Raw genomic sequence first — 57671 nt, forward strand, 5'->3', positions numbered from 1 at the left:
TAAAACGTTGTTCTTGGTCGGAGGAGTTGCCAATTTATCGAGATTATCACGATAAGGAATGGGGCAAGCCGCAATTTGATGAGCAGAAATTATTTGAAAAGCTATGTTTGGAAGGTCAGCAAGCGGGGTTGTCTTGGATTACGATTTTGAAAAAGCGAGAAAATTATCGAAACGCTTTTTTTCAATTTGATCCGGAAAAAGTTGCCCAAATGACGGCTGAAGACATTGATCAATGTATGCAAAATCCAGGATTGATTCGTTACCGAGCAAAGCTAGAAGCCATTGTTAAAAATGCGCAGGCATTTCTTGCCATGAAAAAGTGCGGTGAGAATTTCAGTGATTTTATTTGGTCTTTTGTGAATCATCAGCCGCAAATGAATGATGTCCCCGAGCTTTCGGTGGTGCCGGCACAAACGCCAACGTCTATTGAAATGTCAAAAGCGTTAAAAAAACGCGGTTTTGTGTTTGTCGGTCCAACCACCTGTTATGCCTTTATGCAATCCATGGGATTGGTGAATGATCACTGGAATGAATGCCACTGTAAATCGCCGGATTAAACAGTGCGATCCCCCTTATTTTCCCGTATAATCACGCCATTATTTGGCTAGAAAAATGGTTGTCCAATGAAGAAAAATGCTTATACCTTAATTTCACTGTCAATTTTGACCGCACTTTATAGCGCAACAAGTGCCGCCGATTTAGCAAAACAATGTTTATCCGGCGTACCGCACTTTAGCGGTGAGGTGGTGTCCGAAAATCCAAATGATTTGCCGATTTACATCGAGGCGGACAGTGCGGAAATCAACCAATCTAACGGCGGTGTTTATAAAGGCAACGTAGATATCAAGCAAGGCGTTCGCCATTTGCAATCTGCGGAAGTGGAGATTCAACAGACAGGTGCAGGCGATAACGTAGAACGTTATGCCTTTGCCCGTGGCGGTTTTGATTACCGGGACAACCAAATTAATCTTTTGGGTGACGATGCGAAAGTGCATTTAAACAACAAAGATACGGATATTCAAAATGCCAATTATCAATTAGTGGATCGCCAAGGCCGTGGCGCGGCAGAAAGTGTAGAATTGCGTGATGACTATCGCGTGATGAAAAATGCCACTTTTACCTCTTGTTTGCCGGACGATAATTCTTGGTCTATTTACGCCAATGAAATGCGTCAACATGTAAAAGAAGAATATGCGGAAATGTGGCATGCCCGTTTACGCGTACATGGCGTGCCGGTGTTTTATACACCGTATTTACAGCTTCCAATTGGCGATCGCCGTCGCTCCGGGTTACTTGTGCCGGTTGTGGGACATTCCAGCCGTGACGGTTATTTCTATGCCCAACCGGTGTATTGGAATATTGCGCCGAATTTTGATGCCACGATTGCGCCAAAATATATGTCTCGCCGTGGTTGGCAAGTTAACGGTGAGTTTCGTTACCTTAGTGCCTTGGGTGAAGGGCAAATTGCTGGTGAATATTTGAATGATGACCGCTTAAGTGATTATGTCAGCGATAACCGTAAACGTCATTTATTCCATTGGAAACACAATGCGGCGTTTGCACAGGATTGGCGCTTAGATATTGATTACACCAAAGTGAGTGACAAACGTTATTTTACTGATATTGATTCCAACTATGGTAGCAGCACCGATGGCTATACGAATCAAATCGCGCGTTTAGCCTATTATCAACCGAACTACAATATCGCCCTTTCCGCCAAACAATTCCAAATTTTTGATGAAGTAGATGTTGGGCCTTATCGTGCGTTACCGCAAATTGATTTCAATTATTACCAAAACGGTTTGCTTGACGATAAGCTCGATTTTAAACTCTTTTCTCAAGCGGTGCGCTTTGATAATGACAGTGCAAGCATGCCAAAAGCGTGGCGTTTTCACCTTGAGCCAAGTTTAAATAGTACGTTGTCAAATCGTTATGGTAGCGCAAATTTTGAAACCAAATTATATGCGACCCATTACCAACAAAAGCGGGGTAAGGGAGCGGCTGCCGAGGATGTTGAACGTAGCGTTACTCGTGTAATTCCACAATTTAAAGCAGATTTCCAAACCGTATTGGCGAGCAACAAGAGTTTCTTAGACGGCTACACACAGACCCTTGAGCCGCGTGTGCAATATTTGTATCGCCCTTATAAAAACCAAAGCAATATCGGCTCGAAACGAAATTCAGAGTACCTTGGCTTTGGATACGATTCTTCATTATTGCAACAAGACTATTTCTCTTTGTTCCGCGATCGCCGTTACAGCGGCTTAGACCGAATTGCTTCGGTCAACCAAGTGACGGTTGGCGGAACGATGCGCTTCTTTGATGAAAACAAAGAAGAGCGTTTTAATGTTGCCGCCGGACAAACCTATTATTTGGAATCTTCACGCATTGACGATGATCCGCGTAATAAAACCTCCGGTTTATCTTCTTCCTGGGCGGTTGAGTCTAACTGGAAGATTGATGAACAATGGCACTGGCGTGCGAGTTTTCAATACGACCAACAGTTAAAACAAATTTCTTTAGCAAATACCGGCATCGAATTTAACCCAATGAACCATAATGTCATTCAGTTAAATTATCGTTATGTGAGTCAAGAATATATCGATCAAAACTTAACGTCTAATGCTCAAGGCTATAACCAAGACATTAATCAGTTAGGGATTCAATTCGGTTGGGAATTAACGGATAACTGGGCAATCGTTGGGCGTTATTACCAAGATCTTTCTTTGCAAAAACCGGTAGAACAATACCTTGGTCTGCAATATAACACGTGTTGCTGGAGTGTTGGTGTGGGAGCAAGACGTTATGTCACAAACCGTCAAAATCAAAGAAATGATGAGATTTTTTATGATAATGCCATCGGCGTGACCTTTGAATTACGTGGTTTCGGCAATGATCACCAAAGCGGTATCGAAAATATGATGAGACGCGGAAAATTGCCTTATCTACAAGCGTTCAGCTTATATTAACCGTATGAGATAAATGAAAAACGTGAGCCATAAGCTCACGTTTTTTATTTTTATATGGTATTAAAGTGCGGTCGTTTTTCTCTGCATTTTTACTCTGCCAACGCATCCTGTAATCGCCCTTTGTTCTGCGCTAAAACAGCTTCTGCTTGCGCTTTATCTAATCTGCTCAACAGCATCATAATCGCCAATTTTGCATTGCCATTGGTGGTGTGTAAGGTTTGTTCGGCGGTAGCTTGGTCGCAATCAGTCGCTTGCATAACGATGCGAATGGCGCGCGCTTTGAGTTTTTGGTTAGTGGCTTGTACGTCCACCATAAGATTTTGATAGCACTTGCCGAGACGAATCATGGCAGCGGTGGTGAGCATATTCAGCACCATTTTTTGCGCTGTACCGGATTTTAAACGGCTAGAACCGGTGAGTGCTTCAGGGCCGACCGCAGTGGTGATGGCAATGTCTGCTATTTCGCTCATGATAGCGTTCGGGTTGCTGACCAAAGAAACCGTGATAGCACCGAGTTGTTTGGCATAGGTTAAGCCGCCGATGACGTAAGGCGTGCGACCACTGGCAGCGATACCCACCAGTACGTCTTTGTTACTGAAATGAATATGGCGTAAATCCTGCTCGCCTGCTTTGCGATTATCTTCTGCTCCTTCCACGGCATTGCGTAAGGCAGTTTCGCCACCGGCAATTAAGCCCACCACCATACTTGACGACACGCCAAACGTTGGCGGGCATTCGGACGCATCCAGTACGCCAAGGCGACCACTGGTGCCGGCACCCATATAAACCAAGCGTCCGCCCGCCTGAAATGCCGCCACGATGTGTTCTACCGCCTGTGCGATTTGTGGCAAATTTTTCTCCACGGCGAAAGCCACTTGTTTGTCTTCATGATTTAACAGCGTGACAACCTCTAACGATGATAAAGCATCAATGTGCAAAGTGTTCGGGTTACGTTGTTCGCTTAACATTTTTTCAAGACTGTTTAATAAATTCTGTTCGCTCATGCCTGTGTCTCCGCAGGGAAAATTGCGCCTAAACTGACCGCACATTGGGCGCCGGTCACACTTGGCAAGTTAGACGGTTGGTTATGTATGCGGCGATAAGCCAGCCAAGCAAAGGCGGCAGCTTCTACATAATCCACATCCAATCCTTCATCATTGGTCGGGCGGCATTGCCATTGTGGTAATAGCGCTTGTAATCGCGCCATCAGCAAGCTGTTTTTTGCACCACCGCCGCAGACTAACAACCGGCGTGGTAATGGCGTTTCAAGTTGATTTAATGCGAGTGCAATGCTTTGTGCGGTAAATTCCAACAAAGTGGCTTGTACGTCTTGTGGTGGAATCTCGCCTAAAAGTGCGGTGGTTTTTTCTAATGTTTTTTCAAGCCAGGCAAGATTGAATAACTCACGCCCGGTGCTTTTCGGTGGGAGCAGTTGGAAATAAGGTTCTTTCAACATTTCCGTCAATAATTCTGCTCGCACGTTTCCACTACGCGCCCATTGCCCGTCAGCATCATAAGATTTTCCGAGATGGCGTTCGATCCAACCGTCCATCAGCGCATTGCCTGTGCCGGTGTCGTAGCCAATAATTGGTTGATGGGGAAAGAGGATGGATATATTGCTGATACCACCGATGTTCAGTACCACAGTTGCCCAATTCTCATCATAAAACCACGCTTGATGAAACGCCGGCACTAACGGCGCGCCTTGCCCGCCAAATGCCATATCTTTACGTCGGAAATCCCCGACCACATCAATGCCGGTGCGCGCAGCAAGCAGGTTCATGTCGCCTAATTGCATGGTGAACGGAAAATTGCCTTGCGGTGCATGCCAAACAGTTTGTCCGTGGCAACCGATCGCGCGAATTTGCTGCGGTTGCAGTTGGTGGTGGGTGAGAAAATGATTGACCGCGTTAGCGTATAGCAAGGCTAAGCGCTGATCCAATTCGCCCAGTTGCTGCAATGTAGAACTGCCTTGCGAAATTAATTGCAATAAATCTTGGCGTAATTCTGCGGGCATTGGCGTGAATTGTGCCGCGATAAATTGCGGTTGTTCGCCAAATGCCATTAGCGAAATGTCCACACCGTCCAAACTGGTGCCGGACATGATGCCGAGATAATATTCTTGTTGCATGGCGGCTTATCCTTAACTTAACTCGAAATGGCAAGAATGATATACTAGTGCGCAATTTTTAGCGAACAAAAGAGACATTTTTATGACAACTCAAGCACTCAGCGTCGTCATTTTGGCGGCCGGCAAAGGCACCCGCATGTATTCCGATTTACCCAAAGTCTTACATCCGATTGCGGGCAAACCGATGGTGAAACACGTTATTGACACAGCGAAACAACTTGGCGCGCGCAATATTCATTTGGTTTACGGACACGGTGGCGATTTAATGCAACAGCGTTTGGCGGCGGAACCGGTGAATTGGGTTTTGCAAACAGAACAGCTCGGCACAGGGCATGCGATGCAACAGGCTGCACCGTTTTTTGCGGATGACGAAAATATTTTGATGGTGTACGGCGATGGACCGATGATCACGCCTGAAACCTTGCAAAAGTTGATTAATGCCAAGCCTGAAAATGGCGTTGCTGTTTTAACGGTGGTATTGGATAACCCAACAGGATATGGCCGAATTTTACGTGAAAACGGTAAAGTCATTGGGATTGTGGAGCAAAAAGATGCCTCACCGGAACAACGGGAGATTCGTGAGATCAATACGGGGGTTTTGGTTGCTGACGGCGCGAGTTTTAAGAAATGGCTTGCTCAGTTAGACAATAATAATGCGCAAGGCGAGTATTACATTACAGATGTCATTGGGCTAGCAAATCGTGATGGGCGTGCTGTTGTTGCAGTACAAGCTGAGGATTTTATGGAAGTTGAAGGTATTAATAACCGTCAACAATTAGCGCGCATGGAGCGTTATTTTCAGCGTAAACAAGCGGATAAACTGATGTTGGCAGGCGTGATGCTGTTAGATCCTGAGCGTTTTGATTTGCGTGGTAACTTGACTCACGGCAAGGATGTTGAAATTGATGTTAACGTGATTTTAAACGGCGAAGTGCGGTTGGGAAATCGCGTGAAAATCGGTGCCGGCTGCGTGCTGACAAACTGTGACATCGGCGATGACGTGGAAATTAAACCGTATTCTGTACTGGAAGATGCCACCGTGGGCGCCAATGCGGCTATTGGCCCATTCTCCCGCTTACGCCCGGGCGCCGAACTGGCAGAAAACACCCATGTGGGCAACTTTGTGGAAATAAAAAAAGCACAAATCGGCAAAGGTTCTAAAGTGAACCACTTAACCTATGTGGGCGATGCGGAAATCGGTCAAAATTGTAATATCGGCGCAGGCGTGATTACCTGTAACTATGACGGTGCCAATAAATTTAAAACCACCATCGGCGATAACGTCTTTGTGGGCTCCGACAGCCAACTTATCGCACCGGTGACAATTGAAAGCGGTGCGACGATTGGTGCCGGCTCCACCATTCGCCGTAACGTGAAACAAGATGAGCTGGTGACCACTCGTGTGCCGCAAAAACACGTACAAGGTTGGGAAAGACCGAAGAAGAAATAAGTTAAATTGATTTCACGTTTCAAAGAGCAACATGGCTAGACTGTGTTGCTCTTTTTTATGGTATTTGAGGAATAAAGTGCGGTGGATTTTAACGGCATTTTCTCAGCAAATGTTTTTGATAACGTATACAATTCACGAAAGAAAACCACCTGAGACGGTGGTTTTGATAAAAAAGTGCGGTTAAAAATGTTGACGTTTCCAACCGCACTTTACCCTCGGGATGTGACCCATTGCATGAGAGACATTCATCTTCTCATGCACCGCTATTAAAATATTGGCAACCCATTGCTTTAGGCTGTTACCGAAATCCCTAGTAGAGAGTTTGTCGATCCTTCGACACATCTTTAGTGTACAAAAATCAAATTTAAAAACAGGGAGGCGGATCACACTTTTGAATTTTAATGTCTAAAAAAACAGCATTAAATGGCTATTTTGTCCACGTTGCACCTTTCTTTTTGTACAACGTTTGACGGTCTTATTTAGGGTGTTATACTCCCGCCACCTTAATTACAGAGAAGAATAAAATTATGATAAAAAAAGCAACGTTGACAGGTTTACTGTTATTTGGAATGTTTTTCGGCGCAGGAAATTTGATTTTTCCACCAAGCCTAGGTGTGTTGTCCGGAGAGAATTTTTGGCAAGCGATTAGTGGATTTGTGTTGTCCGGCGTGGGCATCGCTATTCTCACCTTGGTGATTGGTGCGCTTAACCCGAAAGGTTATGTGTATGAAATTTCGATAAAAATCGCTCCTTGGTTTGCAACCTTGTATTTAGTCGCGCTTTACCTTTCCATCGGGCCGTTCTTTGCGATTCCGCGTACGGCAACGGTGGCCTATGAAGTGGGTGTAGCACCTATGTTGTCGGCATCGTTTAGTGCTACCGGGTTGATTATTTTTACGGTGATTTATTTTATTGCGGCCTATTTGATTGCGTTAAATCCGTCCAAAATTCTCGACAGTATCGGCCGCATCTTGACCCCGATTTTCGCCCTACTTATCGTATTGTTAGTCACATTAGGCTTTTTCCAATACGGTGATACGACGCCGTCTTCTGCCCTTGGCGACTATGCGACCTCTGCGTTTGGCACCGGATTCATTGAAGGGTATAACACCCTGGATGCGTTGGCTTCCGTGGCATTTAGTGTGGTCGCGGTACAAACCTTGAAGCAGCTCGGTTTCCGAAATAAACAGGAATATGTTTCTACGGTGTGGCTAGTGAGTCTTGTGGTGGCGTTAGGCTTTAGTTTGCTGTATATCGGCTTGGCGTATTTGGGTAATCATTTCCCTGTGCCCGCGGATGTGATGGCATCTGACACGAACAAAGGCGTGTATATTCTTTCTCAAGCAACACAAGCAATTTTTGGGGCTAATGCGCAAATTTTCTTGGCTGTGATGGTGACCATGACCTGTTTTACCACGACAGCGGGTTTAATTGTTGCCGTTTCTGAGTTTTTCCGTGAGCGTTTTCCGCAGTTGGGTTACAAAACCTACGCCACGCTGTTTACCTTGATTGGTTTTGGGATCGCAAATTTAGGTTTAGGCGCAATCATCCAATATTCCATTCCGGTGTTGTTAGTGCTCTATCCGATCACGATTGCCATTGTGTTGCTGATTATCGTGAATAAATTTGTTGCGTTATCCAAAATTGGTATGCAACTTACCATTGCGTTGGTGACGGCGATTTCTCTTGCCGGAGTCATTGCAGATCACTATCAATTAGCGTGGTTAACGGATTTCCTTCACCATCTGCCGTTTGCTGAGTATTCCCTTTCTTGGCTTACCCCGGCACTGGTTGGTATCGGCTTATCTCTCGTATTGCCTCAACGACAACGTAGTGAAACTTTTGAAATGGAATAATAGTGACAGCGAATCTAAAAGGTTCGCCGTTTTTTCTAAAAAACGTTTTTAAAACTGACCGCACTTTGGGCTATGACTGAAAGTGCGGTCAGTTTTTTTCTGTGTTTTTTATTTTGCTTTTACTGTTGCTAATGTTGGGCAGCATTCCGTTTGCGCTTCCTAACTGAATTTTCAATGCGGTTAATTTCTCTTTCACACTCATCGAGGCAGCCACTCTGTGCTATGATAGCGCCATTCAGACTCAATGTTTTGATATGACAGAAAACGTCTTTTAGATACGATGAAAAGGAGAAAGTAAAAACTTTCTAGTAACGTTTATGATGAAAAAGAAAAATCAAATTTTAGTGACATTATCCGTAGTGGCGCTGTTAGGTGGTTGCTCGGAAGATGAAGTGCAACGGGATGTGTACAACAGCTTAGATGATTGCGTTGCTGACTGGATTAGACCGGAATTATGCGAACAGGATAAATCTCAAAGCGCAAACACGGGTCCTGTGGCAAATAACAATGGCAGCGTGGCGAGCAGTGAAAATAACGCAGTTGCCGGCGACAATAATGCAACGCCAACTACCACAGCCAGCGGCGATGAAGGTCCTTCTATCGGCAGTGCCATTGCCGGGGCGGCGGCAGGCTACATGATCGCCAAAGCCATGAGTGGTTTTCTAGGCCCGAGTTACAATCCCAATAATCGTGCCGTTTCGACCCCAACAGGGCAAATTATTCGACCGCAAGGTAACCATTCTGTGGGGAAACCGGTGTTGGTTAAGGGTGGCGTCGGCAGCGCAAACAGTAAACCTGTTTCACGCGGTGGGTTTAGTAGCAGTAACACCAGTAAAAGTGGTGGTGGTTAATCATGAAACGTATCACCGGTATTCCAACCCGTCCCGACATGGTGCAACAGCTGCTTGAGGTGGGTTTTGATTATTACAATCTGCCTTCTACTGATGGCTCGCATTATTGGTCGGACAATGTTGCCTATGAATTTTCATTGTCGGAAATCGACAAAATCGAAGATGCTACCAACGAATTGCATGCTATGTGCATGGATTTTGTCGCCGATGAAGTAAAACAAGGCGATTACGAGCACTATCGCTTCACCGATTTACAAAAAAATCTGATTGAACAATCTTGGCGTGAAAACGCACCGCACTTATATGGGCGTTTTGATTTTGGCTATGACGGCGACAATCTCAAAATGTTTGAATATAACGCCGATACGCCGACCTCTTTGCTGGAAGCCGCAGTGGTGCAATGGCAGTGGTTGGAGCAAGTGGAAGGCTTACCGAATCGCGATCAATTCAACTGGATTCATGAAGAATTGATTACCCGTTTTTCCGTGTTGCAACAGCAAAGCGGCAAAACCGGTTGCCATTTTGCGGCGATGGCGGATGCCGGACGGGAAGATTGGGGCAATTTGGATTATCTTGCGGATGTAGCCTATAACGCCGGTTGGCATATTCACCGATTGACCATTGAAAACATCGGCTACGATAGCGACACGCAACAATTTGTCGATCTCAATAACCACCCCATTGAAACGCTGTTCAAATTGTATCCGTTAGAATGGATGACAACCACTGAATACGCACCGCACATGTTAAACAGTGCAACGCAATTTTTTGAACCGGCATGGAAATTGTTACTGAGCAATAAAGCCCTGCTCGCTAAACTGTGGCAAAAACACCCGAACCATCCGTATTTATTGCCAACCTATTTTAATCGACACGACATTACGGATCGCAACGCCATTTGGGTGAAAAAACCGTTATTAGGCCGCGAAGGGGCTAACGTATTTTATTATGAAAAGAATAACGGCTTGGAGTTTGCCGCCAAAGGCAGTGAACATTCAAATTTCTATGCCAATGCAGGCTATATTTATCAGCAGAAATTTGAGTTACCGAATTTTGACGGAATGTATCCGGTCATTGGTTCTTGGGTGGTGGGCGATGTGGCATGCGGCATGGGCTTGCGCGAAGATTTCACCGCCGTCACCGGCAACGACAGCCATTTTATTCCTCATTATTTTGTGGAATAGAACGGCTCAGTCGTGTTTCACATACACGTCAAAGCGGTGATTCTTCGTTTCGCGTGAAAAGTGCGGTGCTTTTTGCGCGAGAAAATCAGCGTAGTCAGGGCGCTTGACCACGACGCGCTGACGGGCGAGTTGGAGTGCGGGCGCAAGTAGTTCGTCCGCATCTAAATCGGCACCGACCAAATGTTGAAACACGCGCATTTCTTTCTTCACCAAAGCGCTTTTGGCTTTGTGTGGGTACATCGGGTCGAGATACACCACATCAGCGAAATCCCTGTCAGGATTCAGTTGATTGATGTGTTGATAAGGCAACAGTTGCATATTTTGTTGCATCCATGAGCCGATTTCTTCGTCGGCATAAGCACGTTGTAAGCCATCTTGTAACAACAAACGTACGACTGGGTGGCGTTCAACCAGTTTCACTTGGCAACCGAGCGCCGCCAATACAAAGGCATCACGCCCTAAACCTGCCGTGGCGTCAATCACCGTCGGCAGATTATCTTGTTTTATGCCTACCGCTTTTGCCACCGCCTCACCGCGACCGCCACCAAATTTGCGGCGATGCGCCATAGTACCGCCGACAAAATCCACAAACACTGCGCCTAATTTTGGCTCGTCTAATTTGCGTAATTCCAAGCGTTCTGTGCCTTCCGCTTCTGTCCATACTAACGCCAACGGGCTATTCGGATCATGTGTTAAGCCGGCTTCAGCAAAAAGTGCGGTTGGTTTTTGCGGTGTTTTGGTTTCGCAGAGCAGTTGGATGTTCATGTTTATCCCTTTCTCACTAACCAAACGCCCGCTTCCATGTGTTCCGTGTAAGGAAACTGATCGAACAAGGCGGCTTTTTCAATACGATGGGTTTGGCTGAGTGTTTTCAGGTTGTCGCACAGCGTATGCGGGTTGCAGGAAATATACAAAATGCGCTCATATTGTTGTACCAGTTTAACGGTCTCCGCATCTAAGCCGGCGCGTGGCGGATCGACGAAAATGGTGTTGCATTCATAGGCTTTCAAATCAATGCCTTTTAGTCGATTAAATTCGCGCACGCCTTGCATGGCTTGGGTAAATTCTTCGGCAGACATGCGAATAATCTGTAAATTCTCTATCTCGTTGGCGGCAATATTAAATTGTGCCGCAGCCACGGACGGTTTGGCGATTTCTGTGGCCAACACTTTACGGAAATTTTGTGCCAGCGCGATAGAAAAATTGCCGTTGCCGCAATAAAGCTCCAATAAATCCCCATAGCTGTTACGCGTGCAATCCACCGCCCATTCCAACATTTTGCTGTTTACTGCCGCGTTTGGTTGCGTGAAGCTGTTTTCCACTTGACGATAAATGTAGTCTTTGCCCTGTACCTGTAGGATCTCATCTACATAATCTTGTTCCAGACAAATTTTCTGCTTGCTGGCACGCCCGACAATTTGCACGTTAAAACCTTGCTGTTGGAGTTGTGAACGCAAGGTTTGCGCAGCGGTTTGCCAATTTTCATCCAAGGCTTTGTGATACAACAAACTGACGATAATCTGTTGGCTTTGCGTGCTTAAATAATCGATTTGGAACAGTCTGTGGTGTAATACCATTTGCTGTTTTAACAACGGTAACAATGCCGTCATCATGCGATTAATCAGTTCGCTGGTGATAGGGAAATTATCCACCCGATAACGTTGTTTGCTCTGTTGATCGAACATGATGTGATAGAAATCATCGCCTTCGTGCCAAATTCGAAACTCTGCCCGCATGCGGAAATGCTGCGTTGGCGAGGCGAACACCTGTAAATCAGGTGCATCAAATGGCGATAAAAGTGCGGTCAGTTTTTGTTGCTTTTCTTCGAGCAATTTGGCGTAACGATCAACGGGTAAATTAAGCATAGCATTCATGGGATTGGCGGTCGTAAAAACAAAAGGCTCGGAATCCCAAGCCTTCTGATTGTTGTTTAAGTGATTAGTCTGCCGAGTAGTCGTCCAGATTGTCCACGCCAACCACACCGGATAAGGTGTAAAGGCGTTTGTTGGTGGAGATACGGCTACGATATTTATGCCAGGTTTTTTCGAAGAAAGTTTCCGCAGCACGTTCACCACGACAGAATGCAACAAAGCTTTTTTCTTCTTTGGTTACCGGCTTACGTTCGCCTGAATCTAATGCGCGGAAGGCTTGTCCGTATTGTTCTAAAGCTTGTGCTTCTTTGATGGTGTAATCACCGTGACGGGCAAAGCCACGCGGGTAGTTTTTGTCGTCAAAAAAACGACGGGTTACGCTAAAACTCTCAGCCATATAATCCTCTAAAATAGGTATCGAAAATAAAAATCGGCAGGCATTAAACCAATTTTTGTTTATTTTTGCAATAAACCTTTTACGGTTTCGACGTATTCGGTCACAAAAGTGTTTTCATCATGCGCCAAGCCTTCCATGTTTACACGATATTTACCGTTTACATAGAAATCGGGCACACCACGCACTTGGTATCTTTCCACTAACTGCTGCTGTTTGGAGACTAAACCGTTTACCGCGAAGCTATTGATACCGCCGTCAAATTGTTCGGCAGAGATGCCGTTATCAATAAAGATTTGGCGAATGTCGTTCATAGAACTCAATGTATTGGCTTGTGCTGCTTTAAATAATGGCAGTTTGACTTTTTCTTCCGCTTTAATTGCAATAGCCAACGCCCACGCGCGCGTGAGATTTTCAGATTGGCGACCTAAAAAATCCACGTGATATTGCTTGAATGGCGTGCCTTCCGGCAGGCTCTCGCTAATTTTTTGTGGAATGTGAAATTGGGTTTCAAAGTGATAACAATGCGGGCAATAAAAAGAGAAAAACTCTAATACTTCCGGTTGTGCACTCTGTTGTTGCCCTTCTACCACCACATATTGTTTACCTTCCGTTAAGTTAGCTGCTTGAACAGAAACAGATAGCGCTGCTGTCAGCGCTAAAAATAACCATTTTTTCATTTGTTATCCTTAATAATCGATTTATTTAATAATACCGCGCGCTTTTAATAACGCGGTTTTAAAGTCTTCTTCGTAATCTTTTTTAATGCCGGGAATCGGCTCGAATTTATCTTTGCCGGCCATTTTTAGGTGGTAAATGATGACTTCATCAGATAGTTCTGCGAGAGGTTTATCAAATCCCGTCTCGTCGGCAATTTTTTGCATAATTTGCATTAATGATAAATCGGGGTCTTTAGACCAGTAAGGTTGTAAAAGTTCCAACACTTCATTCAGGCGATGACATTTCATACGCATTTCCTTATTATTGTGAGATAAACGGGCGGGATCATACTTGAATTAACTTCATAAGAAAACAAAGAAGCATGACAATTTCAATTAGCGCAGTCATTTTAGCCGGCGGGCAAGCAAAACGCATGGGCAGTGTCGATAAAGGCTTGCAGCCCCTGCAGGGAAAACCGTTATTTCAATTTATTTATGATCGCCTGCATTCGCAGGTGGAACACATTTCTGTTAACGCCAATCGCAATCAGGCGATTTATGCTGTCGCCGGATTGCCGGTGTTTGGCGATAATATCGAAGGCTTTCAAGGGCCGTTAAGTGGGATTTTGACCGCGCTGGAACGATCTGAGACGGATTTTGTCTTATTTGTGCCTTGTGATAGCCCCTTCTTTCCGGACAATTTACTGGAAAAATTAAAAAGTGCGGTGGATTTTCACGGCGTTTCTATTGCGTATGTGCATGATGGTGAGCGTGAACATCCTACTTTCTGTTTAATGGCGCGTAGCTTAAAAGAGAAACTTGCGGCTTATTTGGCTACCGGTGAACGCAGAATGTTGCATTTTATGCGCCAAAATGAGGCTGTGAGTGTGGATTTTTCAGAAAATAAGGCGGCGTTTACCAATATCAACACATTGGATGAGTTGCAGCAGTTTAACGTGCAATAATCGTGAGCTATTTATTGCATGCTAGAGAAACAGTATAATGAGCGCCACGCTTGAGTTAGTTTGTTTTCTTCCACCGAAATTCAAGGATTTTTATGATTAAGAAACTTTCCATTCTTTTCCTAGCCTCTTTATTGAGCGCTTGTTCCCTTTCCTCGTATGTGCCTTTCATAGGCGACAAAAAAACGGTCATTGACTTAGACGAAGATAAAATTGACCAAAAATCTTACGCCACCGCGTATGAGGCTACGGTCGCAACCTACCAAGGGCGCGTGCACAGCGATTTTAATGTGAATTCTTTCGCCAGTGGCGCCAATGATTGGTATTTAGGTCGAATTCTTGTGCCTGTTGAACAAATCAAAGAAAAATTGTATAGCCCACAAGGACAGGATTCCGATGTTTATGCCTATTACAGCGGCGTTGTACATGCCTCTGCGTTACAAAATAATTTTGGCAAACTGAATACAAAATGCTGGAGTCTTATCGATGCGCCGAGCGTGACCCAAGGTATTTATGACGCCATGTTAGATTTGAAAAAAGACAAAGTGCGGTCTGAAAATGACGAATATATCGTGCAAGGTTCCGAGCAATTACTCAAATTGTGCACCGGAAAATAATTTACAAAACTGTCGGTTTTTACCGGCAGTTTTTTGTATTTTAAATCTTAGCTGAAAGGTTTTTGCATTGTTCAGTACCCAATTTATACCCTCGTAGAAACAAGGAGACAGAATGTTTAATTTACCCGAAAGTAACATTCATTTGGCGGCGAGTGCCGATAATAAGCAGCAAGCCATTACGCTGGCGGCAAACGCACTAGAGCAGGCCGGTTATGTGGAAAGCGGTTATTTACAAGGCATGCTAGGGCGCGAGCAACAAACATCGACCTTTTTAGGCAATGGCATCGCCATTCCGCACGGCACGTTAGAAACCCGTGGCATGGTAAAAAATACCGGCGTGCAGATTTTCCAGTTTCCACAAGGGATTGAATGGGGCGAAGGCAATATTGCTTATGTGGTGATCGGCATTGCGGCGCGTTCTGACGAGCATTTGGCATTATTGCGTCAACTGACTCATGTTCTCGGCGATGAAGACACGGCCGCAAAATTGGCCACGCTCACCGATGTAAAAAAATTCCGCGCCATTTTAATGGGTGAAGCGGATGAATTTAATGTGGTTGATGAAAACATCAGCTTAGATGTGGACACCAGCAGTTTGCTCACCTTAATCGCCATTAACGCCGGCAAATTAGAACAACAAAGTGCGGTCAATCATCAGTACGTTTCGGAAGTCATTGCCAATCCGGCATTGCCGTTGGCGCAAGGTCTATGGGTGACCGATGCCGCCGTAGGAAACCAAAAGAATGGGTTGGCGTTCAGTCGTGCAAAACAGGCGTTTAATTTAAATAATAAAATCGTGCATGGCGTGGTGACGGTGGCTTATGCAAACGAGCAAATTGACGAAACTTTAGCCCGTCTGTTAGATGCCAAGGTACAGCAAATCTTGTTAAACGGCGACAGCGCACAGATTGCTGCAGCATTAAATGGCAAGGCGATTCCGCAAGCTGCGACACAGGCGACATCAACTGCGTCTGCCGTGCCGTCTGTGGCTGCCGGCAGCGTTGTCGGCACCTTTACTATTCGTAACGAGCACGGTTTACACGCCCGTCCAAGCGCCATTTTGGTTAACGAAGTGAAAAAATTCGCGTCTAAAATTACTGTGGAAAACCTCACGCGCGCCAGTGTACCGGTGAGCGCTAAGAGCCTGATGAAAATTGTCGCCTTGGGCGTGACGCAAGGTCATCGTTTACGTTTTGTGGCGGAGGGCGATGACGCACAAGCTTCAGTTGAAGCTATTGGTAAGGTGATTGCGTCAGGGCTTGGCGAAACTATTTCTGCGGTACCACCAAGCGAACCGGACACCATTGAAGTGATAGAGCAAGTTGCGTCGGCAATTTCTGCGCCAAGTGGTGAAAGTGCGGTGGAAAATCCGAGTGAATCCGTGGAAGGCGTTTTTGAAGTAAAAAATGAACACGGATTACACGCCCGTCCGGCGGCAGTGTTAGTGAACGAAGTAAAAAAATATAACGCCAATATCGCCGTACAAAATCTCGATCGCGATACGCCGTTGGTCAGTGCAAAAAGTCTGATGAAAGTGGTGGCGTTAGGTGTAGTGAAAGGCCACCGTTTACGTTTTGTGGCCACCGGGGAGCAAGCACAACAAGCTATTGAGGGTATCGGTGCAGCAATTAACGCAGGATTAGGGGAATAATGATGGCAAACGTCGCAACTATCACTTTAAACGCCGCTTATGACTTGGTCGGGCGTTTAAAACGTATCGAATTGGGCGAAGTCAACACCGTGGAAACCCTCGGGCTTTTTCCTGCGGGTAAAGGCATTAACGTGGCGAAAGTGTTAAAAGATTTGGGCATTGACGTCACTGTGGGCGGTTTTCTCGGCGAAGACAACCAAGGGGATTTTGTCACCTTATTCGACAAACTGGGATTACAAGACAAATTCCAACGCGTGCCGGGCAGAACCCGAATCAACGTGAAAATTACCGAAACCGACGCGGATGTTACTGATCTCAACTTTTTAGGTTATGAAATCAGTGAAAGTGCGTGGCAACAATTTGTGGCGGATTCTCTTGCGTATTGCAAATCCTTCGACATCGTTGCCGTGTGTGGCAGCTTGCCGCGTGGCGTGACGCCGGACTTGTTTGCCGATTGGCTAAAACAACTCCATCAGGCGGGCATAAAAGTCGTGTTAGACAGCAGTAATGCAGCGCTAACTGCGGGCTTGAGCGCACAACCTTGGTTGGTGAAACCGAATCATCGCGAATTAGAAGCATGGATCGGGCATGGATTGCCAACGATGAACGACATCATTGCAGCGGCGAAGCAACTGAAAGCACAGGGCATTGCTCATGTGATTATTTCCATGGGGGCGAATGGTTCTTTATGGTTAAGTGACGAGGCTGTGATCCAAGCACAACCGCCAAAATGCGAAAACGTGGTGAGTACCGTGGGCGCGGGCGATTCTATGGTGGCGGGTTTGATTTACGGTTTAATTAACGACCTTCCGCCAAAAGACACTCTTGCCTTTGCCAGTGCGGTGTCCGCTTTTGCCGTGTCGCAAAGTAACGTGGGCATTTCTGACCGCACTTTGCTTGAACCAATTTTAAACAATGTCAACATTACTGTCATTGAGGGATAATCTTATGCATATTTATTTAACTCCATCCGCTAATTTGGGTAACGCCAAAGCCTTTCTATTGCGTGAAATGCTAAGTAAAACTGCGCAAGTGCAACATCAAATCGTGGACAGTGCCGAGGCGGCGGATTTGATCATCGTTTTGGGGAATGTTTTACCCAATAATGCCGGATTTAATGGCAAAAAAGTGTTTTTGGCAAAAATTGACGAACATTTCAACGCACCCGAAAACTTGTTAGACACGGCCATTCAACAGGCGCAGGATTATGTTCCGCCTGCTGAAAGTGCGGTCGTTTCTAACGGTAAAATGAAAAATATTGTGGCGGTGACTGCTTGCCCGACAGGCGTAGCGCATACGTTCATGTCTGCCGAAGCCATCGAAACTTACGCCAAACAACAAGGCTGGCAGGTGAAAGTGGAAACCCGCGGACAAGTGGGCGCGGGCAATGAAATCACGGCAGAAGAAGTGGTGGCAGCGGATTTGGTGTTTGTGGCGGCGGATATTGACGTGCCGTTGGATAAATTCAAAGGCAAATTAATGTATCGCACCTCTACCGGACTTGCGTTGAAGAAAACTGCGCAAGAATTCGACAAAGCCTTTAAAGAAGCCAAAATTTACGAAGGCGGCGCAACGTCCGCGGCGAAAGCCGAAGAGCGCGGCGAGAAGAAAGGCGTCTATAAGCATCTGATGACAGGCGTATCGCACATGTTGCCGTTGGTGGTGGCAGGCGGTTTGCTTATCGCCATTTCCTTCATGTTCGGTATTGAAGCGTTCAAAGACGAAAATATCGCGGGCGGCTTGCCGAAAGCCTTAATGGATATCGGTGGTGGCGCGGCGTTCCACTTAATGATCGCGGTGTTTGCAGGTTATGTGGCGTTCTCCATCGCCGACCGTCCGGGACTTGCCGTGGGGTTAATCGGCGGGATGTTGGCGACGACCGCAGGTGCGGGGATTTTAGGTGGCATTATCGCCGGCTTCCTTGCAGGTTATGTGGTGAAAGGACTTAATGATGTGATTAAATTACCGCCAAGCCTGATGTCCCTTAAACCGATCTTAATTTTGCCGTTATTGGGGTCTTTTATTGTCGGCTTAGCCATGATTTATCTCATTAACCCGCCTGTCGCGAAAATCATGACGGCGTTGAGTGAATGGCTAAAATCCATGGGCGATGTGAATGCCATGGTGCTTGGTGTGATTATCGGCACCATGATGTGTATCGACATGGGTGGTCCGGTAAACAAAGCGGCTTATACTTTCTCCGTGGGCATGATCGCCTCTCAGGTTTACACCCCAATGGCAGCGGCAATGGCAGCAGGCATGGTGCCGCCAATCGGCATGGCGATTGCCACTTGGTTAGCGCGCAGTAAATTCACCTCCAATCAACGTGATGCGGGTAAAGCCTCTTTCGTGCTTGGTTTCTGTTTTATCTCCGAAGGGGCATTGCCATTTGTGGCGGCCGATCCGCTTCGTGTGATTATCAGTAGTGTGCTAGGTGGTGCGACTGCAGGCGCCATTTCCATGAGTTTAGGCATTGCATTACAAGCGCCGCACGGTGGTTTATTTGTGGTACCGTTTGTTTCTGAGCCGTTGATGTATCTTGCGGCTATCGCCATAGGTTCCGTCGTCACCGGTGTGATTTATGCGGTGATTAAACCAAAGGCGGAAGCATAACGTGGAACAAAGTGCGGTGGATTTTCACCGCATTTTTTATCTTATGAGGACATACTATGCCATTTAGTGAAGATGAAAAACGTAGCCTTTTATCTCAAAAAGGTATCGGTGCAACAATCTTAAAGCGTTTGGAAGAAATGGGATTAGATGACGTCAAAATACTAGCAGTGACCAGTCCTGATTTTATTCTCCAAAGAGGTGCTGAAATCACGGGTTCAACTTGTTGGCGCAATAGCCCACAAGCCCGAAACGCTATTGAAACGGCGGTGAATTGGGCAAAAGTGATGGGTCAAAAATAACTCCATTTTAAACGAGGCGGAGACCTTTTATTGACGAAGTATTCTATGGATATCGCATTTATTCTTGGTAGCAAAATTGTTGAGCTCACGCTTATTGTCTTAATGGGTTATGGGTTGGTAAAAGCCAAATTACTGAAATCAGAAGACAGCAAGCCATTGTCTATTATCGGTTTGTATATCATCAGCCCCGCCGTCATGATTGAGGCCTTTCAGATTTCATATACACCGGAAATTCTAGAGGGATTAATGCTGTCTTTTGGTATGGCAGTGTTTTTACATGGCATGCTGGTGATTATCGGTGCGGTGTTAAAGAGAACGCTGAAATTGGATCCTATCGAGCATGCGGCATCCATTTATGCCAATTCAGGTAATTTGATTATTCCGTTGGTGATGGGATTGTTCGGTAAAGAATGGGTGGTTTACGCCAGTTGTTTTATCATCGTGCAAACGTTTATGTTTTGGACGCACTGTCGCCTGATTATTGCCGGCAAAGGCAATTTAACGCTGAAAATGGTGCTAAAAAATATCAACATTTGGTCGATCATGATGGGTTTAGTAATGTTTGCCTTTCAAATTAAACTGCCAGATACCATCAATGGTACGTTGTCTTCCGTCGGGATGTTTATCGGTCCGAATGCCATGTTGATTGCCGGCATGCTGATTGCCTCTATTCCACTACGGGAGCTTTTTTCGTCTAAACGAATTTATTTGGTGACGTTTCTGCGTTTGTTAGTGATTCCGCTGTTTTTAATGGTTGTCGTTAAACTTTGCGGCTTTTCAGGTTGGGTACAAAACGGTGAAACGATCGCTTTGATTAGTTTCTTGGCAACGACGAGCCCGGCGGCTTCCACGGTCACGCAAATGGCGTTAATTTTTGGGAATAATCCGCAAAAAGCCAGTGCCATTTATGGGGTTACCACCCTCCTTTGTATGTTTAGTATGCCCTTTATTATTGCGTTGTATCAGTTGTGGTAAAAAGTACGGTGGATTTTTGACGATGTTTTAAAAACACGCTGAAAAACGACCGCACTTGTGTAAATGCGCAATTTTTAATTGTGAAACTGGAAAATTAGCTGCTATAATCCTGCGTTCGAAAAAGGATCCCTATTTTTTAAAGTTACATAATGGATAAATTTTTATGGCATTAGAGATTGAGAAAAAGAAAAATGAATCTGAGACTGTGGTTGAAAAGTCTAAAGGATTAAACATTTTTTTATGGTTGTTAGCCGTTGCGATTATTGCTGCGAGTGCATTTGGTAATATCTATTTCCAAGATCAATATTCCACCCCGATTCGCGTTGTCGCGGTTATCGTGTTGTTGTTGATCTCTTTAGGGGTTGCAGCGACAACCAATCAAGGCAGAAAAGCTCTTGGTTTCTTTCAAGATGCCCGTACTGAATTACGTCGAATTGTTTGGCCAAGCCGTCCGGAAGCAACGCAAACCACCTTTATTGTTGTTGGCGTGACCGTATTTGTGTCTTTAATTCTTTGGGGCTTGGATTCAATTATCGTTAGCATCATTACCTTCTTAACCGACTGGAGATTCTAAAATGACCGAAACCGCAAATAAAAAACGTTGGTATGTGTTGCAAGCGTTCTCCGGTTTTGAAGCGCGCGTAGCGACCACATTGCGTGAATACATCAAACTTCACAATATGGAAGAACAGTTCGGTGAAGTGTTAGTACCAACAGAAGAAGTCGTGGAAAATGTGGCAGGTAAACGTCGCAAAAGTGAACGCAAATATTTCCCTGGTTATGTGTTAGTACAAATGGAAATGAACGATGATACTTGGCATCTAGTGCGTAGCGTGCCACGCGTTATGGGTTTCATCGGCGGTACACCGGATAAACCAGCGCCAATTAGCAATCGTGAAGCGGATATCATTTTAAATCGTTTGGAACAAAACAGCGATAAACCGAAACCAAGAACAACCTTCCAACCGGGTGAAGAAGTGCGTGTAACCGAAGGTCCATTCGCAGACTTTAATGGTACAGTTGAAGAAGTGGATTACGAAAAAGGCCGCTTAAAAGTGTCTGTATCTATTTTCGGTCGTGCTACGCCGGTTGAACTTGAGTTCGGTCAAGTAGAAAAGAATAACTAGTAAAATGGTTGAATTTTCCACCGCACTTTTTAAGTGCGGTGCATTTTTCGGCATTTTACTTGAAAAACCGGTTGTGTTTGATTAGAATGCAACCCTTTTTAACAACAGGGGAGCTAGTAATAGCGTTATTACCCATTCAGAGGAAACTAAAATGGCAAAAAAAGTCCAAGCCTACGTTAAGTTGCAAGTTGCAGCTGGTATGGCAAACCCATCACCACCGGTTGGTCCTGCGTTAGGTCAACAAGGTGTGAACATCATGGAATTCTGTAAAGCATTCAACGCTCGTACTGAGAGCTTAGAAAAAGGTTTACCAATTCCGGTTGTTATCACCGTTTATGCAGACCGTTCATTCACTTTCGTTACCAAAACTCCACCAGCAGCAGTATTGTTGAAAAAAGCTGCAGGTATCAAATCTGGTTCCGGTAAACCGAACAAAGATAAAGTGGGTAAAGTAACTTTAGATCAAGTTCGTCAAATCGCTGAAACTAAAGCAGCAGATATGACTGGCGCGTCTATCGAAACCAAAATGAAATCAATTGCTGGTACTGCTCGCTCTATGGGCTTAGTGGTGGAGGAATAATACGATGGCTAAATTGACTAAAAAAATGAAAGCAATCAAAGCTGGCGTAGATTCTACTAAAGCATACGAAATCAACGAAGCGATCGCGGTATTAAAACAATTCGCAACGGCTAAATTCGTTGAAAGTGTTGACGTTGCAGTAAACTTGGGTATCGACCCTCGTAAATCTGACCAAAACGTTCGTGGTGCAACTGTATTACCACATGGTACAGGCCGTGAAGTTCGTGTTGCTGTGTTCACCCAAGGTGCAAACGCAGAAGCAGCTAAAGAAGCTGGTGCTGATTTAGTAGGTATGGAAGATTTAGCTGAGCAAATCAAAAAAGGCGAAATGAACTTTGACGTTGTTATCGCTTCTCCTGATGCAATGCGTGTTGTTGGTCAATTAGGTCAAGTATTAGGCCCACGTGGTTTAATGCCAAACCCTAAAGTGGGTACTGTCACACCAAACGTTGCTGAAGCAGTGAAAAATGCTAAATCCGGTCAGATCCGTTATCGTAACGATAAAAACGGTATCATCCACACCACTATCGGTAAAGCAAACTTCTCTGAAGTACAATTGAAAGAAAACCTTCAAGCGTTGTTAGCTGCTTTAACTAAAGCGAAACCTGCAACATCTAAAGGTATCTTCATTAAGAAAGTAAGTCTTTCTACTACAATGGGTGCCGGTGTAGCTGTTGATCAAGCTTCACTATAATCCGTAGAAATACGATGAAATATGACCGCACTTTTATAAGTGCGGTTATTTTTTCGGACATTTATCATTGTCGAATTGGTGATTTTTTATCATCAGGCATTTACAAATGTTATTTCGACCGTTATAATTTCCGTCCTTTTTAGACCGTATTTTATTTGCGGTTTAGCATTTCTGGTTGGTGCTTGACCTCATTCAAGCCCCGTCCAAGACCGTAGGGGAGCAATCTTAATCATCCTACGTAGATGGTGAACAGAATAAGAATTTTCTTGCTTCTGTGCACCGAATTCGTCCTAATAGTTGTTTTATTAGGTATTTAAATTCCGAGCAATCGGAGTGTATTCAGGAGCTAACAGCCAATGGCATTAAATCTTCAAGACAAACAAGCAATTGTTGCCGAAGTAAATGAAGCAGCCAAAGGTGCCCTTTCTGCTGTGATCGCGGATTCCCGTGGTGTGACAGTAGATAAAATGACCGAATTGCGTAAATCTGCACGCGAAGCGGGTGTTTCTATGCGCGTTGTTCGTAATACTTTATTACGTCGTGCGGTAGAAGGCACTGAATTCGAGTGTTTGAAAGACACATTTACCGGTCCAACACTTATCGCATTCTCTACTGAACATCCAGGTGCTGCAGCACGTTTGTTCAAAGAATTTGCAAAAGCAAACGATAAGTTTGAACTTAAAGGTGCAGCCTTTGAAGGTAAGATCCAAGATGTTGAATTCTTAGCAACATTACCGACTTACGACGAAGCAATTGCACGTTTAATGGGCACAATGAAAGAAGCTGCGGCAGGCAAACTTGTTCGCACTTTTGCGGCATTACGCGACAAATTACAAGAAGCGGCTTAATCAAGCGTTTCTTCATCCAATTAACTTTATTTACTTTAGGAATTGATTGTTATGTCATTAACTAACGAACAAATCATTGAAGCGATTGCTTCTAAATCTGTAACTGAAATCGTTGAATTAATCGCAGCGATGGAAGAAAAATTCGGTGTTTCAGCAGCGGCAGCAGTAGCAGCAGCTCCAGCAGGTGGTGCAGCAGCAGCGGCAGAAGAAAAAACTGAATTCGACGTAGTTCTTGCTGAAGCTGGTGCTAACAAAGTAGCAGTAATCAAAGCAGTACGTGGTGCAACCGGTTTAGGCTTGAAAGAAGCTAAAGACTTAGTTGAATCTGCACCGGCTGTATTGAAAGAAGGCATTGCTAAAGCTGAAGCAGAAGCACTTAAGAAAGAATTAGAAGAAGCTGGCGCGAAAGTAGAAATCAAATAATTTTGATTTTATTTCGTCCTGTTTCTCAGGCTAAATGGCTGGTGGGTGACCATCAGCCATTTTGTGCTATCAAAAACAGAAGTAAATTTGCCGTTTGATTACTTTTGTTTCCTCAAGTTAAACAAAGCATTTTAATTTGAGCTACCCACTAAAGAAGTAAGGTTCATAGTGCGGTCATCTAAAAACGGTATCTAATACATTATCACCAATATTTGTCACAAATATTGCGTGTTGATTGTGGGTCACTGAACAGCAAGCAGAGGAACCCTATGGTTTACTCCTATACCGAGAAAAAACGAATTCGTAAAGACTTCGGCAAACGTCCGCAAGTTTTAAATATTCCCTATTTATTAACAATCCAGCTTGATTCTTTTGAAAAATTTATTCAAAGAGATCCGGATGGTCAACAAGGCTTAGAAGCCGCTTTCCGCTCCGTATTCCCAATTGTTAGTACCAATGGAAATACCGAATTACAATATGTTAGCTATAGGCTAGGCGAGCCGGTGTTTGATGTGCGTGAATGTCAAATCCGTGGTACCACTTATGCGGCACCGTTACGTGTGAAATTACGCTTAGTTAGCTATGATAAAGATGCCGCGCCAGGCACGATCAAAGATATTAAAGAACAAGAAGTTTACATGGGTGAGATCCCATTAATGACCGATAACGGTACTTTCGTTATTAATGGTACTGAGCGTGTTATCGTGTCTCAATTACACCGTAGTCCGGGTGTATTCTTTGATAGTGACAAAGGTAAAACTCACTCTTCAGGTAAAGTGCTGTATAACGCACGTATTATTCCTTACCGTGGTTCATGGTTGGATTTTGAATTTGATCCGAAAGATAACTTATATGCCCGTATCGACCGTCGTCGTAAATTACCATCAACGATTATCTTACGTGCATTGGGTTACACCACTGAACAAATCTTAGATCTTTTCTTTGATAAAGTTGTCTTCGAAATTAAAGATAATAAATTGCTGATGAATTTAATGCCTGAACGTTTACGTGGTGAAACGGCAGCATTTGATATTGAAGCAAATGGCAAAGTGTATGTGGAACGTGGTCGTCGCATTACTGCTCGTCATATTAAAGCATTAGAAAAAGATAATATTAAACAAGTAGACGTACCGACTGAATATATCGTGGGTAAAGTTGCTGCGAAAGACTATGTCAATTTAGATACCGGCGAATTAGTTTGTGCGGCGAATATGGAGCTTTCTCTTGAGGTATTGGCGAAATTAGCACAAGCAGGCTATACCACAGTTGAAACCTTATTCACAAATGACTTGGATTACGGCCCATATATTTCCGAAACATTACGTGTTGATCCGTCTAGCGATCGTTTAAGTGCGTTGGTGGAAATTTATCGTATGATGCGTCCGGGTGAGCCACCGACAAAAGAAGCGGCAGAAGCGTTATTTGAGAATTTATTCTTCTCTTCCGACCGTTATGACTTGTCTGCGGTAGGCCGCATGAAATTCAACCGCTCTTTAGGGATTGAAGAAACCACCGGTAGTGGCACATTAAGTAACGAAGATATCGTGAGTGTCATGAAGAAATTGATCGAAATTCGTAACGGTCGTGGTGAAGTGGATGATATTGACCACTTAGGTAACCGTCGTATTCGTTCTGTGGGTGAAATGGCAGAAAACCAATTCCGTATTGGCTTAGTGCGTGTTGAGCGTGCAGTGAAAGAGCGCTTGTCTTTAGGTGATCTGGAAGCTGTGACACCACAAGATTTAATTAATGCGAAACCAATTTCTGCTGCGGTGAAAGAATTCTTTGGTTCATCTCAATTATCTCAATTCATGGACCAAAACAACCCATTATCAGAAGTTACACACAAACGTCGTATTTCTGCATTGGGACCGGGCGGTTTAACTCGTGAACGTGCCGGCTTTGAAGTGCGTGACGTCCATGCGACTCACTATGGTCGCGTGTGTCCGATTGAAACACCTGAAGGTCCGAACATCGGTTTGATTAACTCTCTTTCCGTTTATGCACGTACCAATGACTATGGTTTCTTAGAAACACCATATCGTAAAGTCGTCAATGGCCAAGTGACTGAAGAAATCGAATACCTTTCTGCGATTGAAGAAGGTAAATACGTTATCGCACAGGCGAACTCAAATCTTGATGAAGAGTTCCGCTTTACCGATGCATTTGTCACCTGTCGTGGTGAACATGGTGAATCAGGTCTTTATAAACCTGAAGAAATTCACTATATGGACGTTTCTACCCAACAAGTAGTTTCTGTGGCGGCAGCATTAATTCCGTTCTTAGAGCATGACGATGCGAACCGTGCCTTGATGGGTGCGAACATGCAACGTCAAGCGGTTCCAACCTTGCGTGCAGATAAACCATTAGTCGGTACCGGTATTGAGAAAGCGGTAGCGCTTGACTCCGGTGTTGCGGTTATTGCAAAACGCGGTGGTACGATTCAATACGTGGACGCTTCCCGTATCGTGGTGAAAGTCAATGAAGACGAAACCGTTGCGGGCGAAGCTGGTATTGATATTTATAACTTAATCAAATATACCCGTTCTAACCAAAACACCTGTATCAACCAAATTCCTTGTGTGGAATTAGGTGAACCGGTTGAGCGTGGTGAAATTTTGGCGGATGGTCCTTCTACCGATTTAGGTGAGTTGGCACTCGGTCAAAATATTCGTGTGGCGTTCATGCCGTGGAACGGTTATAACTTCGAAGACTCCATGTTAGTTTCCGAACGTGTCGTACAACAAGATCGTTTCACCACTATTCACATTCAAGAGCTTTCTTGTGTAGCACGTGATACCAAATTAGGTGCAGAAGAAATTACTGCAGATATTCCTAATGTCGGTGAGGCTGCATTAAGTAAATTGGACGAATCCGGTATCGTGTATATCGGTGCAGAAGTGAAGGGCGGCGATATTCTGGTCGGTAAAGTGACACCAAAAGGTGAAACCCAATTAACCCCGGAAGAAAAATTATTACGCGCGATCTTCGGTGAAAAAGCGTCTGATGTGAAAGACTCTTCGTTACGCGTACCAAACAGCGTTTCCGGTACCGTTATTGACGTACAAGTGTTTACCCGTGATGGCGTAGAAAAAGACAAACGTGCGTTAGAAATCGAAGAAATGCAATTAAAACAAGCGAAAAAAGACTTAAGCGAAGAGTTTGAGATCTTGGAAGCCGGCTTGTTTATGCGTGTCCGCAACCTATTGTTGTCCGGTGGTTTCGATGCGAAATCCTTAGATAAATTAGACCGCACTAAATGGTTGGAACAAACCTTAGATAACGAGGAAAAACAACACCAATTAGAGCAGTTAGCGGAACAACACGAAGAATTACGCAAAGAATTTGAACGTAAATTAGAAGTTCAACGCAACAAGATTATCCAAGGCGACGATTTGGCTCCAGGCGTGTTGAAAGTCGTTAAAGTGTACTTGGCGGTGAAACGTCAAATTCAACCGGGTGATAAAATGGCGGGGCGTCACGGTAACAAAGGGGTTATCTCAAAAATTAACCCTGTGGAAGACATGCCATACGATGAAAACGGTCAACCTGTTGAAATCGTATTGAACCCGCTGGGCGTTCCGTCCCGTATGAATATCGGTCAAATCTTAGAAACTCACTTAGGTTTGGCGGCAAAAGGTATCGGTGATCAAATTAACGCGATGATTAAACAACAACAATCTATCGCGAAATTGCGTGAATACATGCAGAAAGCCTATGACCTTGGCGGTGGTTCACAAAAAGTGGATCTCAGCACCTTTACTGACGAAGAAGTAATGCGTTTAGCGCAAAACTTGCGTAAAGGCTTGCCGATTGCGACACCGGTATTTGACGGTGCTCATGAAAAAGAAATTAAAGGCTTATTAGAGCTTGGTGGTTTACCGACTTCCGGTCAAATTACCCTTTATGATGGTCGTACAGGTGAGAAATTTGAGCGTCCGGTAACGGTAGGTTACATGTATATGCTCAAATTGAACCATTTGGTTGATGACAAAATGCACGCGCGTTCAACCGGTTCTTATAGTCTTGTTACTCAACAACCGTTGGGTGGTAAGGCGCAATTCGGTGGTCAACGTTTCGGTGAGATGGAGGTGTGGGCACTTGAAGCTTATGGTGCGGCTTACACCTTACAAGAAATGTTAACCGTGAAATCCGATGATGTGAACGGTCGTACGAAGATGTATAAAAACATCGTCAGCGGCAACCAACACATGGATCCGGGTACACCGGAATCTTTCAACGTAATTATGAAAGAAATCCGTTCACTTGGTATCAACATCGACTTGGACGAAGAATAAGTCAGGGTATTGACCCCTATTGAGCCCAAGTGCGGTCGATTTTAAAAACGTTTTGAAAAACGACCGCACTTGAATAAGTTTAACTCCGACAGGAGCAAATCTGTGAAAGACTTAGTTAAGTTTTTAAAAGCACAATCAAAAACCGCTGAAGATTTTGATGTGATTAAAATCGGTTTAGCCTCACCTGACATGATCCGTTCTTGGTCATACGGTGAAGTTAAAAAACCTGAAACAATCAACTATCGTACCTTTAAACCGGAACGTGACGGTCTTTTCTGTGCCCGTATCTTCGGACCGGTAAAAGATTACGAATGTTTGTGCGGTAAGTACAAACGCTTAAAACACCGCGGTGTGATTTGTGAAAAATGTGGCGTAGAAGTCACGCAAACTAAAGTTCGTCGTGAACGTATGGGGCATATTGAATTAGCCTCACCGGTGGCCCACATTTGGTTCTTAAAATCCCTGCCGTCCCGTATCGGTTTATTGTTAGATATGCCGTTGCGTGATATTGAACGCGTGCTTTATTTTGAATCTTACATTGTGATCGAACCGGGTATGACCGATCTTGAGCGCGGTCAGTTGTTAACCGAAGAACAATACCTTGACGCGGAAGACCGTTGGCAAGATGAGTTCGATGCTAAAATGGGGGCGGAAGCCATTCAAGCCTTATTGCGCGGCATCGATTTGGAAGCGGAATGCGAAAATTTACGCGAAGAATTACAAGAAACCAATTCCGAAACCAAACGTAAGAAAATCACTAAACGCTTAAAATTATTGGAAGCCTTCTTACAGTCCGGCAATAAACCGGAATGGATGGTGATGACCGTATTACCGGTGCTTCCACCGGATTTACGTCCGTTAGTGCCGTTAGACGGCGGTCGTTTTGCGACTTCCGACTTGAACGATTTATACCGTCGTGTCATCAACCGTAACAACCGTTTAAAACGTTTATTAGATTTAATCGCACCGGATATTATCGTGCGTAACGAAAAACGTATGTTACAAGAGTCCGTTGATGCGTTGTTAGATAACGGTCGTCGCGGTCGTGCAATTACCGGTTCTAACCGTCGTCCGTTAAAATCATTAGCGGATATGATTAAAGGTAAACAAGGCCGTTTCCGTCAAAACTTGTTGGGTAAACGTGTTGACTACTCCGGTCGTTCAGTAATTACCGTGGGTCCATACTTACGTTTACACCAATGTGGTTTGCCGAAGAAAATGGCATTGGAATTATTCCGTCCGTTTATCTATGCGAAATTAGAAAGCCGTGGTTATGCAACGACGATTAAAGCCGCGAAGAAAATGGTAGAGCGTGAAGACGCCATCGTTTGGGATATCTTGGCTGAAGTGATTCGTGAACACCCGATTCTATTGAACCGTGCGCCAACATTGCACCGTTTGGGTATCCAAGCGTTTGAACCGATCTTAATCGAAGGTAAAGCGATTCAATTACACCCACTTGTTTGTGCGGCGTTCAACGCGGACTTCGATGGTGACCAAATGGCGGTACACGTACCGTTAACGTTGGAAGCGCAATTAGAAGCGCGTGCGTTAATGATGTCTACGAACAACATCCTTTCTCCGGCAAACGGTGATCCGATTATTGTTCCGTCACAAGACGTGGTGTTGGGGCTTTACTACATGACCCGCGAAAAAGTGAACGGTAAAGGTGAAGGCATGTTATTGCAAGACCCGCGTGAAGCAGAAAAAGCCTATCGTACCGGTCAAGCAGAATTACATTCTCGCGTGAAAGTTCGTATTACAGAGTATGTGAAAAACGAAGCCGGTGAGTTTGAATCCAAAACGACGTTAACCGATACCACTATCGGCCGTGCGATTTTATGGATGATCGCGCCGAAAGGTATGCCGTTTAGCTTGTTTAACCAAACACTTGGTAAAAAAGCGATTTCTAAATTAATTAATGAAAGCTATCGTCGTTTAGGTTTAAAAGCCAGCGTCATGTTTGCAGACCATATTATGTATACCGGTTTTGCTTATGCTGCACGGTCAGGCTCTTCTGTTGGTATCGATGATATGGTCATTCCAGCGAAGAAATACGAAATTATTTCTGCAGCGGAAGAAGAAGTGGCTGAAATCCAGGAACAATTCCAATCCGGTCTTGTGACTGCCGGCGAACGTTATAACAAAGTGATCGACATTTGGGCTGCCGCCAACGAACGTGTTGCTAAAGCCATGATGGAAAACCTTTCTACGGAAGAAGTCATTAACCGTGAAGGGAAACTGGAAAAACAAGCGTCCTTCAACAGCATCTTCATGATGGCGGATTCCGGTGCGCGTGGTTCTGCGGCTCAGATTCGTCAGTTAGCGGGTATGCGTGGTTTGATGGCGCGTCCGGACGGTTCGATTATCGAAACGCCGATTACGGCAAACTTCCGTGAAGGTTTGAACGTTTTACAATACTTTATTTCCACCCACGGTGCGCGTAAAGGTTTGGCGGATACTGCGTTGAAAACAGCGAACTCCGGTTACTTAACCCGTCGTTTGGTTGACGTAGCGCAAGACCTCGTTATCGTAGAAGATGACTGTGGTACACACGAAGGTATCGTGATGACTCCGTTAATCGAAGGTGGCGATGAAAAAGTACCTCTACGCGAACAAGTTTTAGGCCGTGTCGTTGCTGAAGACATCTTAAAACCTGGCTCAGAAGAAGTGTTAATTCCACGCAATACATTATTAGATGAAAAATTGTGTGATGTGTTAGACGAAAACTCCGTGGACAGCGTGAAAGTACGTTCTGTTGTAACCTGTAATACCGACTTCGGTGTGTGTGCGAAATGTTACGGTCGTGACTTAGCGCGCGGTCACCTGATTAACCAAGGTGAAGCCGTGGGTGTTATTGCGGCACAATCTATCGGTGAGCCGGGAACACAGTTAACGATGCGTACGTTCCACATCGGTGGTGCGGCGTCTGCAGCAGCCAAAGAGTCTAGCGTACAAGTGAAAAACAACGGTACATTGCGTTTGGCCAATGCGAAATTCGTTACCAATAATGAAGGCAAATTAGTGTTAACATCTCGTAATACCGAATTAACCGTTGTGGATACCTTTGGTCGTACGAAAGAACACTATAAAGTGCCTTACGGTGCCATTTTGAACAAAGGCGATCAGCAAGATGTGAATGCCGGTGAAACCATTGCTAACTGGGATCCGCATACTATGCCTGTTATCTCTGAAGTAAGCGGTTTTGTAAAATTCGTGGATATCGTGGACGGTTTAACTGTTACCCGTCAAACCGACGAATTAACCGGTCTTTCTTCTATCGTGGTGCAAGACGTGGGTGAACGTGCGACAGCAGGTAAAGACTTACGTCCAGCGATTAAATTGGTTGATGACAAAGGTAATGATATTGTTATTCCGGGTACTGATGTTGTAGCGCAATACTTCTTACCAAGTAAAGCTATCGTGACCCTAGATGACGGCGCAGAAGTGCATATCGGTGATCCGTTAGCACGTATTCCGCAAGAATCCGTGGGAACGAAAGATATTACCGGTGGTCTTCCACGCGTGGCAGACTTGTTTGAAGCGCGTAAACCGAAAGAGCCTGCGATTTTAGCGGAAATCTCCGGTATCGTGTCCTTCGGTAAAGAAACCAAAGGTAAACGTCGCTTGTTGATTACTCCGGCAGAAGGCGAAGTGTACGAAGAAATGATTCCAAAATGGCGTCAATTGAACGTATTCGAAGGTGAAATGGTAGAACGCGGTGATTTAATCTCCGACGGTGCGGAAACACCACATGACATCTTACGTTTACGCGGTGTACACGCGGTAACCGAATATATCGTTAACGAAGTCCAAGAAGTTTACCGCTTACAAGGGGTAAAAATTAACGATAAACACATCGAAGTTATCGTACGCCAAATGTTGCGTAAAGCGATTGTTACCAAAGCTTACGACTCCGAATTCCTTGAAGGGGAACAAGTGGAAGTAGCTCGCGTGAAAATCGTTAACCGTAAACGTGAAGCGGAAGGCAAACCACCGGTGGAATTTGAACGTGAATTATTGGGTATTACCAAAGCGTCCTTGGCAACCGAGTCCTTCATCTCTGCGGCATCCTTCCAAGAAACCACTCGTGTGTTAACGGAAGCAGCGGTAGCAGGTAAACGCGATGAATTACGCGGTTTGAAAGAAAACGTCATCGTGGGTCGTCTGATCCCGGCGGGTACCGGTTTTGCGTATCACCAAAATCGTCACAAAAACCCAGCGGTTATCGCTGATGAAGATGTGCCGGTAAGACTATCGGCCGTGGATGAAGAAGAAATTGCTTCTGAATTCGTTATGACCTCTGAAGATGCTTCCGCCAGCTTAACTGAAATGTTAAACATGGTAGAAGATGACGAGCACGCGGAATAATATTCCCTCGTATAAAAACCCGAGCTAAACCTCGGGTTTTTTTATGGGCATGATTCGCTAAATGAAAAAATACCTTTTATAATGACCGCACTTTTTTCTTCTCAGAACAACAAAGTGCGGTGGAAAATTTAAGCGTTTTTCACGTATTTAAACGGGTGTTAAAAAATGAAATTAATTCAAGCTGAAGACAAGGGTTTTTGGCTTTTTACACAGGGTTCTACCATACATCTTGTTGATGGCAATCTTCCTTTTGGTTCTGCGGCTGAATTAGGTTTAACAGGGCATCATGCGCTTTTTCTTGGGGAGTGGTCAGCGCAACCGTTATATCTCGTGGAGCATCAACTGAATGATGCGCGTGTGTATTTTTCCTTACGTGATCTGCTGTCATTGCCGCAGGAACAATTTAATCTGCTTGCTCGTGGCGTTGAATTAAATCATTTTTACCAAACGCACCAATTTTGTGGCAAGTGCGGTGGCAAAACCGAACAAAAATCGGATGAGTGGGCGGTACAATGTCAAGTTTGCGGCTTTCGTACTTATCCTGTAATCTGCCCTTGTGTGATTGTTGCCGTTCGGCGCGGTTCGCAAATTTTGTTAGCAAATCATATACGCCACAAAGGCGGTATGTACACGACGCTGGCAGGCTTTGTGGAAGTGTGTGAAACCTTTGAAGAGGCTGTGCACCGTGAAGTTTGGGAAGAAACACAGATTAAAGTGAAAAATTTACGCTATGTTGGCAATCAGCCGTGGGCATTTCCTAATTCACAAATGGTGGGCTTTTTGGCTGATTACGCAGCAGGAGAAATTCACGTTCAACCGGAAGAAATCTACGATGCCCAGTGGTTTGATTGCGAACAGCCTTTGCCCGAATTGCCGCCACATGGCACTATTGCGCGTAAATTAATTGAAGCAACGCTTGTTTTATGTCAACAAGATAAAAATAAATCATGAGGTTTTATGAGCACATTAAAAAATGACCGTTATTTAAGAGCCCTTTTACGTCAACCTGTGGATATGACGCCGATTTGGATGATGCGCCAAGCGGGGCGTTATTTGCCGGAATACAAAGCCACTCGTGCGCGAGCCGGTGATTTTATGTCCTTGTGTCGTAATGCGGATTTGGCTTGTGAGGTGACATTACAACCGTTGCGCCGTTATGCTTTGGATGCCGCGATTTTATTTTCCGATATTTTAACGATTCCTGATGCCATGGGACTCGGCTTAAGCTTTGGCGCCGGTGAAGGGCCGAAATTTGAACGGGTCATTGACAGCAAAAGTGCGGTGGAAAATTTACCTATTCCGGATCCGGAACAAGAACTGCAATATGTGATGAATGCGGTGCGCACGATTCGCCGTGAACTCAATGGTGAAGTGCCCCTTATCGGCTTTTCCGGGAGCCCGTGGACATTGGCCACTTATATGGTAGAAGGTGGTTCTTCTAAAGCCTTTACGAAAATTAAAAAAATGCTATATAGCGAACCCCACTTATTACACGCCTTGTTAGATAAACTGGCAGACAGCGTGATTCTTTATTTAAATGCGCAAATTAAAGCCGGCGCCCAGGCGGTCATGGTGTTTGATACGTGGGGCGGCGTGTTGGCGCATCGTGAATATCCGGAATTTTCCTTGCGTTATATGCACAAAATCGTAGATGGTTTGATTCGCGATCATGAGGGGCGTCGTGTGCCGGTCACCTTATTTACCAAAGGTGGCGGATTATGGTTAGAAGCCATTGCTGATACCGGTTGTGATGCGGTGGGCTTGGATTGGTCGGTGGATATCGCTGAGGCACGTCGTCGCGTAGGGCATAAAGTGGCGTTGCAAGGCAACATGGATCCAAGTGTATTATATGCGCCTGCCGGCCGAATTGAAGACGAAGTGCGGTCAATTTTAGCGGCGTTTGGTGAAGGGAGTGGTCACGTATTTAATCTTGGGCATGGCATTCATCAGGATGTGCCGGAAGAAAGCCCGAAAGTGTTGGTAGATGCCGTACATCAACTCTCTAAACCTTATCATCGCTAAAGTGCGGAGAAAAAATGATGCGAAATCCGATTCAGAAACGTTTAGAAAATCTCGCCACTTGGCAACACATGACATTTATGGCTTGTTTGTGTGAGCGAATGTATCCCAACTACCATTTATTCTGCCAAATTACAGAACAACCACAAAACGCCAAGGTGTATCACAATATTTTGAATTTGGTGTGGGAATACTTAACGGTTAAAGATGCCAATATTAATTTTGAAAATCAGTTAGAGAAGTTAGAAAACATTATTCCCGATGTGAATGACTATGATTTTTATGGTGTCGTACCTGCGTTGGATGCCTGTGAGGGGCTTGCTGAAGTGTTGCATACGGTCATCGCCGGCGATTCATGTGTGCAAGCAGTTAAGTTGAGTGAACTTTCTTTGCAAACCGTTGCTGATTTATTGGTCGAGCAAAATGGTCGTGAATTATCCGAAGCAGAACTAAAGGAAACGGAAGAAATTCAGCAGGAATTAGATGTGCAATGGCAGATTTATCGAGCATTGAAAGAGGCTGAAAAACACGACGTTGATTTGATCGCTGATTTAAAAAATGAGTTGCGCGAAGTGGGAATTTCCAATATTTGTATAAAAATTAACCGGTAGTGTGATTTTTTACACAAAAATTAAAAATCGTGCTTTGTTTTCAAGGCAACTTAGATTAAGCTTTGCCTGCACTCACTGCAGTGATTCTGGTTTATTGAATAGGGTATCTTAAAATCCTTATTCAGCCACTGTTAAATTTCTTAAAAAGAAGGTACTAATCCATGAACAAAACAGACTTAATTGATGCTATTGCAAGCGCAGCTGAATTAAATAAAAAACAAGCTAAAGCAGCTTTAGAAGCAACTTTAGACGCAATCACCGGTAGTTTGAAAAAAGGTGAAGCTGTACAATTAATCGGTTTCGGTACATTTAAAGTAAACGCGCGTAAAGCTCGTACCGGTCGTAACCCACAAACCGGCGCAGAAATCAAAATTGCTGCTTCTAAAGTGCCAGCATTCGTTTCTGGTAAAGCATTAAAAGATGCTGTTAAATAATTAGTTCTGATATTTAATCTTCAAACCCTGTTTCCCGTAAACAGGGTTTTTTGTTGCCTATCTTTTTATTTACATCCTTTCTAAATGGCTATAAACTTTCGAACCGAAATTTAACCGGAACTATTTTGGTTTGGAAATGACTAAACGACACATTCAGCCTCGTAATACCCAACAGCGTCGCCACGGCATCATGCAATTATTACTGGAGCGCGGAGAAGTTAGCGTTGATCAGCTTGTCCAATTGTTTGATACATCGGAAGTGACGATTCGTAAAGACTTAACGGTGTTAGAAAACAACGGTTTCTTAGTGCGCCGTTACGGTGGCGCGATCTTGATGCCGCAAGAACTCATTGAAGATGAGCAAGAGGATTTTCTTTCGGAACAAAAGTTGTCAATTGCTAAACGCGCAGCAGAACGTATTTTAGATCACAACCGCATTATTATTGATAGTGGTACTACAACGGCGGCATTGATTAAACAGTTGAATAATAAACAGGGATTGGTGGTGATGACCAACTCTATGTATGTGGCTAACGAACTCCGTTCCCTCGAAAATGAACCCACCTTATTAATGACGGGGGGAACATGGGATAAAGCTTCAGAATCTTTCCAAGGTAAAGTTGCGGAACAAGTATTGCGTTCCTATAACTTTGATCAGTTGTTTATTGGGGCTGATGGGATTGATTTTGATCGAGGAACGACAACGTTTAACGAGTTAGTTGGCTTAAGTCAAGTGATGGCAGATGTGGCTCGTGAAGTGATTGTGATGGTGGAATCACAAAAAATTGGTCGAAAGATGCCTAACGTTGAATTGGTATGGCAACAAATTGATGTGTTGATTACTGATAATTTATTATCGGAAGAGAGTAAAAAACGCATAGAGGCACACGGCGTGGAAGTTATTTGTGCTTAAAAGTGCGGTCGTTTTGATGAGTGTTTTTTTAAATTGAATTTAGGAGAGCAAAATTTATGTGTGGAATTGTTGGTGCAGTCGCTCAACGTGATGTTGCAGAAATTTTAATTAACGGATTACATCGTCTTGAGTATCGCGGTTATGACTCTGCCGGTTTAGCGGTGGTGGATGCACAGCACGAATTACGACGTATTCGTTGCTTAGGTAAGGTCAAAGCGCTTGATGAGGCGGTAGAAAAATCCCCGATTATTGGAGGCACCGGCATTGCGCATACCCGTTGGGCAACCCATGGTGCGCCTTCAGAAGATAACGCCCATCCGCACGTTTCCGGTAATTTCGCCGTAGTGCATAACGGCATTATCGAAAATTATGAAGAATTACGGACATTGCTAAAATCCCGTGGTTATATTTTTACTTCTCAAACCGACACAGAGGTGATTGCGCATTTGGTGGAATGGGAAATGCGCAGTACGGAAAGTTTATTGGCTGCGGTACAAAAAGTCGTGAAGCAACTGACCGGCGCGTATGGTATGGTCGTGATGGATCGCATGCATCCGGAACATTTAGTGGCGGCTCGTTCCGGTAGCCCATTGGTAATTGGTTTAGGGATCGGTGAAAATTTCCTTGCCTCTGATCAACTGGCATTATTGAGTGTCACCCGCCGTTTTATTTATTTAGAAGAAGGCGATATTGCGGAAATTACCCGTCGTTCTGTGGATATTTATGATCGTGATGGCAATCAAGTAGAACGTGGCATGAACGATTCTAATGCCGAAAATGATGCGGCGGAGAAAGGAAAATTCCGTCACTACATGCAGAAAGAAATTTACGAACAACCGACCGCACTGGTAAACACCATGCAAGGGCGTTTGACGCATGATAATTTAGTCATTGAGTCCATCGGCAATGGGGCGAAAGCGATTTTAGAGAACGTAGAACATATCCAAATCGTGGCCTGTGGCACCTCGTACAATTCCGGTATGGTGGCACGTTATTGGTTTGAAAGCTTGGCCGGTATCAGTTGCGATGTGGAAATTGCCTCCGAATTCCGTTATCGCAAGTTTGTGACCCGTCCGAACAGCTTATTGGTCACCATTTCTCAATCCGGTGAGACAGCTGATACCTTAGCGGCATTACGCTTAGCAAAACAAAAAGGCTATATGGCTGCGATGACCATTTGTAACGTGGCCAGTTCCTCGTTGGTGCGCGAATCGGATTTAGCCTTTATGACCCGTGCCGGTGTGGAAATCGGTGTGGCGTCTACCAAAGCCTTTACCACACAGTTAGCCGCGTTATTAATGTTGGTGGTCGCGGTTGGTAAAGCAAAAGGCACGCTCTCGGCTGAGAAAGAACAGGAGATCGTGAAAGCGTTAGAAGCATTACCGGCAGAAATTGAAAAAGCCCTGGCTTTTGATCAACACATTGAGCAGCTCGCGGAAGATTTTGCTGAAAAGAACCATGCGTTATTTTTAGGTCGTGGCGCGTTTTACCCGATAGCCATGGAAGCATCGCTAAAATTAAAAGAAATTTCTTACATTCATGCGGAAGCCTATGCTGCCGGTGAATTAAAACACGGCCCGTTAGCGTTAATTGATGCGGACATGCCGGTGATTGTGGTGGCACCAAACAATGAATTACTGGAGAAAATCAAATCCAATATTGAGGAAGTTCGCGCACGCGGCGGTCAATTGTATGTTTTTGCGGATAAAGAGGCTGGCTTTAGTGAAGCGGAAGGCATGAAAATCATCACTATGCCGACAGTAAATGATATTACTGCACCGATTTATTACACCGTGCCGATGCAACTGTTGGCCTATCACATTGCGCTCATTAAGGGTACCGATGTGGATCAGCCACGTAATTTGGCAAAAGCGGTCACCGTGGAATAATTCCTAAAAACAGTGGAAAAAGAAACCGCACTTTGGTTGTTCAGATCAAAGTGCGGTTGTTTTTTTATGAGGAATTTTACTTCTTAAACGCGCCTAAAATTCCCCGCATAATTTGTTTGGTGATTTGGCTGCGGATATTGCGTCCTACGGCTTTTGCTACACCGCTGACCAATTCTTCCGTCACAGTTAATTGTTCGCCACGTTTTTTCGTACCGAAGATCATGCGGCTGAGGCTACCCATAATGCCGTTTTCTTCTTCCTGCTTGGCTTGTTCCGCTTGTTTTTGCGCCACGGCGGCTAAATCTGCTTGTTGGTTTAACACCTCAAAAGCAGATTCGTTATCCACGTAATCTTTATAGAAGGCATACAAATCGTCGTCTTTCACCCAAGCGGTGCGTTGTTCGGCGGTAATCGGCGCTAATTGGCTTTTCGGTGGGAAAATGTAAGCAATTTCCACCGGTGTCGGCATGCCTTTTTCATCTAAGAACGAGACTAATGCCTGACCTACGCCGAGTGTTGAAATCGTTTCAACCACGTTTATGCTCGGGTTGGAACGGAAGGTTTCCGCAGCTGATTTCACGGCCTTTTGATCGCGTGGCGTAAAGGCGCGCAAGGCGTGTTGTACGCGGTTACCTAATTGACCGAGCACGGTGTCCGGTAAATCCAATGGGTTTTGGGTCACGAAATAAATGCCCACGCCTTTGGAACGAATCAAACGCACAACCTGTTCCACTTTATCCACTAATACACTTGGTGCGCCGTCAAACAGCAAATGTGCTTCGTCAAAGAACATCACGAATTTCGGTTTGTCGGGGTCGCCCACTTCCGGTAGCTGTTCAAACAATTCCGCCATTAACCAAAGCAAGAACGCGCTGTACATACGTGGAGAGTTAATTAATTTTTCCGAATTGAGTACATTGATGACGCCGCGTCCGTCACGGGTTTGTAGCCAGTCATCTAAGTTAAGCGCCGGTTCGCCGAATAAATTTGCCGCCCCCTCATTTTCTAAGGTTAATAAGGCACGTTGAATGGCGCCCACACTGGCGGCAGACACGTTGCCATATTCCACTTGGAAGGTTTTGGCATTTTCCGCCACATATTTCAACATGGCACGCAGATCTTTTAGGTCGATAAGCAATAAGCCTTTGTCATCTGCCACACGGAATACAAGGTTGAGCAAGCCTTCTTGCGTCGCGTTGAGGTTTAATAAACGGGAGAGCAGCAACGGCCCCATTTCGGAAATGGTGGTACGGAGCGGAATGCCGGTTTCGCCGAACACGTCCCAGAAGGAAACAGGATAACCGCTCAAATAGCTTTCGCCGCCTAAATTGAATTGTTCGATACGCTCGGCGATTTTGCCTTGCATCGCGCCCGGTTGCACTAAGCCGGAAAGATCGCCTTTCACATCCACTAAAAACACCGGCACGCCATCGTCACTAAAGGCTTCCGCCATTTTGCGTAATGTCACGGTTTTACCTGTGCCGGTGGCGCCGGCGATTAAACCGTGGCGGTTAGCCATTTTCGCGGTAATGCCGAGTTGTTGGTTTTGGCTGGTTTGGGCGAGTAAATATTGCATATTTTGTTATTCCTAATTGATTGCGTATTGTGCAAAGAATGATATTTAAAAAAGTCAGTGGGGTCAAAAAAGATTATGTTTTTACGGTATAATTTGCCTCATTTCATTTATGCAGTTTGAGGTAACGTATGTCCAATGCGGAAATTTTAGTGATTAAAATCGGTCAAGTGCAGTCTTTAACATTTGCGGATGGTTCGTGTTATGAAAGCGCCATTCGCAAGCAACCGGTAGAAGCTGTGAATATTCATGCGCTAGGGGCGGAAGGCAATGATGTGGGCCTAAAAGCCCATCACGGTGGCGTGGATAAAGCGCTCTTTTTTATGTCGGCAGATTCTTTTTCTGCGTTAAATGCGTTGCTAGATGAAAACTTTTCGTATCAAGGCACGGCGGTTTACGGCGAGAATTTTGTGGTTTCTGAATTGAACGAAGATTCCGTATGCGTAGGAGATCGTTTTCAAATCGGCTCTTGCGTGCTGGAAGTGTCGCAACCGCGTAAACCTTGTGAGCGTTTATCGAAAAATACCAATAATTCAAATACACAACAAACCGTGTATCGTTCCGGTTGGTCGGGCTGGTATGTACGGGTGGTACAAGTGGGCGTAATTCACAGAGGTGATCGGCTGGTATTGTTGAGTCGTCCGCATCCTGAATTTACCATTCGTCATTTGAACCGTTTATTGTCAGCCCCCGAACACGCGGACGAGTTAGAGCAGGCCTTGGCGCTTGAAGTCTTGGCGCCGGCGTTCAAACGTTCTTTAAATTCACAACTGATGAAATTACAAGAAAAACAGAGTTAAACATGACCGCACTTTTAGATTCAGCTTGCCCTTGTCAATCGAATAAATCTTACGAGGATTGTTGTGGGCGTTTTCATACACATACGCAATTCCCTGAAACCGCTGAGCAGCTCATGCGTTCCCGTTATGCCGCTTATGTGCTGAAAAATGTACCTTATATTGTGGAAACCACCGTGCCAAGCCAACAGGCGTTACTCAACGTACAAGCCATTCAAGCATGGGCGGAGGTAACGCAATGGCTGGAATTGCAAATTTTGAATACGGAAAGCTTAACGAAAAACCAAAGTGCGGTGGAATTTCACGCCGTTTTTCAAGGTGAGGAAGGGGAGCAAACTCATCATGAGCGGTCGATTTTTGTGAAAATTGATGGGCGTTGGTATTTTTTCGATCCAACCGTGCCACTGCCGACGATGAAACAACCTTGCGTGTGCGGTTCCGGCAAAAAATTTAAGCATTGTTGCGGAGGCTTTTTATGATTGAGTGGAAAATGTTCTGTACGATCTTTTGGCAGCGTTTTAATCAGAATAAATTAACCCAAGCAGCCGGTTATTTAACTTATAGCACCATGCTTGCCATTGTGCCGTTGATTATGGTGGTGTTTTCTATTTTCTCTGCGTTCCCCGTGTTTAATGAAGTGACGGGTTCCTTGAAAGAATTTATTTTCACCAATTTTGCCCCGTCGGCAAGTGACATGGTGGGGCAATACATTGATGAATTTGTGAATAATTCCAAAAAAATGAGTGCGGTGGGGATTATCAGCTTGATTGTCGTGGCGTTGATGTTGATTAATTCCATCGATCGCACGCTAAACAGCATTTGGCATGATACTGGCACGCGGCCAATTTTCACCTCTTTTGCGATTTATTGGTTGATTCTTACACTTGGTCCGTTGTTAGTTGGCGCCAGTATTGCCGTCAGTGCCTATGTAAAAACCATGTTTGAGAGCGCGTCAAACTTTTCTTTTGGCTTGAAGTTGTTGAGTTTTGTGCCGTTTTTATCCACGTGGTTTATTTTCACGATGATTTATATGGTGGTGCCGAATAAAAAAGTCAGCATCAAACATTCCGCTGCCGGTGCGTTGATTGCCGCGGTGTTTTTCACCTTGGGTAAGCAAGCGTTTGCTTGGTACATCATGACGTTCCCGTCTTATCAATTAATTTATGGTGCGATGGCCACCCTGCCAATTATGTTGCTGTGGATTCAGTTAAGCTGGACGGTCGTGTTGCTCGGCGCGCAATTAGCCGCTGTGTTGGCAGAAGTGCGGTCAAAAAAAATGATGAATTTAGAACAAAGTGAGGAAACAAAATGATCGCATTAATTCAGCGCGTCTCCAGTGCAAAAGTGGAAGTTGACGGTGAAATCGTTGGGCAAATTGGCAAAGGTCTGCTGGTGCTGTTAGGCGTGGAAAAGGATGACGACCGACAAAAGGCAGATAAGTTGGCGGAGAAAGTCCTGAATTATCGTGTTTTCAGCGATGCAGATGACAAGATGAATTTGAACGTGCAACAAGTGGCTGGCGAAGTCTTGGTGGTGTCGCAATTTACCTTGGTGGCGGATACCCAAAAAGGGCTTCGCCCGAGTTTTTCCAAAGGCGCAACACCATCGTTAGCAAACGAACTTTATGAATATTTTACACAAAAGTGCGGTGAAAAAGTGAAAGTGGAATGCGGCCGATTTGCAGCGGATATGCAAGTGAGTCTAGTAAATGAGGGGCCGGTCACATTTTGGCTAAATAGTTAGAACTTGATAAAATCTTTTTGAGTTTTTTGTAGAAGCAATGTTTTTTTTCTGTTAAATTTAAATTCCTTTTGTGATTGATAGAAATTTTTATCCTTCGCATAAATTTATTTTATATCAAATCATTAGTAATGATTTTGTATAAATAATCATCATAAAGAGGTTATTCTATGAATTTTAATACCTATGAAACTCTTGCTTTAGCAGGATTTGTGCTCTTGCTAGGATACTTTTTAGTAAAACGTATCTCCCTATTAAAAAACTACAATATTCCGGAACCTGTTGTTGGCGGCTTTCTTGTCGCGATCATCTTAACGGTATTATATCAAGGTTGGGGTATTTCTTTTACCTTTGATACGGGTTTACAAACATCGATGATGTTAGTCTTTTTCTCTTCTATCGGTTTAAGTGCTAACTTTGCCCGTTTGATTAAAGGTGGAAAACCCTTAATTATTTTTGTGGTTGCCGCAGGGATTTTGATTGCATTACAAAATATAGTCGGTGTTGCCGGTTCTTTGTTGCTTGGGATTGATCCTGCTTACGGTTTGATTGCCGGTTCGGTTACCTTAACCGGTGGTCATGGTACAGGTGCAGCGTGGGCCAAAACCTTTACTGAAACATTTGGCTTACAAGGTGCGACAGAGCTTGCTATGGCCTGTGCGACATTTGGTTTGGTGTCCGGTGGTATTATCGGTGGGCCGGTAGCGCGTCATTTATTGAAAAAAATGCACCGTGATGAAAGCCCGGAAAATGAAGACAATAGCGACATTCAAGAAGCGTTTGAACACCCGACTTTCCAACGTAAAATTAATACCCGTTCATTAATTGAAACCATCACTATGTTGGCGTGTTGTTTACTTATCGGGCAATTCTTAGATGCGCAAACAAAAGGCACCGCACTTGCATTACCTACCTTTGTATGGTGTTTGTTCACCGGGGTAATCATTCGCAACACCTTAACGCACATCTTCAAATTTAATGTGGCGGATGCGGCTGTTGATGTGTTAGGTAACGTTGGGTTGTCTCTGTTCTTGGCTATCGCATTAATGTCTTTGAAATTATGGCAATTGGCCGGCTTGGCATTACCGGTAATGGTAATCTTAGCTGTTCAAGTTGTTTTAATGGCCGCATTTGCAATCTATGTGACTTATCGCATGATGGGCAAAGACTATGATGCGGTTGTGTTAAGTGCAGGTCACTGTGGTTTCGGTCTTGGTGCGACACCAACTGCTGTTGCAAATATGCAAGCAATTACGAGCCGTTTTGGACCATCACACAAAGCATTCTTAATCGTACCAATGGTTGGTGCATTCTTTATTGACCTAGTGAATGCCGCCGTATTGAAAGGCTTTATGGTTGTGGTGACATCCCTGCATTAATTGCTAGGTATTTAGTTATAAAAAAGAACCCTATTGAGAAATCGATAGGGTTCTTTTTTTTGATGGAAACTTTTTAAGTGCGGTCTATTTGAGCGGAATTTTAGTTATTTTTAAGCAGAATATACCCTTTGCCTCTGACGGTTCTAAACCAAGGTAAGCCATTTTCTCGGCTAGGCAATTTTTTGCGTAAATTGGACATATGCATATCTATGGCACGATCAAAAGGCGTTAACAGCTTATTGAGGATCGCCACACTTAATTCTTCACGAGTCATCAATATATTCGGGCGTTTAACGAATTGGAGAAGCAACGCAAATTCAGTATGGGTTAATTCAATTGGGGTGCTACCAAAAAAAAGTTGCTGGGTTTCCGGATGGAGCGTCAATAAATCAAATTTAATTTGTTCTGATGTTGCGGAATGCGGTTCGATAAAGTTGGCTTGTTGCCCACTTCGACGCAAAAGCATTTTTATTCTGATAATGAGTTCATGCGCGTTAAAAGGTTTTACTAAATAGTCATCAGCACCCAGCTCTAAGTACAGGATTCGACTCATCGCATCATTTTGGGCGTTTAAGATGATAAGCGGTGTGGAATAATGTTTCCGGATTTGTTTGAGAGTTGCGATGCCGTTCCATGTGGGAGCAATCACATCTAATAAGATAAGATCGTAAGACAGATCAAGTTGCTGTGCTATTTGATCTGTCTTTGCGATAGTGACCCGGAAACCTTCCAATGTCAGGAAGTTGGCGAGCAATTCAGATAATTCAGTATCATCATCGACAAGTAAGATTTTGGGCATAAAGAAAACCGTGTTTATGTCAATCTATACGATGAAACTTTAAGACTATTACCAGAATTTCCACCAGCTCTTTGAGGGAGCACTTGGTCCGTTGATAATCGTATTATTGACTTCTACTTGGCCGCTATTTGGTAATGGTTTATCTAAATCGACATTAGTCACAATACCACCTTGGTCGAAGTTGACGACCAATGTATGTTGTTCCGGTGTTTCATAAGCTTTTTGTTGTAGGAAAACGTAGTACCAAGTTTGGTTGCTGTATGGATCGATGAGAACCGGTGTACCTAACAAATACTGAACTTGCTGTGCTGTCATACCGGTCTTAACTTGAGCCACAGTTTCTGCTTGCAAGTAGTTGCCTTGCGGCACGTCAATACGATAAACAATTTTGTTAACGCTCGAACAGGCAGTTACGCTGAGTGCCAAAATGAGTGTGGTTAGAACAGATTTGAATTGCATTTTTGCTTTTTATCCTCTGTAAATAGTTGCAATGATCATACTGAAAGTTTAGTGCATTGCCAAATTAATTCAATGCTTTTAACCGGCGCTGTAATTGATCCCGTAAATTCGGTGGAAGCCCTTTGATGGTTAAAGTATCGGCTGCCTCATCCCAAATGATTCGCTGATCAATTAATTCGGCATCAAAGCTAATGGTAACGCCTTTGCCGGAGCCGGAAAATTTGGTCAACGATTTAAGTGCGGTGCGTACCGGCGGAATATTTTCTTCCAGACCGTAGTTTTGTTCTTGGGTAAACGCCATAAAAGGTTGCTGGTTTAGAGTCGGCAGCTCATTGGAAAGTTCCGCTAATTCAATTTCTTCTCCACTGTTTAATTGACCTTTGCAATATTCAAATACTTGTTTTTTCACCGCTTGCGTTTGCTCTCGGTTTAATTCGCCTTGAACACAATAATCATCAACCGCTTGTAATAAGCATTGGTTTTGTACTTGCGGATTTAATCCTTCCTCTGCACCAAGAAAATCCATAAAAAAGTCAGCAATTTTCCGTCCAACGCGACCTTTAATGAAGGTTAAATAGCGGTTTGAGTTTGCATTCAGTTGTAAATCCGTCAAATTAATCCGGGCAGCAATGTCGAATTGGGTAATATCAAGATATTCTGTACGTTGAATTTCTAACTGTTCGTTAACTAGCATACTGATTCGGCTATCTAGCAATGCGATAAATAAATAGTCGGTGGCTAAAAAGTTGTACTGACACAGCACCAATGTACCGTTATCAGCAAAGTTATACTTGCTTAATTCGTTGATGAGTAAATGTGTTGATTCATGACTAAAAGGCAGAAAGTCTAATTCATTTTCCAATAAACGATTCAAACTTTGTGCAAAAATAGATGATTCCTGAAAGATGCCATAGCCTTTGGCTTTATTTTGATAGCCTTGATGAAGTTGTAACATCATTTGTTCCACTTCAGGCGTGATAGCGAGTAGTTGTTCCCGCAAAACAGCGGTTAATTGAGGAGAATTTTCAGCTTCTTCATTAGATTTAACAACTTGATGAAGAATCATTTGTTTAACGGTAATGCTCATAAATTTGCCTCTAAAAAATTTCTGCTATTATAACCGCACTTTTTAACAGAACTAACAAAATATGTTAGGATTAGCGCAATTATCAGTTAATATAAACGGCATTTTAAACCGGTAAATTATCACTATGGCAATCCAATCTAAATATCAAGATAAACAAATCGATGCGATCTTAAATGACATGATTGCAGTGCTTGAGAAACATCAGGCGCCTCTAGACTTATCCTTAATTGTTCTCGGTAACATGACCACAAATTTACTTACCGGTAGCGTGGGCAAACAGCAACAACAAGTCTTAGCGCAAGCATTTTCTGATGCCTTACTCAACTCTATTAAAACGGCAAAATAATTAGCATATGTGGACATTTAAAAGCAGACAATATCGTGAAGAAACCTCACAGAAAATTTCTTGGGGCCACTGGTTTGCTTTTTTTAATATCCTTTGGGCTATTTTCATTGGTGCCCGCTATGCCTTCATCATTGATTGGCCGGATACCTTATTCGGTAAAATTTACTTTTTTATCAGCTTACTTGGGCATTTTAGTTTTATTGTTTTTGCCTTTTATTTGCTGGTCATATTCCCCTTAAGTTTTATCGTTAAAAACCACCGCACTTTTCGTGGGCTAACGGTCATTCTTGCAACGATCGGCAACACTTTGTTGTTGGTGGATAGCGAAGTATTCTTGCGTTTTAACTTGCACTTGTCATCATTAGTCTGGAATCTCTTGGTGAATCCGGAGAACGGGGAATTATCGCGCAACTGGCAAATTTTCTTTGTGCCGATGCCATTGATTTTATTGGTGCAAATGTTGTTTTCTCGCTGGTCTTGGCAAAAACTGCGTAGCTTAGAACGCCAAAAATGGCTAAAAGCAGTGGGCGTCTTCTTTGTTTGCACCTTTAGTGCAACTCACCTAATTTATGCATGGGCAGATGCCTATTTATACCGTCCGATTACCATGCAACGTTCTAATTTCCCGTTGTCTTATCCGATGACGGCACGTTCCTTTTTAGAGAAACACGGTTTCTTAGATAAAGCAGAATATGCACAACGTCTTGCACAAGAAGGGCGATTAGATGCCTTAGCCATCGACTATCCGAAAAATCCGTTAGTCTTTGCTGAGCAACAGGAAAATACCAATATCCTATTAATCACGCTATCAGGCTTGCGCCATGATGTGATTGATGCGGGAAAAATGCCGAATTTGGCACAGTTTGCAGAGAATTCGACACAATTTATCAATCATTACAGCAGTGGAAATAACGATAATACAGGGTTAGTCGGATTGTTTTATGGTCTAAATGGCAGTTATACCGACAGCTTGCTCAGCAATAAAACCCCTTCTGTGTTAGTGGAGCGTTTAACACAACAATATGCGCAAGGCGTGTTTTCTTCTAAAAAGATGGATGCGGGTATTTTCCGTCGTGCCATTTATCCAAAAACGAAGCTTGTTGCGGAGAATGGTAATCAGGCCGCGATTCATTCCTTCACGCGTTGGTTGGATACTGCAAAAACGCAGAATAAACCGTTTTGGGGGCATTTAAGCTTGAATATCGAACCAAATCTTACGCAAGAGAAATATGAGCAGCAGCTGGCAGATATTGATGTGTCATTAGGACAATTGTTGCCCGAGTTAAATTTGCCAAATACCCTTGTGATTATTACTGCTGAGCATGGCTATACGTTCAAAAAATTATCGGAAAAAGAAGAAACAAATTATTTTTCGCGTGATGAAGTGCAAGTGCCAATGATTGTTCACTGGAATGGTTTGGCAACCGGGAAAATCTCCAAGTTAACTTCACATGTGGATTTAGTGCCGGCTTTAATGAAGCATATTTTTAAAGTGAAAAATCCGATTGCTGATTATGCACAAGGGCGAGATTTGTTTGATCTTACGTCTAGTGTGGATTGGGTTTTAGTTTCTAATTATCGTTGGAATGTGATTGTTCAACCGGATGGAACGCAATATCATATTGATAACCGCGGAAATTATGAAAAATATGACCGCACTTATCAAAAAATGTCGTCCGAAAGACCGCCTTTAGGATTGTTTTTAGAAGCCTTTAGTCAGGAGCGTTCTTTTTTAGAAAAATGATGAAATAGTCGCTGACCGATAGCTAAAATCAATTATATTTTTGTAGCAGCGAGTTTTATACTAGCGCGCAATTCCATCAGGACAAATAAGATGTTATTAATTAAAAATCTGAGAATTTTTCATAACATTGTTCGTTATTTCAATGAATTATCATTGAACCTCTTTCTATTTTCAATTAATAAGCCATCCTCTTTCATGAGGATTTTTTTCTATTTGCTCCCTGCCCGTTTCCAAAACTTACTCATTACGGAGTCGTTATGACCAAAAATCACGTTCGTAGTTTTAAAACTTATATTCGGGATGAAATCATCAAAAAAGGGGGCTGGGTAAATGCTCATGCCCACGCGGATCGTGCTTTTACTATGACGCCGGAAAAAATTGGCATTTACCAAAGTTGCAATTTACAACAAAAATGGGACTTGGTGGATGAAGTAAAACGTACGTCTTCCGTGGATGATTACTATGCCCGTTTTTGTCAATCTATCGAATTAATGATTTCTCAAGGGGTAACGGCTTTCGGAACCTTTGTTGATATCGACCCAGTGTGTGAAGATCGGGCGATTATCGCGGCACATAAAGCGCGTGAAGTCTATAAACATGACATCGTATTGAAATTCGCTAACCAAACCTTAAAAGGGGTTATTGAGCCAACTGCACGCAAATGGTTTGATATTGGTTCGGAAATGGTGGATATGATTGGTGGTTTGCCCTATCGCGACGAGCTAGACTATGGTCGCGGTTTAGAAGCGATGGATATTTTGTTGGATAAGGCTAAATCTTTAGGGATTATGTGCCATGTGCATGTGGATCAATTTAACTCGCCAACCGAAATTGAAACCGAACAGCTATGTGACAAAACCATTGAACATGGGATGCAAGGGCGTGTTGTCGCGATTCACGGTATTTCTATCGGTTCACATTCCAAAGAGTATCGCTATCGTTTATATGAAAAAATGCGTCAAGCGCAAATGATGATGATTGCTTGCCCGATGGCATGGATTGATAGTAATCGTAAAGAAGAACTGATGCCTTTCCATAATGCGTTAACACCGGCAGATGAAATGATTCCGGAAGGTATCACGGTAGCGATTGGCACGGATAATATTTGTGATTATATGGTGCCGCTGTGTGAAGGTGACATGTGGCAAGAATTAAGTTTGCTTGCTGCAGGTTGTCGTTTTCCGGATTTAGATGCTATGGTGAATATTGCCAGTATTAATGGTCGTAAAGTTTTGGGATTGGATTAACTCTCTGAGTTCATATCAAAAATACCGAGCAATTGCTCGGTATTTTTGATTAAAGTGCGGTCATTTTTGGCTGAGTTTTTCTTCTTTCTTCACTTCATCCCAAAGCACATCCATTTCCATTAAGCTTGCATCTTCAAGGCGACGGTTTTGTTGTTTTAATTTCTCTTCGACTTTACGGAAACGTTGTTCAAACTTTTGGTTGGCTTTGCGCAGGGTTTCTTCTGCTTGACAGTGTATATGACGACTTAGATTGACGGTTGCAAAGAGCAAATCCCCCATTTCCTCTTCAATTTTTGCCTGGTCTTGTGGCTGACGTGCGAGTTCTTGTTTGACCTCTTGTAATTCCTCTTCTACCTTGGAAAAGACCGGCGCGATGTTATCCCAATCGAATCCGATTTTTGAGCAGCGTTTTTGTAATTTTTCTGCCCGCATTAAGGCGGGAAAAGACTCTGGAATATTATCTAAAATCGAAGTATGTCCAAGTGTTTTGTGTTCTTCGGCTTTCATCGCATTCCAATTTTGTAAAGCTTCTTGCTCATTTTTTGCGTGTTTATCCCCAAACACATGAGGGTGGCGCCGAACGATCTTTTCGGCTACGTTTTGTACGACGTGGTCAAACGTAAATTTATTTTCTTCCGTCGCAAGTTGACTCAGAAATACCACTTGGAGCAATAAATCGCCCAATTCTTCTTTTAGATTTTCAACATCATTTTTTTCAATCGCTTCAATGACTTCATAAGTTTCTTCTTTTAAACAAGAAATCATGGAATGATAGTTTTGTTTAATATCCCACGGACAGCCATTTATAGGATCGCGTAATTGGGCAATTAATTTTAAAAAGTCGTTTATTGAATAGGTCATATTTTTGAAAATAGAGAGAAAAAGGAGACAAAATAATAACATAAAAGACATTTAGGATCTTTTTTCCAAAATGTGATCTTGCACATATTTTTTCTTGAAACCTAGTGATACTATACTGATGAAGATTAATTAACCCTGATCGGATAAGGAGTCGATTATGTATAAACATGTATTAGTTGCAGTAGATCTTTCAGAAGAAAGTCCAATTCTCTTGAAAAAAGCGGTGGGTGTTGCAAAACGTCACGATGCGAAATTATCTATTATCCATGTTGATGTAAATTTTTCGGATCTTTATACAGGGCTGATTGATGTAAATATGGTGTCAATGCAGGATCGTATTTCCAGTGAAACGCAACAAGCGTTATTACAATTAGCAGAACAAGCGGGTTATCCGATCAATGAAAAACTTAGCGGTAGTGGCGATTTAGGTCAAGTGTTGACGGATGCTATCGAACAATATGATGTTGATTTATTGGTAACAGGACACCATCAAGATTTCTGGAGTAAATTGATGTCTTCTACTCGTCAGGTGATGAACTCAATTACCATTGATATGCTCGTAGTTCCTCTTCGTGAAGAATGATTACAAAGCGTAGCCAGTTATTAAAAATATTATAAAAACCGACCGCACTTTCACGAGTTCAGAGCGTAAGTGCGGTTTTATTTTCTCTATTATTAGAAAATAAAGTGTGCGGTATAAAAAGTTTTTTTATAAATTTCAAAAATATGTAAGAATACAGAGTTACTCCGTGAATTGACGGTATTTAATAAGATTTAAAAGCTAAGGCGTGTACATGAAAACAACAGCACAAATTCGACAGTCGTACCTTGATTTTTTCCATAGTAAAGGGCATCAAGTTGTAGCAAGTAGTTCTTTGGTTCCAGACAATGATCCGACGTTATTATTTACCAACGCCGGGATGAACCAATTTAAAAATGTTTTTTTAGGATTAGAAAAACGCCCTTATACTCGAGCAACTACAGCACAACGCTGTGTACGCGCGGGGGGAAAACATAACGATTTAGAAAATGTGGGGTATACCGCCAGACACCATACTTTCTTTGAAATGTTAGGTAATTTCAGCTTTGGTGATTATTTTAAACAAGATGCAATTCATTACGGTTGGGAATTTTTAACTTCACCACAATGGTTGGGCTTACCGAAAGAAAGATTATGGGTGACTGTGTACGAAACCGATGATGAAGCCTATAACATTTGGCATAAAGAAATCGGTATTCCTGCAGAGCGTATTATTCGTATTGGCGACAACAAAGGCGCACCTTATGCGTCGGATAACTTCTGGCAAATGGGCGATACTGGTCCTTGTGGTCCTTGTACTGAAATTTTCTACGATCATGGTGATCATATTTGGGGTGGTCCTCCGGGTTCTCCTGAAGAGGATGGTGACCGTTATATTGAAATCTGGAACATCGTGTTCATGCAATTTAACCGCCATGCTGACGGCACAATGGAGAAACTTCCAAAACCGTCTGTGGATACCGGTATGGGGTTGGAACGAATCAGTGCCGTATTGCAACACGTCAACTCCAACTATGATATTGATATTTTTAAAACCTTAATTGCCAAAGTGGCAGAGTTAACCGGCGAGAAAGATTTAGCCAATAAATCATTACGTGTTATTGCCGACCATATTCGTTCTTGCGCTTATTTAATTGCTGACGGTGTGGTTCCTTCCAATGAAGGGCGTGGTTATGTCCTTCGTCGTATTATTCGTCGCGCAGTACGTCATGGGCATTTACTCGGTGCAACAGAAGCATTCTTCTACAAACTCGTCCCAACACTGATTGATGTGATGGCGGAAGCGGGTGAAGAGGTGAAAAAACAGCAAGCGACAGTGGAAAAATTCTTGCGCTTGGAAGAAGAACAATTTGCTCGCACATTAGAACGTGGTTTGACCTTGTTGGATGAAGCATTGGCCAATGTAAAAGAGAATATCTTGTCTGGTGAAGTGGCATTCAAGTTATATGATACCTATGGTTTCCCACTGGATTTAACTGCAGATGTTTGCCGTGAGCGTGGTATTGCGATTGATGAAGAAGGTTTCGAGCGTGAAATGGAATTGCAACGCGTTCGCGCACAATCTGCAAGTCAATTCGGCATGGACTATAACAGTGTAATCCGTGTTGACGGGACAACTCGTTTTGAAGGATATACCGAGTCAGAAACACTGGCAAAAGTGACCGCACTTTTCCATGAGGGAAATTCGGTGGAATCGATTTCAGCGGGTCAAAGCGCCGTAGTTATTTTAGATAATACGCCGTTCTATGCAGAATCCGGTGGCCAAATTGGTGATATCGGTCGTTTAGAAGGCAATGGTTTTTGTTTTGACGTAAAAGACACTCAAAAATATGGTCAAGTGTTTGGTCATATTGGTGAGCTTACCCAAGGTAGTTTATCTGTTGGGCAGTCTGTAAATGCAGTGGTTGACGATGTTCGCCGTCAACGTATTTCGTTAAATCACTCCGCAACACACTTGTTGCATGCTGCATTACGTCAAGTATTAGGTGAACATGTCGCGCAAAAAGGCTCACTTGTTTCCGATACGTTGTTACGTTTTGACTTTGCTCAACATGAAGCAATTAGCAAAACACAATTAGCTGAAGTTGAACGTATTGTGAACCAGCAAGTGAGAGCAAATAATCCAATCCAAACCGACATTATGGAGTTGGAAGCCGCAAAAGCAAAAGGTGCGATGGCGTTATTCGGTGAGAAGTATTCCGAACAAGTTCGTGTCCTCACAATGGGTGATTTCTCTATTGAGTTGTGTGGTGGTATTCATGCAAAACGTACGGGAGATATCGGATTATTTAAAATCGTCACAGAAACTGCTGTGGCAGCAGGTATTCGTCGAATTGAAGCGATTACCGGTGAAACTGCGATTGAATGGTTACAACATCAACAAACTTTATTGAATCAAAGCGCTGAATTACTGAAATCGGACGTTAATTCCGTTACGGATAAGATTTCTCTGTTGCAAGATAGATGTAAGAAAGTTGAGAAAGAGTTACAAACATTAAAAGAAAAAGCTGCACTTCAGGCCGGTAATGACTTGGCGAAAAGTGCGGTCGAAATTAATGGTGTTTCTGTGATTGTGCAGCAGCTTGATGGTATTGAAGCGAAGTCTTTACGCGCAATGGTTGATAGCCTGAAAAATCAATTAGGCTCTGCCGTCGTGGTGTTTGCTTCCGCGTTGGATGAAAAAGTTAACTTAATTGTTGGCGTAACTCAGGATCTAACTGCCAAAGTAAAAGCCGGTGAGCTTGTGAATTTAATGGCTCAACAAGTCGGTGGTAAAGGCGGTGGTCGCCCGGATATGGCAATGGCCGGAGGTACTGAACCACAAAATATCAACAAAGCATTATCCGTTTGCTCTGATTGGTTAAAAGCAAATTTGTAATCTTTGTTTCTTGTTAATTAATTATGGGCACTTATGATTTCATGAGTGCCAAAGTACAAAGTATTGTTTAATGTTTGATAGGGATGTTGGAAGCAAAATAGGGAAGTTGGAAATAAACTATAAAAGGTGAGGAGTTTATATGCTGATCTTAACCCGTAAAGTTGGCGAGAGCTTGCTCATCGGCGATGATGTTTCTATCACGATTCTCAATATACGAGGCAACCAAGTAAAAATTGGCATGCAAGCCCCCAAGGATGTTTCTGTTCATAGAGAAGAAATTTACCAGCGTATTCATCAAGCTAAGGATGAAAACAAAGCATAGTAGCAAATTTCATTTTATGGACAATTAAAATGGAGTAGTTATGAGTAAATTGACTTGCTTTAAAGCTTACGATATCCGTGGTCGCTTAGGCGAAGAGTTAAACGTGGATATTGTGTATCGTATAGGTCGTGCATTTGGGCAGTTTTTGAAGCCTAAAACCATTGTCGTTGGTGGAGATGTTCGTTTAACGAGCAAAGAACTAAAAAGTGCGGTAACAAATGGATTATTGGATTCCGGTGTTAATGTAATTGATTTAGGTGAAACGGGGACAGAGGAAGTCTATTTTGCTACGTCATTTTTGAAAACCGATGGTGGTATTGAAGTTACCGCAAGCCACAACCCAATGGATTACAACGGACTCAAATTAGTACGTGAAGGTTCCCGTCCGATTAGTGCAGATACCGGTTTGGCGGATATTCAACGTTTAGCGGAAGAAAATAATTTTCCACCTGTGACTCAACGTGGTGAATATAAACAGCTTTCTGTGCTCGGCGATTACGTTGAACACTTGTTGTCCTACATTAACTTGGCACAGTTGAAGCCTTTAAAATTAGTGATTAACGCCGGTAATGGCGCGGCAGGACACGTTATTGACGCAATTGAAGCTCAATTTAAAGCAAAACAAGTGCCGGTCGAGTTTATTAAGGTTCATAACAATCCGGATGGGACATTCCCACATGGTATTCCTAATCCTTTATTGCCGGAAAACCGCCAAGATACGATTGATGCTGTTTTGGCAAATCAAGCGGATATGGGAATTGCCTTTGATGGTGATTTTGACCGTTGTTTCCTATTTGATGAACACGCGAATTTTATCGAAGGCTACTACATTGTCGGCTTGTTAAGCCAAGCGTTCCTGCAAAAAAATAAAGGCGCGAAAATTATTTATGATCCGCGTTTAATTTGGAATACGGTGAAATTAGTGGAAGAAAATGGCGGCGAGGCTGTTATGTCTAAATCAGGTCATTCTTTCATTAAAGAGAAAATGCGTGCAGTAGACGCAATTTACGGCGGTGAAATGAGTGCGCACCATTATTTCCGTGATTTCTTCTATTGTGATAGTGGCATGATCCCGTGGTTACTCGTGATGGAACTTGTTTCTGTTACCGGTAAATCATTAGGTGAGCTAGTGAACAATAGCGTGAATACCTTCCCGTCTCCAGGCGAAATTAACAGCAAATTAGCCGATGCGAAAAGCGCCATTGCACGTGTACGTGCTGCGTATGAAAAAAACGCTGTTCGCGTTGATGATATTGACGGTATTAGTATTGAATATCCAAATTGGCGTTTTAACCTGCGTTCATCAAATACCGAGCCGGTGGTTCGTTTGAACCTAGAAACCCGTGGCGATAAACAACTGATGGCGGAAAAAACCGAAGAGATTTTGGCATTACTTCGCCAGTAAAAATACATAAAAAACTTACCGCACTTTTCAGAAGAGAGAAGTGCGGTCTTTTTATATAAGGAAAATAGACATGAAAGCAATTATTCCTGTTGCCGGCTTAGGCACACGTATGTTGCCTGCAACAAAGGCGATTCCAAAGGAAATGTTAACGCTGGTGGATAAACCACTTATTCAGTACGTTGTAAATGAATGTGTTGCCGCGGGCATCAAAGAAATTGTGTTGGTTACCCACTCTTCTAAAAATGCTATCGAAAACCATTTTGATACCTCTTTCGAATTGGAAACGATGTTAGAAAAACGGGTAAAACGTCAGCTCTTGGAAGAAGTTCGTTCTATTGTGCCAAAAGATGTCACCATCATGCATGTTCGCCAAGGGAATGCGAAAGGCTTGGGACATGCCGTATTATGTGGTCGTCCGTTAGTCGGCGATGAGTCTTTTGCGGTGATCTTGCCGGATGTGTTGTTAGCGGAATTTTCGGCTAATCAGAAAAAAGAAAATTTAGCGGCAATGTTAAAACGCTTTAATCAAACGAAAGCCAGCCAAATCATGGTAAGTCCTGTTGCACCGGAAGCAGTAAGTAGCTACGGTATTGCTGATTGCGGTGGCGTTGAAATTCCGCCGGGAGAAAGTGCGAAAATTCATAGTATTGTGGAAAAACCAAGTGTTGATGAAGCGCCATCTAATTTAGCAGTTGTGGGACGTTATGTGTTCTCCGCGGCTATTTGGGATTTATTGGAAAGAACGCCGATTGGTGTTGGCGATGAAATTCAATTAACCGATGCGATTGATATGTTAATTGAAAAAGAAACTGTCGAAGCGTTCCATATGACCGGCGTTTCTTACGATTGCGGTGATAAAATTGGTTATATGAAAGCCTTCGTAGAATATGGTTTGCATCACAATAAACTGGGTGGTGAATTTAAATCTTATTTAAAAGATTTAGTAAAAACATTTTAATTGTGTTGAATAAAAAGGCATCGATAAGATGCCTTTATTTTTTCTATTTTTAACGCTGGAAATCTAGCAGTCTCCACGGCTAGATTGTTATTTTTATTATTTTTTATTACAATATCTCGATAATTAATAAGGTTATTTTAGGAATCAATTATGGCCGATTGGAACGGACAATATATCAGTCCTTATGCGGAACACGGTAAAAAAAGCGAACAAGTTAAAAAGATTACAGTATCTATTCCGATTAAAGTGCTTGAAATTTTGACCAATGAACGTACCCGTCGCCAAATTCGTAATTTGCGCCACGCCACCAACAGTGAACTATTGTGTGAAGCATTTTTACATGCTTTTACAGGTCAACCTTTGCCAACAGATGAAGACCTGTTAAAAGAACGTAGTGACGAAATTCCGGAAGAAGCGAAAAAAATTATGCGTGAATTGGGCATTGATCCGACACAGTGGGAATATTAATTTTTTCACTTCGCATTTTTCGTTTTGCCATCTGCTTTTCTGCTATGATAGAACAAATTATTTTTACTTATTTGTTCTATTATGCGAATACCTCGAATTTATCATCCAACTTCTCTTAATTCACTTACCTCCTGCGCACTTTCTGAAGATGGTGCTAACCATGTCGGCCGTGTTTTACGTATGCAACCGGGCGATCAACTTGAACTTTTCGATGGCAGTAACCATATCTATCAAGCTGTCATCAATGCGGTAACGAAAAAATCCGTTGATGTCGATATTTTGAGTCGTCAGTTAGATGATCGTGAAAGTCCACTTGCGATCCATTTAGGACAAGTGATTTCCCGTGGGGAACGCATGGAATTTACGATTCAGAAATCC

54 protein-coding genes (2 of these 54 running past the window's edge) are annotated in these 57671 nt (G+C 43.5%); 42 read left to right on the forward strand and 12 right to left on the reverse strand.

All coding sequences use genetic code 11. The annotated features are described in order from the left end of the window. Positions 1 to 557, forward strand: the 3' portion of a protein-coding gene (locus AC30SH_RS00650) for a DNA-3-methyladenine glycosylase I (RefSeq protein ID WP_489581957.1). It extends 4 nt beyond the left edge of the window; 557 of the gene's 561 nt are visible here — the last part of the coding sequence; its start codon lies beyond the left edge, outside the window; its stop codon occupies positions 555 to 557. Positions 558 to 623: 66 nt separating this feature from the next. Beyond that, positions 624 to 2969 carry an LPS assembly protein LptD gene (lptD, locus tag AC30SH_RS00655; protein ID WP_489581958.1) on the forward strand — a complete coding sequence of 782 codons (2346 nt, stop codon included), beginning with the start codon at positions 624 to 626 and terminating at the stop codon, positions 2967 to 2969. A gap of 89 nt (positions 2970 to 3058) precedes the next feature. Here lptD and murQ read toward each other — a convergent pair whose 3' ends face one another. Both murQ and AC30SH_RS00665 read right to left on the reverse strand, forming a co-directional pair. Continuing rightward, a complete protein-coding gene (murQ, locus tag AC30SH_RS00660) occupies positions 3059 to 3973 on the reverse strand; it encodes an N-acetylmuramic acid 6-phosphate etherase (RefSeq protein ID WP_314885809.1) in 915 nt (304 codons plus the stop codon). Then, entirely contained in the window at positions 3970 to 5100 is a 1131-nt protein-coding gene (locus AC30SH_RS00665) for an anhydro-N-acetylmuramic acid kinase (protein ID WP_314885811.1), read from the reverse strand. The genes murQ and AC30SH_RS00665 overlap by 4 nt, the downstream gene beginning before the upstream one ends. A gap of 82 nt (positions 5101 to 5182) precedes the next feature. On the opposite strand from AC30SH_RS00665, the gene glmU reads away from it, so the two are divergent. The 4 genes from glmU to AC30SH_RS00685 all read left to right on the forward strand — a co-directional run bounded on the left by glmU (position 5183) and on the right by AC30SH_RS00685 (position 10441). Next, complete coding sequence (glmU, locus tag AC30SH_RS00670; protein ID WP_230621962.1) at positions 5183 to 6550, forward strand: bifunctional UDP-N-acetylglucosamine diphosphorylase/glucosamine-1-phosphate N-acetyltransferase GlmU; 1368 nt, start codon at positions 5183 to 5185, stop codon at positions 6548 to 6550. A gap of 527 nt (positions 6551 to 7077) precedes the next feature. Next, positions 7078 to 8406: a branched-chain amino acid transport system II carrier protein gene (gene brnQ / locus AC30SH_RS00675; protein WP_314885814.1), complete on the forward strand. Its 1329-nt coding sequence runs from the start codon at positions 7078 to 7080 to the stop codon at positions 8404 to 8406. 320 nt (positions 8407 to 8726) lie between these two features. Then, positions 8727 to 9257: a DUF1190 domain-containing protein gene (locus AC30SH_RS00680; protein ID WP_314885849.1), complete on the forward strand. Its 531-nt coding sequence runs from the start codon at positions 8727 to 8729 to the stop codon at positions 9255 to 9257. Positions 9258 to 9259: 2 nt separating this feature from the next. After that, positions 9260 to 10441: a glutathionylspermidine synthase family protein gene (locus AC30SH_RS00685; RefSeq protein WP_314885816.1), complete on the forward strand. Its 1182-nt coding sequence runs from the start codon at positions 9260 to 9262 to the stop codon at positions 10439 to 10441. A gap of 6 nt (positions 10442 to 10447) precedes the next feature. Here AC30SH_RS00685 and AC30SH_RS00690 read toward each other — a convergent pair whose 3' ends face one another. From AC30SH_RS00690 to AC30SH_RS00710, 5 genes are all read right to left on the reverse strand, one after another. Beyond that, positions 10448 to 11206, reverse strand: a complete 759-nt coding sequence (locus tag AC30SH_RS00690; RefSeq protein WP_314885817.1) for a class I SAM-dependent methyltransferase — start codon at positions 11204 to 11206, stop codon at positions 10448 to 10450. 2 nt (positions 11207 to 11208) lie between these two features. Continuing rightward, positions 11209 to 12306, reverse strand: a complete 1098-nt coding sequence (gene trmA / locus AC30SH_RS00695; RefSeq protein ID WP_390882338.1) for a tRNA (uridine(54)-C5)-methyltransferase TrmA — start codon at positions 12304 to 12306, stop codon at positions 11209 to 11211. A 73-nt stretch (positions 12307 to 12379) separates the two neighbouring features. Beyond that, positions 12380 to 12709, reverse strand: coding sequence for a MaoP family protein (locus AC30SH_RS00700; protein ID WP_111305991.1), 330 nt, complete (start codon positions 12707 to 12709; stop codon positions 12380 to 12382). Positions 12710 to 12768: 59 nt separating this feature from the next. Beyond that, entirely contained in the window at positions 12769 to 13386 is a 618-nt protein-coding gene (gene dsbA, locus AC30SH_RS00705) for a thiol:disulfide interchange protein DsbA (RefSeq protein ID WP_314885819.1), read from the reverse strand. Positions 13387 to 13407: 21 nt separating this feature from the next. Continuing rightward, positions 13408 to 13674, reverse strand: a complete 267-nt coding sequence (locus tag AC30SH_RS00710) for a YihD family protein (RefSeq protein WP_109128764.1) — start codon at positions 13672 to 13674, stop codon at positions 13408 to 13410. 74 nt (positions 13675 to 13748) lie between these two features. Here AC30SH_RS00710 and mobA point away from each other — a divergent pair, with 74 nt between their 5' ends. The 21 genes from mobA (at position 13749) to glmS (ending at position 38689) form a co-directional block, all read left to right on the forward strand. Further along, complete coding sequence (gene mobA / locus AC30SH_RS00715; protein WP_212510071.1) at positions 13749 to 14330, forward strand: molybdenum cofactor guanylyltransferase MobA; 582 nt, start codon at positions 13749 to 13751, stop codon at positions 14328 to 14330. A gap of 92 nt (positions 14331 to 14422) precedes the next feature. Further along, positions 14423 to 14944 (forward strand): hypothetical protein, encoded by a 522-nt coding sequence (locus AC30SH_RS00720; protein WP_212510070.1) that lies wholly within the window; start codon positions 14423 to 14425, stop codon positions 14942 to 14944. A 112-nt stretch (positions 14945 to 15056) separates the two neighbouring features. Next, positions 15057 to 16595, forward strand: coding sequence for a fused PTS fructose transporter subunit IIA/HPr protein (gene fruB, locus AC30SH_RS00725; RefSeq protein ID WP_212510069.1), 1539 nt, complete (start codon positions 15057 to 15059; stop codon positions 16593 to 16595). A 2-nt stretch (positions 16596 to 16597) separates the two neighbouring features. After that, on the forward strand, positions 16598 to 17539 hold the full coding sequence (fruK, locus tag AC30SH_RS00730) for a 1-phosphofructokinase (protein ID WP_212510068.1): 942 nt from the start codon (positions 16598 to 16600) through the stop codon (positions 17537 to 17539). A 4-nt stretch (positions 17540 to 17543) separates the two neighbouring features. Beyond that, positions 17544 to 19208, forward strand: coding sequence for a fructose-specific PTS transporter subunit EIIC (locus AC30SH_RS00735; protein WP_212510067.1), 1665 nt, complete (start codon positions 17544 to 17546; stop codon positions 19206 to 19208). Between the two features lie 56 nt (positions 19209 to 19264). Then, positions 19265 to 19507, forward strand: a complete 243-nt coding sequence (locus AC30SH_RS00740; RefSeq protein ID WP_109859793.1) for a recombinase RecA — start codon at positions 19265 to 19267, stop codon at positions 19505 to 19507. 45 nt (positions 19508 to 19552) lie between these two features. Next, complete coding sequence (locus AC30SH_RS00745) at positions 19553 to 20482, forward strand: AEC family transporter (protein WP_212510066.1); 930 nt, start codon at positions 19553 to 19555, stop codon at positions 20480 to 20482. Between the two features lie 163 nt (positions 20483 to 20645). After that, positions 20646 to 21056: a preprotein translocase subunit SecE gene (gene secE, locus AC30SH_RS00750; RefSeq protein ID WP_109128772.1), complete on the forward strand. Its 411-nt coding sequence runs from the start codon at positions 20646 to 20648 to the stop codon at positions 21054 to 21056. A 1-nt stretch (position 21057) separates the two neighbouring features. Next, positions 21058 to 21609 (forward strand): transcription termination/antitermination protein NusG, encoded by a 552-nt coding sequence (nusG, locus tag AC30SH_RS00755; RefSeq protein WP_048750834.1) that lies wholly within the window; start codon positions 21058 to 21060, stop codon positions 21607 to 21609. Positions 21610 to 21760: 151 nt separating this feature from the next. Then, positions 21761 to 22189, forward strand: a complete 429-nt coding sequence (gene rplK / locus AC30SH_RS00760) for a 50S ribosomal protein L11 (protein ID WP_005627653.1) — start codon at positions 21761 to 21763, stop codon at positions 22187 to 22189. A gap of 4 nt (positions 22190 to 22193) precedes the next feature. Further along, positions 22194 to 22883, forward strand: a complete 690-nt coding sequence (gene rplA, locus AC30SH_RS00765) for a 50S ribosomal protein L1 (protein WP_005703561.1) — start codon at positions 22194 to 22196, stop codon at positions 22881 to 22883. Positions 22884 to 23239: 356 nt separating this feature from the next. After that, positions 23240 to 23731 (forward strand): 50S ribosomal protein L10, encoded by a 492-nt coding sequence (rplJ, locus tag AC30SH_RS00770; RefSeq protein WP_005703558.1) that lies wholly within the window; start codon positions 23240 to 23242, stop codon positions 23729 to 23731. Between the two features lie 51 nt (positions 23732 to 23782). Next, positions 23783 to 24154: a 50S ribosomal protein L7/L12 gene (gene rplL / locus AC30SH_RS00775; protein ID WP_005558353.1), complete on the forward strand. Its 372-nt coding sequence runs from the start codon at positions 23783 to 23785 to the stop codon at positions 24152 to 24154. A gap of 269 nt (positions 24155 to 24423) precedes the next feature. Beyond that, entirely contained in the window at positions 24424 to 28452 is a 4029-nt protein-coding gene (rpoB, locus tag AC30SH_RS00780; protein WP_109859791.1) for a DNA-directed RNA polymerase subunit beta, read from the forward strand. A 102-nt stretch (positions 28453 to 28554) separates the two neighbouring features. Then, positions 28555 to 32823 (forward strand): DNA-directed RNA polymerase subunit beta', encoded by a 4269-nt coding sequence (gene rpoC / locus AC30SH_RS00785; protein WP_212510065.1) that lies wholly within the window; start codon positions 28555 to 28557, stop codon positions 32821 to 32823. 165 nt (positions 32824 to 32988) lie between these two features. Continuing rightward, on the forward strand, positions 32989 to 33774 hold the full coding sequence (gene nudC, locus AC30SH_RS00790; RefSeq protein WP_489581959.1) for an NAD(+) diphosphatase: 786 nt from the start codon (positions 32989 to 32991) through the stop codon (positions 33772 to 33774). A 6-nt stretch (positions 33775 to 33780) separates the two neighbouring features. Further along, positions 33781 to 34845, forward strand: a complete 1065-nt coding sequence (gene hemE / locus AC30SH_RS00795) for a uroporphyrinogen decarboxylase (protein ID WP_489581960.1) — start codon at positions 33781 to 33783, stop codon at positions 34843 to 34845. 17 nt (positions 34846 to 34862) lie between these two features. After that, positions 34863 to 35453 (forward strand): YjaG family protein, encoded by a 591-nt coding sequence (locus AC30SH_RS00800; RefSeq protein ID WP_489582387.1) that lies wholly within the window; start codon positions 34863 to 34865, stop codon positions 35451 to 35453. 161 nt (positions 35454 to 35614) lie between these two features. Continuing rightward, positions 35615 to 35887 (forward strand): HU family DNA-binding protein, encoded by a 273-nt coding sequence (locus tag AC30SH_RS00805; RefSeq protein ID WP_006719659.1) that lies wholly within the window; start codon positions 35615 to 35617, stop codon positions 35885 to 35887. 136 nt (positions 35888 to 36023) lie between these two features. Further along, positions 36024 to 36800, forward strand: coding sequence for a DeoR/GlpR family DNA-binding transcription regulator (locus AC30SH_RS00810; RefSeq protein WP_489581961.1), 777 nt, complete (start codon positions 36024 to 36026; stop codon positions 36798 to 36800). 56 nt (positions 36801 to 36856) lie between these two features. Beyond that, positions 36857 to 38689, forward strand: a complete 1833-nt coding sequence (gene glmS / locus AC30SH_RS00815; RefSeq protein ID WP_489581962.1) for a glutamine--fructose-6-phosphate transaminase (isomerizing) — start codon at positions 36857 to 36859, stop codon at positions 38687 to 38689. Between the two features lie 76 nt (positions 38690 to 38765). Here glmS and AC30SH_RS00820 read toward each other — a convergent pair whose 3' ends face one another. Beyond that, complete coding sequence (locus tag AC30SH_RS00820) at positions 38766 to 40265, reverse strand: helicase HerA-like C-terminal domain-containing protein (RefSeq protein ID WP_489581963.1); 1500 nt, start codon at positions 40263 to 40265, stop codon at positions 38766 to 38768. A gap of 128 nt (positions 40266 to 40393) precedes the next feature. Between AC30SH_RS00820 and AC30SH_RS00825 the strand changes: the two genes are divergently transcribed. The 5 genes from AC30SH_RS00825 to gltS all read left to right on the forward strand — a co-directional run bounded on the left by AC30SH_RS00825 (position 40394) and on the right by gltS (position 44178). Beyond that, positions 40394 to 41062, forward strand: coding sequence for an MOSC domain-containing protein (locus AC30SH_RS00825; RefSeq protein WP_489581964.1), 669 nt, complete (start codon positions 40394 to 40396; stop codon positions 41060 to 41062). Between the two features lie 2 nt (positions 41063 to 41064). Beyond that, positions 41065 to 41538 (forward strand): YchJ family protein, encoded by a 474-nt coding sequence (locus AC30SH_RS00830; RefSeq protein ID WP_489581965.1) that lies wholly within the window; start codon positions 41065 to 41067, stop codon positions 41536 to 41538. Further along, positions 41535 to 42371 carry a virulence factor BrkB family protein gene (locus AC30SH_RS00835; protein WP_489581966.1) on the forward strand — a complete coding sequence of 279 codons (837 nt, stop codon included), beginning with the start codon at positions 41535 to 41537 and terminating at the stop codon, positions 42369 to 42371. Before AC30SH_RS00830 ends, AC30SH_RS00835 begins: the two co-directional genes overlap by 4 nt. Further along, positions 42368 to 42802 (forward strand): D-aminoacyl-tRNA deacylase, encoded by a 435-nt coding sequence (gene dtd / locus AC30SH_RS00840; RefSeq protein WP_212510057.1) that lies wholly within the window; start codon positions 42368 to 42370, stop codon positions 42800 to 42802. The genes AC30SH_RS00835 and dtd overlap by 4 nt, the downstream gene beginning before the upstream one ends. Before the next feature lie 167 nt (positions 42803 to 42969). Next, on the forward strand, positions 42970 to 44178 hold the full coding sequence (gltS, locus tag AC30SH_RS00845; protein WP_212510056.1) for a sodium/glutamate symporter: 1209 nt from the start codon (positions 42970 to 42972) through the stop codon (positions 44176 to 44178). Between the two features lie 100 nt (positions 44179 to 44278). Here gltS and AC30SH_RS00850 read toward each other — a convergent pair whose 3' ends face one another. From AC30SH_RS00850 to yejK, 3 genes are all read right to left on the reverse strand, one after another. Beyond that, complete coding sequence (locus AC30SH_RS00850; RefSeq protein ID WP_212510055.1) at positions 44279 to 44977, reverse strand: response regulator; 699 nt, start codon at positions 44975 to 44977, stop codon at positions 44279 to 44281. 48 nt (positions 44978 to 45025) lie between these two features. After that, positions 45026 to 45436: an outer membrane protein assembly factor BamE gene (gene bamE, locus AC30SH_RS00855; protein WP_212510054.1), complete on the reverse strand. Its 411-nt coding sequence runs from the start codon at positions 45434 to 45436 to the stop codon at positions 45026 to 45028. Between the two features lie 64 nt (positions 45437 to 45500). Further along, positions 45501 to 46523, reverse strand: coding sequence for a nucleoid-associated protein YejK (gene yejK / locus AC30SH_RS00860; RefSeq protein WP_315027625.1), 1023 nt, complete (start codon positions 46521 to 46523; stop codon positions 45501 to 45503). A gap of 124 nt (positions 46524 to 46647) precedes the next feature. On the opposite strand from yejK, the gene AC30SH_RS00865 reads away from it, so the two are divergent. From AC30SH_RS00865 to AC30SH_RS00875, 3 genes are all read left to right on the forward strand, one after another. Continuing rightward, positions 46648 to 46869 (forward strand): YejL family protein, encoded by a 222-nt coding sequence (locus tag AC30SH_RS00865; protein ID WP_109128789.1) that lies wholly within the window; start codon positions 46648 to 46650, stop codon positions 46867 to 46869. 7 nt (positions 46870 to 46876) lie between these two features. Then, on the forward strand, positions 46877 to 48613 hold the full coding sequence (locus AC30SH_RS00870) for a DUF3413 domain-containing protein (protein WP_314885841.1): 1737 nt from the start codon (positions 46877 to 46879) through the stop codon (positions 48611 to 48613). A gap of 257 nt (positions 48614 to 48870) precedes the next feature. Next, positions 48871 to 49860, forward strand: a complete 990-nt coding sequence (locus tag AC30SH_RS00875; RefSeq protein ID WP_006719629.1) for an amidohydrolase family protein — start codon at positions 48871 to 48873, stop codon at positions 49858 to 49860. A 60-nt stretch (positions 49861 to 49920) separates the two neighbouring features. Here AC30SH_RS00875 and mazG read toward each other — a convergent pair whose 3' ends face one another. Continuing rightward, entirely contained in the window at positions 49921 to 50721 is an 801-nt protein-coding gene (mazG, locus tag AC30SH_RS00880) for a nucleoside triphosphate pyrophosphohydrolase (protein ID WP_314885852.1), read from the reverse strand. Positions 50722 to 50878: 157 nt separating this feature from the next. Between mazG and uspA the strand changes: the two genes are divergently transcribed. From uspA to rsmE, 7 genes are all read left to right on the forward strand, one after another. Beyond that, positions 50879 to 51304, forward strand: a complete 426-nt coding sequence (gene uspA / locus AC30SH_RS00885; protein ID WP_006719626.1) for a universal stress protein UspA — start codon at positions 50879 to 50881, stop codon at positions 51302 to 51304. A 211-nt stretch (positions 51305 to 51515) separates the two neighbouring features. Beyond that, positions 51516 to 54140, forward strand: coding sequence for an alanine--tRNA ligase (gene alaS / locus AC30SH_RS00890; protein ID WP_314885842.1), 2625 nt, complete (start codon positions 51516 to 51518; stop codon positions 54138 to 54140). 139 nt (positions 54141 to 54279) lie between these two features. After that, entirely contained in the window at positions 54280 to 54462 is a 183-nt protein-coding gene (gene csrA, locus AC30SH_RS00895) for a carbon storage regulator CsrA (RefSeq protein ID WP_489581967.1), read from the forward strand. A 40-nt stretch (positions 54463 to 54502) separates the two neighbouring features. Beyond that, entirely contained in the window at positions 54503 to 55867 is a 1365-nt protein-coding gene (locus AC30SH_RS00900) for a phosphohexomutase domain-containing protein (protein WP_212510049.1), read from the forward strand. Positions 55868 to 55937: 70 nt separating this feature from the next. After that, complete coding sequence (gene galU, locus AC30SH_RS00905; protein ID WP_048750856.1) at positions 55938 to 56825, forward strand: UTP--glucose-1-phosphate uridylyltransferase GalU; 888 nt, start codon at positions 55938 to 55940, stop codon at positions 56823 to 56825. Between the two features lie 150 nt (positions 56826 to 56975). Beyond that, positions 56976 to 57293, forward strand: coding sequence for a met regulon transcriptional regulator MetJ (metJ, locus tag AC30SH_RS00910; protein ID WP_006719619.1), 318 nt, complete (start codon positions 56976 to 56978; stop codon positions 57291 to 57293). 81 nt (positions 57294 to 57374) lie between these two features. After that, positions 57375 to 57671 carry the 5' portion of a 16S rRNA (uracil(1498)-N(3))-methyltransferase gene (gene rsmE, locus AC30SH_RS00915; RefSeq protein ID WP_109128795.1) on the forward strand. Its footprint extends 438 nt past the window's final position, so 297 of the gene's 735 nt are visible here — the first part of the coding sequence; it begins with the start codon at positions 57375 to 57377; its stop codon lies off the right edge, out of view.

This window comes from Aggregatibacter sp. HK296 (genome assembly GCF_980469475.1).

Bases quoted from the DNA above. Each gene is read 5' to 3' on its own strand.
- AC30SH_RS00865 (WP_109128789.1), top strand. From the start codon at position 46,648: ATGGCAATCCAATCTAAATATCAAGATAAACAAATCGATGCGATCTTA.
- AC30SH_RS00720 (WP_212510070.1), top strand. From the start codon at position 14,423: ATGATTAAGAAACTTTCCATTCTTTTCCTAGCCTCTTTATTGAGCGCT.
- mazG (WP_314885852.1), bottom strand. From the start codon at position 50,721: ATGACCTATTCAATAAACGACTTTTTAAAATTAATTGCCCAATTACGC.
- csrA (WP_489581967.1), top strand. From the start codon at position 54,280: ATGCTGATCTTAACCCGTAAAGTTGGCGAGAGCTTGCTCATCGGCGAT.
- metJ (WP_006719619.1), top strand. From the start codon at position 56,976: ATGGCCGATTGGAACGGACAATATATCAGTCCTTATGCGGAACACGGT.
- AC30SH_RS00875 (WP_006719629.1), top strand. From the start codon at position 48,871: ATGACCAAAAATCACGTTCGTAGTTTTAAAACTTATATTCGGGATGAA.
- AC30SH_RS00745 (WP_212510066.1), top strand. From the start codon at position 19,553: ATGGATATCGCATTTATTCTTGGTAGCAAAATTGTTGAGCTCACGCTT.
- murQ (WP_314885809.1), bottom strand. From the start codon at position 3,973: ATGAGCGAACAGAATTTATTAAACAGTCTTGAAAAAATGTTAAGCGAA.
- uspA (WP_006719626.1), top strand. From the start codon at position 50,879: ATGTATAAACATGTATTAGTTGCAGTAGATCTTTCAGAAGAAAGTCCA.
- glmU (WP_230621962.1), top strand. From the start codon at position 5,183: ATGACAACTCAAGCACTCAGCGTCGTCATTTTGGCGGCCGGCAAAGGC.
- rplJ (WP_005703558.1), top strand. From the start codon at position 23,240: ATGGCATTAAATCTTCAAGACAAACAAGCAATTGTTGCCGAAGTAAAT.
- brnQ (WP_314885814.1), top strand. From the start codon at position 7,078: ATGATAAAAAAAGCAACGTTGACAGGTTTACTGTTATTTGGAATGTTT.
- rplA (WP_005703561.1), top strand. From the start codon at position 22,194: ATGGCTAAATTGACTAAAAAAATGAAAGCAATCAAAGCTGGCGTAGAT.
- AC30SH_RS00710 (WP_109128764.1), bottom strand. From the start codon at position 13,674: ATGAAATGTCATCGCCTGAATGAAGTGTTGGAACTTTTACAACCTTAC.
- gltS (WP_212510056.1), top strand. From the start codon at position 42,970: ATGAATTTTAATACCTATGAAACTCTTGCTTTAGCAGGATTTGTGCTC.
- glmS (WP_489581962.1), top strand. From the start codon at position 36,857: ATGTGTGGAATTGTTGGTGCAGTCGCTCAACGTGATGTTGCAGAAATT.
- rplK (WP_005627653.1), top strand. From the start codon at position 21,761: ATGGCAAAAAAAGTCCAAGCCTACGTTAAGTTGCAAGTTGCAGCTGGT.
- AC30SH_RS00810 (WP_489581961.1), top strand. From the start codon at position 36,024: ATGACTAAACGACACATTCAGCCTCGTAATACCCAACAGCGTCGCCAC.
- AC30SH_RS00680 (WP_314885849.1), top strand. From the start codon at position 8,727: ATGAAAAAGAAAAATCAAATTTTAGTGACATTATCCGTAGTGGCGCTG.
- rplL (WP_005558353.1), top strand. From the start codon at position 23,783: ATGTCATTAACTAACGAACAAATCATTGAAGCGATTGCTTCTAAATCT.
- fruB (WP_212510069.1), top strand. From the start codon at position 15,057: ATGTTTAATTTACCCGAAAGTAACATTCATTTGGCGGCGAGTGCCGAT.
- AC30SH_RS00830 (WP_489581965.1), top strand. From the start codon at position 41,065: ATGACCGCACTTTTAGATTCAGCTTGCCCTTGTCAATCGAATAAATCT.
- AC30SH_RS00740 (WP_109859793.1), top strand. From the start codon at position 19,265: ATGCCATTTAGTGAAGATGAAAAACGTAGCCTTTTATCTCAAAAAGGT.
- mobA (WP_212510071.1), top strand. From the start codon at position 13,749: ATGACAATTTCAATTAGCGCAGTCATTTTAGCCGGCGGGCAAGCAAAA.
- lptD (WP_489581958.1), top strand. From the start codon at position 624: ATGAAGAAAAATGCTTATACCTTAATTTCACTGTCAATTTTGACCGCA.
- AC30SH_RS00900 (WP_212510049.1), top strand. From the start codon at position 54,503: ATGAGTAAATTGACTTGCTTTAAAGCTTACGATATCCGTGGTCGCTTA.
- AC30SH_RS00825 (WP_489581964.1), top strand. From the start codon at position 40,394: ATGTCCAATGCGGAAATTTTAGTGATTAAAATCGGTCAAGTGCAGTCT.
- AC30SH_RS00870 (WP_314885841.1), top strand. From the start codon at position 46,877: ATGTGGACATTTAAAAGCAGACAATATCGTGAAGAAACCTCACAGAAA.
- AC30SH_RS00820 (WP_489581963.1), bottom strand. From the start codon at position 40,265: ATGCAATATTTACTCGCCCAAACCAGCCAAAACCAACAACTCGGCATT.
- AC30SH_RS00685 (WP_314885816.1), top strand. From the start codon at position 9,260: ATGAAACGTATCACCGGTATTCCAACCCGTCCCGACATGGTGCAACAG.
- nusG (WP_048750834.1), top strand. From the start codon at position 21,058: ATGACCGAAACCGCAAATAAAAAACGTTGGTATGTGTTGCAAGCGTTC.
- AC30SH_RS00735 (WP_212510067.1), top strand. From the start codon at position 17,544: ATGCATATTTATTTAACTCCATCCGCTAATTTGGGTAACGCCAAAGCC.
- yejK (WP_315027625.1), bottom strand. From the start codon at position 46,523: ATGAGCATTACCGTTAAACAAATGATTCTTCATCAAGTTGTTAAATCT.
- nudC (WP_489581959.1), top strand. From the start codon at position 32,989: ATGAAATTAATTCAAGCTGAAGACAAGGGTTTTTGGCTTTTTACACAG.
- AC30SH_RS00800 (WP_489582387.1), top strand. From the start codon at position 34,863: ATGCGAAATCCGATTCAGAAACGTTTAGAAAATCTCGCCACTTGGCAA.
- dtd (WP_212510057.1), top strand. From the start codon at position 42,368: ATGATCGCATTAATTCAGCGCGTCTCCAGTGCAAAAGTGGAAGTTGAC.
- trmA (WP_390882338.1), bottom strand. From the start codon at position 12,306: ATGCTTAATTTACCCGTTGATCGTTACGCCAAATTGCTCGAAGAAAAG.
- galU (WP_048750856.1), top strand. From the start codon at position 55,938: ATGAAAGCAATTATTCCTGTTGCCGGCTTAGGCACACGTATGTTGCCT.
- AC30SH_RS00835 (WP_489581966.1), top strand. From the start codon at position 41,535: ATGATTGAGTGGAAAATGTTCTGTACGATCTTTTGGCAGCGTTTTAAT.
- hemE (WP_489581960.1), top strand. From the start codon at position 33,781: ATGAGCACATTAAAAAATGACCGTTATTTAAGAGCCCTTTTACGTCAA.
- AC30SH_RS00700 (WP_111305991.1), bottom strand. From the start codon at position 12,709: ATGGCTGAGAGTTTTAGCGTAACCCGTCGTTTTTTTGACGACAAAAAC.
- secE (WP_109128772.1), top strand. From the start codon at position 20,646: ATGGCATTAGAGATTGAGAAAAAGAAAAATGAATCTGAGACTGTGGTT.
- dsbA (WP_314885819.1), bottom strand. From the start codon at position 13,386: ATGAAAAAATGGTTATTTTTAGCGCTGACAGCAGCGCTATCTGTTTCT.
- AC30SH_RS00850 (WP_212510055.1), bottom strand. From the start codon at position 44,977: ATGCCCAAAATCTTACTTGTCGATGATGATACTGAATTATCTGAATTG.
- rpoB (WP_109859791.1), top strand. From the start codon at position 24,424: ATGGTTTACTCCTATACCGAGAAAAAACGAATTCGTAAAGACTTCGGC.
- bamE (WP_212510054.1), bottom strand. From the start codon at position 45,436: ATGCAATTCAAATCTGTTCTAACCACACTCATTTTGGCACTCAGCGTA.
- AC30SH_RS00690 (WP_314885817.1), bottom strand. From the start codon at position 11,206: ATGAACATCCAACTGCTCTGCGAAACCAAAACACCGCAAAAACCAACC.
- alaS (WP_314885842.1), top strand. From the start codon at position 51,516: ATGAAAACAACAGCACAAATTCGACAGTCGTACCTTGATTTTTTCCAT.
- fruK (WP_212510068.1), top strand. From the start codon at position 16,598: ATGGCAAACGTCGCAACTATCACTTTAAACGCCGCTTATGACTTGGTC.
- AC30SH_RS00805 (WP_006719659.1), top strand. From the start codon at position 35,615: ATGAACAAAACAGACTTAATTGATGCTATTGCAAGCGCAGCTGAATTA.
- AC30SH_RS00665 (WP_314885811.1), bottom strand. From the start codon at position 5,100: ATGCAACAAGAATATTATCTCGGCATCATGTCCGGCACCAGTTTGGAC.